The organism is Dyadobacter soli (assembly GCF_900101885.1).
GTDB lineage: Bacteria > Bacteroidota > Bacteroidia > Cytophagales > Spirosomataceae > Dyadobacter > Dyadobacter soli.
Genome location: NZ_FNAN01000013.1, coordinates 1 through 57,671 on the forward strand (window position 1 = coordinate 1; position 57,671 = coordinate 57,671).

52 protein-coding genes (1 of these 52 running past the window's edge) are annotated in these 57,671 nt (G+C 51.8%); 29 read left to right on the forward strand and 23 right to left on the reverse strand.

Going from position 1 to position 57,671, the window contains the following annotated elements:
• The coding region (locus BLQ88_RS21525; protein ID WP_143016815.1) for an integrase core domain-containing protein at positions 1 to 260 on the forward strand (260 nt) is incomplete at its 5' end.
• A gap of 233 nt (positions 261 to 493) precedes the next feature.
• On the opposite strand, the gene BLQ88_RS21535 is transcribed toward BLQ88_RS21525, so the two are convergent.
• Positions 494 to 1,258 (reverse strand): NUDIX hydrolase, encoded by a 765-nt coding sequence (locus tag BLQ88_RS21535; RefSeq protein WP_090154335.1) that lies wholly within the window; start codon positions 1,256 to 1,258, stop codon positions 494 to 496.
• Between the two features lie 322 nt (positions 1,259 to 1,580).
• On the opposite strand from BLQ88_RS21535, the gene BLQ88_RS21540 reads away from it, so the two are divergent.
• Positions 1,581 to 4,316, forward strand: a complete 2,736-nt coding sequence (locus BLQ88_RS21540) for a PQQ-dependent sugar dehydrogenase (RefSeq protein ID WP_090154336.1) — start codon at positions 1,581 to 1,583, stop codon at positions 4,314 to 4,316.
• A gap of 24 nt (positions 4,317 to 4,340) precedes the next feature.
• Positions 4,341 to 5,405 (forward strand): sugar phosphate isomerase/epimerase family protein, encoded by a 1,065-nt coding sequence (locus tag BLQ88_RS21545; RefSeq protein WP_090154338.1) that lies wholly within the window; start codon positions 4,341 to 4,343, stop codon positions 5,403 to 5,405.
• A 53-nt stretch (positions 5,406 to 5,458) separates the two neighbouring features.
• Here BLQ88_RS21545 and BLQ88_RS21550 read toward each other — a convergent pair whose 3' ends face one another.
• Entirely contained in the window at positions 5,459 to 6,502 is a 1,044-nt protein-coding gene (locus BLQ88_RS21550; protein ID WP_090154339.1) for an FUSC family protein, read from the reverse strand.
• A gap of 97 nt (positions 6,503 to 6,599) precedes the next feature.
• Complete coding sequence (gene pdxR / locus BLQ88_RS21555; RefSeq protein WP_090154341.1) at positions 6,600 to 8,021, reverse strand: MocR-like pyridoxine biosynthesis transcription factor PdxR; 1,422 nt, start codon at positions 8,019 to 8,021, stop codon at positions 6,600 to 6,602.
• A 101-nt stretch (positions 8,022 to 8,122) separates the two neighbouring features.
• Here pdxR and BLQ88_RS21560 point away from each other — a divergent pair, with 101 nt between their 5' ends.
• The 4 genes from BLQ88_RS21560 (at position 8,123) to BLQ88_RS21575 (ending at position 10,986) form a co-directional block, all read left to right on the forward strand.
• Positions 8,123 to 8,584 carry a cupin domain-containing protein gene (locus BLQ88_RS21560; RefSeq protein WP_090154342.1) on the forward strand — a complete coding sequence of 154 codons (462 nt, stop codon included), beginning with the start codon at positions 8,123 to 8,125 and terminating at the stop codon, positions 8,582 to 8,584.
• Between the two features lie 77 nt (positions 8,585 to 8,661).
• Positions 8,662 to 9,537: a dihydrodipicolinate synthase family protein gene (locus BLQ88_RS21565; RefSeq protein ID WP_090154344.1), complete on the forward strand. Its 876-nt coding sequence runs from the start codon at positions 8,662 to 8,664 to the stop codon at positions 9,535 to 9,537.
• 63 nt (positions 9,538 to 9,600) lie between these two features.
• Positions 9,601 to 10,293 carry a hypothetical protein gene (locus BLQ88_RS21570; RefSeq protein WP_090154346.1) on the forward strand — a complete coding sequence of 231 codons (693 nt, stop codon included), beginning with the start codon at positions 9,601 to 9,603 and terminating at the stop codon, positions 10,291 to 10,293.
• A 21-nt stretch (positions 10,294 to 10,314) separates the two neighbouring features.
• Positions 10,315 to 10,986 (forward strand): hypothetical protein, encoded by a 672-nt coding sequence (locus BLQ88_RS21575; RefSeq protein ID WP_143016901.1) that lies wholly within the window; start codon positions 10,315 to 10,317, stop codon positions 10,984 to 10,986.
• Positions 10,987 to 10,997: 11 nt separating this feature from the next.
• On the opposite strand, the gene BLQ88_RS21580 is transcribed toward BLQ88_RS21575, so the two are convergent.
• Positions 10,998 to 11,363, reverse strand: a complete 366-nt coding sequence (locus BLQ88_RS21580) for a VOC family protein (RefSeq protein WP_176885054.1) — start codon at positions 11,361 to 11,363, stop codon at positions 10,998 to 11,000.
• Between the two features lie 588 nt (positions 11,364 to 11,951).
• On the opposite strand from BLQ88_RS21580, the gene BLQ88_RS21585 reads away from it, so the two are divergent.
• The 7 genes from BLQ88_RS21585 to BLQ88_RS21615 all read left to right on the forward strand — a co-directional run bounded on the left by BLQ88_RS21585 (position 11,952) and on the right by BLQ88_RS21615 (position 22,333).
• Positions 11,952 to 12,629, forward strand: coding sequence for an outer membrane beta-barrel protein (locus BLQ88_RS21585; RefSeq protein ID WP_176885055.1), 678 nt, complete (start codon positions 11,952 to 11,954; stop codon positions 12,627 to 12,629).
• Positions 12,630 to 13,019: 390 nt separating this feature from the next.
• Entirely contained in the window at positions 13,020 to 13,802 is a 783-nt protein-coding gene (locus BLQ88_RS21590) for an RNA polymerase sigma-70 factor (RefSeq protein WP_229212796.1), read from the forward strand.
• Positions 13,803 to 13,852: 50 nt separating this feature from the next.
• Positions 13,853 to 14,917 carry a FecR family protein gene (locus BLQ88_RS21595; RefSeq protein WP_090154354.1) on the forward strand — a complete coding sequence of 355 codons (1,065 nt, stop codon included), beginning with the start codon at positions 13,853 to 13,855 and terminating at the stop codon, positions 14,915 to 14,917.
• A 30-nt stretch (positions 14,918 to 14,947) separates the two neighbouring features.
• Positions 14,948 to 18,397: a SusC/RagA family TonB-linked outer membrane protein gene (locus tag BLQ88_RS21600; RefSeq protein WP_229212797.1), complete on the forward strand. Its 3,450-nt coding sequence runs from the start codon at positions 14,948 to 14,950 to the stop codon at positions 18,395 to 18,397.
• Between the two features lie 19 nt (positions 18,398 to 18,416).
• Positions 18,417 to 19,952, forward strand: coding sequence for a SusD/RagB family nutrient-binding outer membrane lipoprotein (locus BLQ88_RS21605; protein WP_090154357.1), 1,536 nt, complete (start codon positions 18,417 to 18,419; stop codon positions 19,950 to 19,952).
• A gap of 6 nt (positions 19,953 to 19,958) precedes the next feature.
• Positions 19,959 to 21,089 (forward strand): mannonate dehydratase, encoded by a 1,131-nt coding sequence (locus BLQ88_RS21610; protein WP_090154359.1) that lies wholly within the window; start codon positions 19,959 to 19,961, stop codon positions 21,087 to 21,089.
• Between the two features lie 296 nt (positions 21,090 to 21,385).
• Positions 21,386 to 22,333 carry a hypothetical protein gene (locus BLQ88_RS21615; protein ID WP_090154361.1) on the forward strand — a complete coding sequence of 316 codons (948 nt, stop codon included), beginning with the start codon at positions 21,386 to 21,388 and terminating at the stop codon, positions 22,331 to 22,333.
• A gap of 6 nt (positions 22,334 to 22,339) precedes the next feature.
• Here BLQ88_RS21615 and BLQ88_RS21620 read toward each other — a convergent pair whose 3' ends face one another.
• A complete protein-coding gene (locus BLQ88_RS21620) occupies positions 22,340 to 23,068 on the reverse strand; it encodes a LytR/AlgR family response regulator transcription factor (protein ID WP_090154363.1) in 729 nt (242 codons plus the stop codon).
• Positions 23,069 to 23,080: 12 nt separating this feature from the next.
• Positions 23,081 to 24,151 carry a sensor histidine kinase gene (locus BLQ88_RS21625; protein ID WP_090154364.1) on the reverse strand — a complete coding sequence of 357 codons (1,071 nt, stop codon included), beginning with the start codon at positions 24,149 to 24,151 and terminating at the stop codon, positions 23,081 to 23,083.
• Positions 24,152 to 24,456: 305 nt separating this feature from the next.
• On the opposite strand from BLQ88_RS21625, the gene BLQ88_RS21630 reads away from it, so the two are divergent.
• Positions 24,457 to 25,056 carry an RNA polymerase sigma factor gene (locus BLQ88_RS21630; RefSeq protein WP_090154366.1) on the forward strand — a complete coding sequence of 200 codons (600 nt, stop codon included), beginning with the start codon at positions 24,457 to 24,459 and terminating at the stop codon, positions 25,054 to 25,056.
• A 6-nt stretch (positions 25,057 to 25,062) separates the two neighbouring features.
• Here the strand turns inward: BLQ88_RS21630 and BLQ88_RS21635 are convergent, their stop codons facing one another.
• Genes BLQ88_RS21635 through BLQ88_RS21645 form a run of 3 tightly spaced genes read right to left on the reverse strand, consistent with a single transcriptional unit; the run spans position 25,063 to position 28,000 of the window.
• The gene (locus tag BLQ88_RS21635; protein WP_090154368.1) at positions 25,063 to 25,857 is read right to left on the reverse strand and encodes a LytR/AlgR family response regulator transcription factor; all 795 of its coding nucleotides are present in this window, start codon (positions 25,855 to 25,857) and stop codon (positions 25,063 to 25,065) included.
• Positions 25,854 to 26,933: a sensor histidine kinase gene (locus BLQ88_RS21640; protein WP_090154370.1), complete on the reverse strand. Its 1,080-nt coding sequence runs from the start codon at positions 26,931 to 26,933 to the stop codon at positions 25,854 to 25,856. Before BLQ88_RS21640 ends, BLQ88_RS21635 begins: the two co-directional genes overlap by 4 nt.
• Positions 26,930 to 28,000: a sensor histidine kinase gene (locus BLQ88_RS21645; protein ID WP_090154372.1), complete on the reverse strand. Its 1,071-nt coding sequence runs from the start codon at positions 27,998 to 28,000 to the stop codon at positions 26,930 to 26,932. Before BLQ88_RS21645 ends, BLQ88_RS21640 begins: the two co-directional genes overlap by 4 nt.
• A 358-nt stretch (positions 28,001 to 28,358) precedes the next feature.
• Here BLQ88_RS21645 and BLQ88_RS21650 point away from each other — a divergent pair, with 358 nt between their 5' ends.
• On the forward strand, positions 28,359 to 28,775 hold the full coding sequence (locus BLQ88_RS21650) for a LytR/AlgR family response regulator transcription factor (RefSeq protein ID WP_229212798.1): 417 nt from the start codon (positions 28,359 to 28,361) through the stop codon (positions 28,773 to 28,775).
• 104 nt (positions 28,776 to 28,879) lie between these two features.
• A complete protein-coding gene (locus BLQ88_RS21655; RefSeq protein ID WP_090154374.1) occupies positions 28,880 to 29,566 on the forward strand; it encodes a DUF4919 domain-containing protein in 687 nt (228 codons plus the stop codon).
• On the opposite strand, the gene BLQ88_RS21660 is transcribed toward BLQ88_RS21655, so the two are convergent.
• The 3 genes from BLQ88_RS21660 to BLQ88_RS21670 form a co-directional block, all read right to left on the reverse strand.
• Positions 29,567 to 30,556: a beta-ketoacyl-ACP synthase III gene (locus BLQ88_RS21660; RefSeq protein WP_090154375.1), complete on the reverse strand. Its 990-nt coding sequence runs from the start codon at positions 30,554 to 30,556 to the stop codon at positions 29,567 to 29,569. It lies immediately after the preceding gene.
• A 131-nt stretch (positions 30,557 to 30,687) separates the two neighbouring features.
• Complete coding sequence (locus BLQ88_RS21665) at positions 30,688 to 31,431, reverse strand: OmpA family protein (RefSeq protein WP_090154377.1); 744 nt, start codon at positions 31,429 to 31,431, stop codon at positions 30,688 to 30,690.
• A gap of 103 nt (positions 31,432 to 31,534) precedes the next feature.
• Positions 31,535 to 32,524, reverse strand: a complete 990-nt coding sequence (locus BLQ88_RS21670; protein ID WP_090154694.1) for a TonB family protein — start codon at positions 32,522 to 32,524, stop codon at positions 31,535 to 31,537.
• Between the two features lie 239 nt (positions 32,525 to 32,763).
• On the opposite strand from BLQ88_RS21670, the gene BLQ88_RS21675 reads away from it, so the two are divergent.
• The 4 genes from BLQ88_RS21675 to BLQ88_RS21690 all read left to right on the forward strand — a co-directional run bounded on the left by BLQ88_RS21675 (position 32,764) and on the right by BLQ88_RS21690 (position 35,910).
• Complete coding sequence (locus BLQ88_RS21675) at positions 32,764 to 33,768, forward strand: virulence RhuM family protein (protein ID WP_090154378.1); 1,005 nt, start codon at positions 32,764 to 32,766, stop codon at positions 33,766 to 33,768.
• A gap of 20 nt (positions 33,769 to 33,788) precedes the next feature.
• Positions 33,789 to 34,391, forward strand: coding sequence for a Crp/Fnr family transcriptional regulator (locus tag BLQ88_RS21680; RefSeq protein WP_090154380.1), 603 nt, complete (start codon positions 33,789 to 33,791; stop codon positions 34,389 to 34,391).
• An 84-nt stretch (positions 34,392 to 34,475) separates the two neighbouring features.
• On the forward strand, positions 34,476 to 35,309 hold the full coding sequence (locus BLQ88_RS21685; RefSeq protein ID WP_090154696.1) for a DUF2306 domain-containing protein: 834 nt from the start codon (positions 34,476 to 34,478) through the stop codon (positions 35,307 to 35,309).
• Between the two features lie 127 nt (positions 35,310 to 35,436).
• Complete coding sequence (locus BLQ88_RS21690) at positions 35,437 to 35,910, forward strand: GNAT family N-acetyltransferase (protein ID WP_090154382.1); 474 nt, start codon at positions 35,437 to 35,439, stop codon at positions 35,908 to 35,910.
• A 23-nt stretch (positions 35,911 to 35,933) separates the two neighbouring features.
• On the opposite strand, the gene BLQ88_RS36785 is transcribed toward BLQ88_RS21690, so the two are convergent.
• On the reverse strand, positions 35,934 to 36,083 hold the full coding sequence (locus BLQ88_RS36785) for a hypothetical protein (RefSeq protein WP_176885056.1): 150 nt from the start codon (positions 36,081 to 36,083) through the stop codon (positions 35,934 to 35,936).
• A gap of 157 nt (positions 36,084 to 36,240) precedes the next feature.
• On the opposite strand from BLQ88_RS36785, the gene BLQ88_RS21695 reads away from it, so the two are divergent.
• A complete protein-coding gene (locus tag BLQ88_RS21695) occupies positions 36,241 to 36,858 on the forward strand; it encodes an FISUMP domain-containing protein (RefSeq protein WP_090154384.1) in 618 nt (205 codons plus the stop codon).
• A gap of 18 nt (positions 36,859 to 36,876) precedes the next feature.
• Here BLQ88_RS21695 and BLQ88_RS36790 read toward each other — a convergent pair whose 3' ends face one another.
• The 3 genes from BLQ88_RS36790 to BLQ88_RS21705 form a co-directional block, all read right to left on the reverse strand.
• Positions 36,877 to 37,032 (reverse strand): hypothetical protein, encoded by a 156-nt coding sequence (locus tag BLQ88_RS36790; RefSeq protein ID WP_176885057.1) that lies wholly within the window; start codon positions 37,030 to 37,032, stop codon positions 36,877 to 36,879.
• Between the two features lie 31 nt (positions 37,033 to 37,063).
• The gene (locus BLQ88_RS21700; RefSeq protein ID WP_090154386.1) at positions 37,064 to 37,555 is read right to left on the reverse strand and encodes a DUF6934 family protein; all 492 of its coding nucleotides are present in this window, start codon (positions 37,553 to 37,555) and stop codon (positions 37,064 to 37,066) included.
• Positions 37,556 to 37,752: 197 nt separating this feature from the next.
• A complete protein-coding gene (locus BLQ88_RS21705) occupies positions 37,753 to 38,505 on the reverse strand; it encodes an SDR family NAD(P)-dependent oxidoreductase (protein WP_090154388.1) in 753 nt (250 codons plus the stop codon).
• Positions 38,506 to 38,610: 105 nt separating this feature from the next.
• Between BLQ88_RS21705 and BLQ88_RS21710 the strand changes: the two genes are divergently transcribed.
• Positions 38,611 to 38,967 carry a winged helix-turn-helix transcriptional regulator gene (locus tag BLQ88_RS21710; protein ID WP_090154390.1) on the forward strand — a complete coding sequence of 119 codons (357 nt, stop codon included), beginning with the start codon at positions 38,611 to 38,613 and terminating at the stop codon, positions 38,965 to 38,967.
• On the opposite strand, the gene BLQ88_RS21715 is transcribed toward BLQ88_RS21710, so the two are convergent.
• Positions 38,960 to 39,589, reverse strand: a complete 630-nt coding sequence (locus BLQ88_RS21715) for a response regulator (protein WP_090154391.1) — start codon at positions 39,587 to 39,589, stop codon at positions 38,960 to 38,962. The two genes, BLQ88_RS21710 and BLQ88_RS21715, sit on opposite strands and share 8 nt — an antisense overlap.
• Positions 39,586 to 42,669 (reverse strand): ligand-binding sensor domain-containing protein, encoded by a 3,084-nt coding sequence (locus tag BLQ88_RS21720; RefSeq protein WP_229212799.1) that lies wholly within the window; start codon positions 42,667 to 42,669, stop codon positions 39,586 to 39,588. Before BLQ88_RS21720 ends, BLQ88_RS21715 begins: the two co-directional genes overlap by 4 nt.
• Positions 42,670 to 42,814: 145 nt before the next feature.
• Between BLQ88_RS21720 and BLQ88_RS21725 the strand changes: the two genes are divergently transcribed.
• A complete protein-coding gene (locus BLQ88_RS21725; RefSeq protein ID WP_090154395.1) occupies positions 42,815 to 43,735 on the forward strand; it encodes a helix-turn-helix domain-containing protein in 921 nt (306 codons plus the stop codon).
• Position 43,736: 1 nt separating this feature from the next.
• On the opposite strand, the gene BLQ88_RS21730 is transcribed toward BLQ88_RS21725, so the two are convergent.
• A complete protein-coding gene (locus tag BLQ88_RS21730; protein ID WP_143016902.1) occupies positions 43,737 to 44,666 on the reverse strand; it encodes a hypothetical protein in 930 nt (309 codons plus the stop codon).
• Between BLQ88_RS21730 and BLQ88_RS21735 the strand changes: the two genes are divergently transcribed.
• Positions 44,651 to 46,243: a glycoside hydrolase family 28 protein gene (locus BLQ88_RS21735; protein WP_229212800.1), complete on the forward strand. Its 1,593-nt coding sequence runs from the start codon at positions 44,651 to 44,653 to the stop codon at positions 46,241 to 46,243. The genes BLQ88_RS21730 and BLQ88_RS21735 overlap by 16 nt on opposite strands.
• A gap of 12 nt (positions 46,244 to 46,255) precedes the next feature.
• On the opposite strand, the gene BLQ88_RS21740 is transcribed toward BLQ88_RS21735, so the two are convergent.
• On the reverse strand, positions 46,256 to 47,293 hold the full coding sequence (locus BLQ88_RS21740) for an alpha/beta fold hydrolase (RefSeq protein WP_090154398.1): 1,038 nt from the start codon (positions 47,291 to 47,293) through the stop codon (positions 46,256 to 46,258).
• 251 nt (positions 47,294 to 47,544) lie between these two features.
• Between BLQ88_RS21740 and BLQ88_RS21745 the strand changes: the two genes are divergently transcribed.
• The 4 genes from BLQ88_RS21745 to BLQ88_RS21760 all read left to right on the forward strand — a co-directional run bounded on the left by BLQ88_RS21745 (position 47,545) and on the right by BLQ88_RS21760 (position 54,364).
• Positions 47,545 to 48,159, forward strand: coding sequence for an RNA polymerase sigma factor (locus BLQ88_RS21745; protein WP_218132941.1), 615 nt, complete (start codon positions 47,545 to 47,547; stop codon positions 48,157 to 48,159).
• 111 nt (positions 48,160 to 48,270) lie between these two features.
• On the forward strand, positions 48,271 to 49,293 hold the full coding sequence (locus BLQ88_RS21750; RefSeq protein ID WP_090154400.1) for a FecR family protein: 1,023 nt from the start codon (positions 48,271 to 48,273) through the stop codon (positions 49,291 to 49,293).
• A 191-nt stretch (positions 49,294 to 49,484) separates the two neighbouring features.
• Positions 49,485 to 52,736 (forward strand): TonB-dependent receptor, encoded by a 3,252-nt coding sequence (locus tag BLQ88_RS21755; protein ID WP_090154402.1) that lies wholly within the window; start codon positions 49,485 to 49,487, stop codon positions 52,734 to 52,736.
• 17 nt (positions 52,737 to 52,753) lie between these two features.
• Positions 52,754 to 54,364 carry a RagB/SusD family nutrient uptake outer membrane protein gene (locus tag BLQ88_RS21760; protein ID WP_090154404.1) on the forward strand — a complete coding sequence of 537 codons (1,611 nt, stop codon included), beginning with the start codon at positions 52,754 to 52,756 and terminating at the stop codon, positions 54,362 to 54,364.
• 87 nt (positions 54,365 to 54,451) lie between these two features.
• Here the strand turns inward: BLQ88_RS21760 and BLQ88_RS37400 are convergent, their stop codons facing one another.
• The 3 genes from BLQ88_RS37400 to BLQ88_RS21770 all read right to left on the reverse strand — a co-directional run.
• Complete coding sequence (locus BLQ88_RS37400) at positions 54,452 to 54,574, reverse strand: hypothetical protein (protein WP_262485715.1); 123 nt, start codon at positions 54,572 to 54,574, stop codon at positions 54,452 to 54,454.
• A 139-nt stretch (positions 54,575 to 54,713) separates the two neighbouring features.
• Entirely contained in the window at positions 54,714 to 56,261 is a 1,548-nt protein-coding gene (locus BLQ88_RS21765; RefSeq protein WP_090154406.1) for a SusD/RagB family nutrient-binding outer membrane lipoprotein, read from the reverse strand.
• An 18-nt stretch (positions 56,262 to 56,279) separates the two neighbouring features.
• Positions 56,280 to 57,671 carry the 3' portion of a SusC/RagA family TonB-linked outer membrane protein gene (locus tag BLQ88_RS21770; protein ID WP_090154408.1) on the reverse strand. The gene runs 1,788 nt beyond the window's last position, so the window shows 1,392 of its 3,180 coding nt (coding positions 1,789-3,180); its start codon lies beyond the right edge, outside the window; it ends in the stop codon at positions 56,280 to 56,282.

A 57,671-nucleotide genomic window follows, 5' to 3' on the forward strand; every position in this document is an offset into this window, starting at 1 on the left:
AAAACGGCGACCCACTGGAAAATGCAATCGCCGAGAGGGTCAACGGGATTATCAAGGATGAATATTTAGATACTTACCGCCTTAAAAATCAGGATGTCAGGGAATTCCTGAGAACCGCAGTGGATCTGTATAACAATGAAAGGCCGCATATGAGCATTGGGAACCTGACGCCAAACCAAGTCCATCAACAACCACTAAAAACAACTAAATTATGGAAAAGCTATTATTCTAAAAAAACAGCACCTGTAAACCAGTTTTAGGATTAGCAAACGATTGTAAACTTATGTCAGGATTTATTAACTAAACTGTAAACTTTTTCCAGGACGAGACAACAACGCAGGAGGCCCCGCCGGGGCCAAATGACGGGGAACCAGACTTTGCTATAAACAGGACGGCCCGCCGGGCCATTATCCGGCCCCATCATCCATCTTCCCATTCCTCCCTTTCGTCCGTCCTCCCGTTCCTCCCTTTCCTCCATCCTCCCTCAAAAATCCTACATCGAAAACGACACCCCCGCGGCCTTGGCCTTGTCATATTTCTCCTTCACAAACCGGTACAGGTACGGTGATTTGTTGGCGGCGCCGACGCGTTTTTCGTCCAGGCGTTCCAGGATGTCGTAGCTCATGAGGAGTTTTTGAAAGTTGCGGCGGTCGAACGGGCGGCCCAGGATGGTTTCGTATAGGCGTTGGAGTTCGGGCATGGTGAATTTTTCCGGGAGGAGGTTATAGCCGATCGGGTGGTTGCGCGCGTGCTGGCGGAGGGCTTTCAATGCACGCTCGATCATTTCGTTGTGGTCGAAAAGCAGGTGGGGCACGTCGGCGAGGGACCACCAGCGGCATTCGTCTGTGAACCAGTCGGGGGTGGGCTGCACCTGGGCGAATTCCACGAGGGCGTAATAACCGATAGACACGACGCGGCGGAAGATAATGCCGTCGAAAAAGCCTTTTCCGAAAGTTACTTCCAATTGTTCAAGCAGTTCTTTTTCAGGATGATAAACGTAGCGGTTCACGTTGCCGAACGTGTAAAACTGTTGCAGGTAAATGTCGCACAGGCCGGTGCGCTGGGTGAGAATGCGGTTTGCGGCGTCGTCGGCGGACTCGTCGAGCAGGATATGTCCGCCCGGCAGGCTCCAACCGTCGGTACCCTTCCAGCGCAGCAGCAGCACTTTCAGCTCGCCCTCATGAAACCCGAACACGGTGCAGTCGAGCGAGACTTCCTTCAATGCTTTATCAAAAAACTCCTTCAAATTGTGCTCCATCGGTAATAAGCTGACAATGAGAAAAAGTTTCAATGCGTAAATTTTACACAAAGAAAATTTTCTTTATCATTGTATCCATATTTTGGGTTGGTAAAATTCAATTTTTTATGAAATAGTTAATGTATAGACCTTGGCCCCGCCAGGTATTGCGCTGAGCGCACTAAGTCACCGGACATAGAAACGCGCAATGCAACACTCAACATTTAACACTCAACATTCAACTTTCAACATATAACTCTTAACACTCAACTTTCAACTCTTGACTCTTAACATTTCACTCTTACCATTCAACACAACAAACCTAATTAACAACATCTGCTTCATGAACAAAACTTCTGCACTTTTCGCTCTACTCCTGTGTGCTACGCTCGCTCACGCCCAGGTACCGGAGGAAAACCGGTTCCGGAAGGTGGTACTCACCGAAAACCTCAATGAACCACTGGAACTGACGGTACTTCCCGACGAGCGCGTATTGTTTATCGAGCGGCACGGCGCGGTGAAGTTGTACAGCCCGGTGTCTAAAAAGACAACGGTGATCGCTACCATACCCGTCAGCACGAAGTATAGCGATGATTCCGAGGCCGAGGACGGTTTGCTGGGCGTCAACATCGACCCCAATTTTGCCCAAAACCATTGGATTTATTGCTACTATTCCCCCGCTGGCGGCACGCCGGAGAACATTCTCGCGCGGTACGAACTGAAAGGCAATGCGTTGGATCTTGCTTCTAAAAAGGTGATTCTCCGCATTCCCGTGCAGCGCGATAACTGTTGCCACACTGGCGGATCGATCGACTGGGACGCACAGGGCAACCTTTACCTGTCCACGGGTGATAACACCAGCCCGCGCGCGTCCGACGGGTATGCACCTATCGACGAGCGCCCAGGCCGCAGCCCGTTCGATGCGCAGAAATCATCTTCGAATACGGCCGACTTGCGGGGCAAAATCATTCGCATTCACCCCGAGGCGGACGGAACTTACACGATTCCCGAGGGAAATCTGTTTCCCAGGAATGCGTCCGGTGCATACGATCCCAAAACGAGGCCGGAGATTTACACGATGGGCCATCGTAATCCGTACCGCATTTCGGTCGATAAAAAGAATGGTTATCTCTACTGGGGCGATGTGGGGCCGGATGCGGGCAAGGATTCGACCGGCCTCGGGCCTGCGGCGGAGGACGAGTTCGGGCAGGCGCGGAAGGCTGGAAATTACGGCTGGCCCTATTTCGTGGGCGACAATAAGGCCTATTGGGATTTCAACTTCGAAACCAAGCAGTCGGGCGAGAAATTCAACCCGGAAAAACCAGTCAACAACTCGCCGAATAATACCGGTTTGACGGACCTGCCGCCTGCGCAGAAGGCGCTGATATGGTACACCGCGGCCGAAACAAAGCGTTTTCCATTGCTCGGCTCGGGCGGGCGCAGCGCGATGGCCGGGCCGGTGTATCATGCCGATCATTTCAAAGATGCGAAGCGCGCGTTCCCGGCTTATTATGATAAGAAACTGTTCATCTACGAATGGATGCGCGACTGGATCATGGCTGTAACACTCAGTCCGAAAGGTGATTACGTGAAAATGGAGCGCTTCCTGCCTAATCTCAAACTCGAACATCCGATCGACATGGCATTCGGGCCGAATGGTGATATGTACATGCTCGAATACGGCCAGGGCTGGTTTATGGGTAACCCGGAATCAAAACTGGTGCGGATCGAATACAATGGCGGCAACCGCAAGCCGGTGGTAGTAGCTTCGGTGGATAAGAAGGCGGGAGCGGTGCCTTTTCAAGCGCAGTTTTCGTCGGCAGGAACGGAGGATTTCGACAAAGATTCTTTGCAATACCAATGGAAAATCACCGCTGCGGGTGCTCCACCGGTCGTTTTGAATGAGCCAAATCCTAATTATACATTTAAAATGAAGGGCATTTACAAAGTTTCGCTCACGGTTACCGATTCCAAAGGCCTGAAAGACTCACAAATCCTGACCGTTCAGGCGGGGAACGAGCCACCGCAGGTTTCGCTGGAATTGACGGGCGGTAACAAGACCTTCTTCTTTCCTGACAAAGCCATTCGTTACAAAGTGAATGTGTCGGATCGGGAGGATGGAAGTTTGGAGAAAAATACCATTGCGGCTTCCAAAGTAAAGATTACCGCGGCTTACCAGGATGCAGAAGACAAGCCGGCTGTTAATGCAGCAGGCCACCAGGAGGCACCGGTCACTTTTACGGCCGGGAAGATATTGATCGAAAAAAGTGATTGTAAAGCCTGCCATTTCACCGATAAAAAATCGATAGGCCCGGCATTTATCGACGTTGCAGCCAAATACAAGGCCGATGGCATTGCGGTAGCGTCGCTTTCGGACAAGATAATCAAAGGCGGCGCGGGTGTTTGGGGCGAAACGGCGATGTCGGCACATCCGTCGATCGGCCTGCCCGAAGCGGGACAAATGGTGAAGTACATTCTGAGTCTGGCTATCGAAAAGCAGGCCGCGACAATGCTGCAACCGGCAGGGGAGGTGATTGCCAAAATCCCGGACGGCGGCGATCCGGGAAAGGGTATTTACAAATTCATCGCCAGCTACACCGACAAAGGCGCTAACGGCATGCCCGCTCAGACCACCGAAAAAACGCTGATTTTAAAGAACCCGACATTGCTTTTCGGCAACGCCGACGACGCTTCAAAGGAAATTATGCGCTTTAAAATGGGTGAAAATAACCTGCTGATCGTCACACAGCCCAATACCCACGCTATTTTCAAAGGCATCGACCTCAGCGGCATCACCTCGCTGGATATGGTGGTAGCCGCGCCGAAGGACCAGCTGAACGCGCAGGGCGGCATTGTGGAAGTGCACGACGGCTCTCCTGACGGCGCCTTGCTGGGCAAAACCGAGTTTATTCCGCCCACCGACGATGCCAGCGCATTTACTTCGAAAACACCACCCAAGCCATTCCACCTACCTATTTCTCCTCTAAGCGGCGCCCGCGATCTGTATTTTGTTTTCAGGAACGACAATGCAAAAGGTGCCCTGTTCGTGCCGTTCTCGGTCACATTTGTTTCAAAATGATTTTAAATCCTAACTAATCTACTCATGAACAATTCACGTCGCCAATTTTTGAACCAGCTCGGATTTGCTACCGCGGGTTTGGGGTTTCTCTCGCTTGATGCGCTCGCGGCTCACGCATCTGCGTCGGCCATACCGGGCGCGGGAGCGTCTGTTGCGGGTGCTGCCAAATTCAATTTCGACATTTCCCTGGCCGAGTTTTCGTTCGCTTCCGAGCTTTGGGGAAGCAAAATGACCAATATGGACTTTCCAGCGCGAGCCAAGAATGATTATGACATTACGATACTTGAATACGTATCCGGTTTTTTTAATAACAAACAAAAAGACCAGGCTTACCTCAAAGAACTGAAACAGCGCTGCGACGACCTGGGCGTGAAAAATCATCTCATTATGGTCGATGGCGAGAACCTCACCGCGCTCGACGACGCGGCGCGCATGAAGGCGGTCGAGGCGCATTATCCCTGGGTGGATGCCGCCAAATTCCTCGGCTGCACGGCTATCCGCGTGAACCTGGGCGATGCGATGGCGATGATGTCGGGCAAAAAGGAAGAAGGCACGCCCGCCCAACTGGCAACTGCCGCCGTGGACGGCTACGGCAAACTGCTCGAATATGCGGGCAAAGCAGGCATTAATGTGATCGTAGAAAACCATTTCGGCGTCTCCACCGATCCCGATTGGCTGGTAGGCGTAATGAAGCAGTTAAAAGCACCCAACAAAGGCCTCTTACCCGATTTCGGCAACTTCTGCGCGGAAAGAAGCAAGCCCGAAACGCAGGATATCAAAGGTATTATGGCTACCAAATGCGTGAAGGAGCACGAGAAATACGAAGGCGTGAAGAAAATGATGCCTTACGCCAGGGGTATCAGCGCCAAAACGCACCAGTTCGACGCGAATGGCAATGATCCGGAAACAGATTTTATCAAAATGTTCAAAATCATCAAGGATTCCGGCTGGAACAACGGTATCGTAGGCATTGAATACGAAGGCGGCCTGATACGCGACATGGGCGGTGATACTTCCAAACCGACGAATGACGAGGGCATCCGCCAGACGAAGGCGCTATTGGAAAAGGTACTGGAAGAACTAGGTTAAAATTTGGTCATCAAACAATCGGCCGTCGGCGGTCAACGGTCGGCGGTCAAACCTTACTTCCTCCTTCCAAGCGCAATCTTGGTCTTACGGATCTGGCGGGTGGCGATCCAGTGTACGTGTTCATTGTACAGGATCCACCCGCCAATTGCGCCGATGATGCTGCCAATAAGAATATCGATGAAACGGGCCGCGATGAGGCCGGTAGGACTTACCGAAAGATCACTGCCGGACTCCGCCAGAAAAATGGTGAGTACCGTAATGAAAATCGCGGCGACGGCGTAGTTCCTGACTACCAGAAATTCGACGATTACCTGCAAAATGATGATGCTTACGCAGATCATCAGCGGGGTAGGGTGCATTAAAAGCAGCATCCAGGCTACGCCCAGGCCTATTAATGTGCCCAGTACGCGCTGCAAGCCCCTTTGCCACACGTGCCGTGTACTCGCGCCCTGCATGACCGCCGCGCAGGAAGTAGGCACCCAATATGGGTTTTCCAATTTCAGCAAATGCGCAATCAGCAATGACAGCCCGACCATAAACCCGAAGGTCGCGGATTCCACCAGGTTTACATATTTACTTTTGGTATGAGGTGGCGCATGCGTATTGTTTTTCACCACCAGCAATGCATATCCAAGGCCCAGCAAGCACGAAATGACCGTTCCGATGCCGATGTAGCCAATATTGACAGGGATCTTGTGCCAGTCGAACGGCATGCAAAGCGCCACGGAGGCGATCATAATGAAGAAGAAGTTGCCTGGCGGACGGTTCATTTTCAGATAGAACAATGCAAGGTGTACACCCATCGCGAAAAGCCCCAACGCCAATGCGCCGATGTACGGATTGAAGCCAAAAACCGCCCCGACAAGGAACGAGAGCATCATGCCAAACGAGCAGGCCATCAGCGTGACCATCCCGCCGGAAATGCTGAAAGTGTGCACATACAATATCACAAGAGCCGACATCGACGCCAGTTTTCCGCCTGCCATTGCGCCCGTAAAGTACCCACCCAGGATCGGGATGCCCACGCACAGGCCCGCCAGCACGGGAATATGCCATTTGCGGTCGGTTTCTTTGAATTCAAATATTTGTCGGAGCATGTTGCGGGGTGTTGAGGATGGGTATGGGTATGGTCAGGTGTGGTCAGGTGTGGTCAGGTGTTGTCAGTTGTAGTCAGGTATGGTTGGGTTGAGTGGGTCAGGTTGGCCAGGCGGCGGCGATCGCCTCGATACCTTCCCGCATTTGCGCTTCCGAAAGCGACGCATACCCGAGCCGGAAACCGTTGGCAAAACCTTTGTAGCAGAATGTATCCGGCGAAATCAATGCAATGCCTTTCTGCTTCAAAACCCCGGCAAGTTGTACCAGATCGACCGGTTTTTTAGGCGTGATCCAGAAAGCCAGCCCGCCTTCCGGTTTGGTGAAATCCACTTTGTCGGAAAGGTGTTGCCGGAGCAGCTTTTCAAAATCATCCCGCTTGGATTTGTAAAGCGAGGTGGCCCGCTTCAAATGCCGGCGAATTTCTCCGTCGTGAATTAATTGAAATACAGCTTGTTCCATCATATAGTCGCCCTGCACGTCGATGATCTTGCGCAGATTCGTGACCTTCTCGATCACCGAAGCGCAGGAGGCCAGGTAGCCGATCCGCAACGCGGGTGCCACGATTTTGCTCATCGTGCCGATATACACGTAATTCCGCGCCTGTTCGAGGCTGCTCACAGGCATCACCGGTCTCGGACTGAAATGGAATTCATGGTCGTAGTCGTCTTCAATGATCGTAAAGCCATATTCATTGGACAATGCGACAAGCTCCATTCTCCGCCGGAGGCTCAGCGTGACGGTGGTAGGAAACTGGTGATGCGGGGTGATGTACACCGCTTTGATATTGGGATATTCGTTTAAATAACCCCTGATTTCGTCGGTCACGATCCCGTGCACGTCCACATTCACGGGTAGCAGGCCCGCGCCCGCATGTGTGAAAGCTTCCCAGGCCGGTTTGTAGCCTGGATTTTCGATCAATACGTGGTCGCCGGGTTTCAGCAATGCGTGTGCCGTGAGGAACATGGCCATCTGGCTGCCACGGGTAATGAAAACCTGGTCGGACGAAAGCCGCATACTTCTTTTGTAATTGAGCATTTGCGCAATGGCGTCCCTGAATTCCGGATCGCCTGCCTCGTGCCGGTAACCCATCATCTGCCAGCGGCCTTTGCGTGCAAAAATCTGCCGGTAAGCACGCGCCAGCTCGTCGATCGGGGCTAACGCGCTGTCCGGCAACCCGTCGTCGAACGTTACCAATGGCTTAATCCCTGATTCCCTGATCAAGCCTGATTCCCTGATCAATGACTTTTCCAAGGAAGTCACCGGTTGCACGTCCGCCACAAATATCCCCCGCCGCTCCTTCGACACCAGCCAACCCTCGGCCATGAGTACGTCCAGTGCCTCGACGATTGTATTGCGGTTCACATTGAGCTGGACGGCGAGCTGGCGGCTACCGGGCAAAATGCTGCCTGTAACCAGCGTCCCGCTCTGAATGGCGGCAATTACCGTATCGGCGATCTGCATGTAAACGGCCTTTTCACCGCTGCGGTCGAGCGGGATGGCGAGTTCCCAGGGTCTTAACATCTGGACTACTTGTTTTTGTAATTTCTGAACCAGTAAGCTAGTCCAAAGTTACAATTCTTTTGTATCGCAATCATGCAAAAACAACTAAAAATTTCTGAACCATGGAAGTAACGACCCAACAATTCAGCTCCAAAGATTTCCACCAGACTTTCGCGCGTCCCGTGTATGTGAAGCCCGAAAAACTCATTCATCGCAACGTGGAGCAGGCCGGAGAGCACAACCAGTTCTCGACCGAAAGAAAGCACCCGGTATTCTTCGTGGATCTGCCTACCAAAAACGTGAGCATGACCATCGGCGGCCTGCTGCCCGGGCAGCTAACCAACCGTCACCGCCATACTTACGAGACGGTTTTGTATGTACTCGAAGGCAAAGGTTATACCGAAGTTGAAGGTGAAAAAGTGGAATGGCAGGCAGGCGATGCCGTCTACATTCCCAGCTGGGCATGGCACCGCCACCAGAACCTCAGTGATACCGAACCGGCACGTTACCTGGCCTGCGAGAATGCGCCGCAGCTCCAAAACCTAGGTGTAGCGCTTCGCGAAGAGGAAGGCCGCGACCTTTAACAAGTTTAAAGTTTTGAGTTGAATAGTTTAGTGTTTTTGAGTTAAATGTTTGATTTACAAAATCTTGATTTGATTAAATGAATAATATAAAAACCTTGAAAGGCATCATCGCATACCCGATAACGCCGTTCGATGCGGAGGAGAAAGTGGACCTCGGTTTGTTTAAAAAACTCACCGACAGGCTGGTAACATCCGGCTCGCATGCTATTGCGCCATTGGGCAGTACCGGCGTGCTGCCTTACCTGAATGATGCGGAAAAGGAAGCGGTGATCGAAGCGACCATCGAAGTGGTGGCCGGCCGCGTACCCGTAGTAGCAGGCGTTTCCAACCTCACCACCGACCGCACCATTTACCACGCCCGCTTCGCCGAAGCAGCCGGCGCGGCGGCGGTGATGATCATCCCGATGAGCTACTGGAAACTGACCGACGACGAGATTTTTATGCACTACCGGAAAGTCGCCGAGGCAATTTCCATTCCCATTATGGCCTACAACAATCCCGCAACCGGCGGTATCGATATGTCGCCCGCATTGCTGAAACGCCTTCTCGAAATCCCGAATGTGACGATGATCAAGGAAAGTACGGGCGACGTGCAGCGCATGCATTACCTGCGCAGGGTGCTGGGCGAGGAAGTAGCGTTTTTCAATGGCTCCAATCCGCTTGCCCTGGCGGCTTTCTCAGCCGGAGCTGTTGGCTGGTGTACCGCCGCCCCGAATCTGATCCCGGATCAAAACCTGGCTTTATACAATGCAATGCTCGCCAACGACCTCGCAACGGCCCGTCAGGCATTCGACCTTCAATCGGAGCTGCTCACGTTTATTACCGCTAACGGCTTGCCGCGCACCATCGCCGCCGGTTTGCAGATCCAGGGCATAGAAAGCGGTTTTCTCAGAAGCCCCCTCGCACCATTGGGTCCGGGAGACCTGGAAAAGCTGCGCAATCTTTTGCAGTAACCGCCATACAACGATTCCCGTATTTTTGGTGTCATTTCGGTTACAAAAAATAACCTGATCGCTATGAGACACCTGTACGGATTCATTATCGCCATCCTGCCCGTATTTGCTTACGGTCAGGATGTTGCATTCAAGAAGCAATCACATAACCCGTGGAAATTCGGTGTATTCGCCGGCCGGCCTGTGGCTGGGAAGATTTATGATAGCGGTAAAATGAAATCCGCTTCCGGTTTGAGTGCCGGATTGGACCTCGGCTATTATTTCGAAGCGCGTAAATGCGGCCCGTCCCTGCATTTCCAGCCCGGCTTCATTGCATTCAAAAAGACGGAGATAGACGGGGTTGAGAACAGCTCCTATTATATTGAATCAAAATGGAAATGGGAGGCGGTTCACTTGCCGCTTACGTTTCGCTACACATTGCCTACCGGCACCGTCAGGCCATTTGTAGAGGTAGGGATGAATTTCAGGTTGCGAACGGCCTATTCTTTCCGCAGGTCGGGCACCATATGCGGCTTCATATCATGCAATGCCGTGGACGGCGGCGCAGACATTCAAAATGTGGCCCGCAAAGACAAGCTGGGCATTCTCGCAGGCGTAGGTGTGGAGGTGGATGCGGGAAAGATCACGATCCCGCTAAGCGTACGGCTCGTTGACAGTTTCCTCCAACCAAAAGACTCCGGCGACCAGGGCCCGACGCCGACGTATTCCAACTTGCGGACCAAATTTATCCAGGTAACGGCAGGGTTTAGTTTGTAAATAATACAAAATCGAGCGATTATGAGACACTTGTACGCATTACTCATTGCTATCCTGCCCGTGTTCGCCTATGGGCAAGATGCCTTACGAAAGGGACATTTCGAATACGGCGTGTTCGGAGGCAAACAAATTTTCGGGAAGATTTACGACGAACGCAAAATGGAAGCCGTGTCGGGATGGGTTGCGGGCATTGACCTTGGTTACCGGGATAAATCAGGCATTTCGTTTCATTTGCAACCCAATTTCAGCACATTCGGGAGTGTTTGGGAAATAGAAGAAAGCAGTACCTATCACTACCGGAACGAGTGGAAATGGAGTGCAGTCAATGTTCCGCTAACTGCTCGTTACACCTTAGGCAAAGGAAGGGTCAGGCCATTCGCCGAAGCCGGGCTCAATTTGCGGCTCCGCACGCGGCTTTCTAGTGGCTATGAGTTTTTGCGCTGCGGTTTTTGCTGCTGCCATCCAAAAGTGGGCGTGGACGACATGCAGGAAAGGATGACCCATGACCCGGCAAATATTTTGGCTGCAATCGGTGCTGAAATAGATTTCCAAAGTGTAACTATTCCCATCGCTCTCCGGTTGACTGAGGGAATCGGAACCTACGACGTAAAACCCGACCCAACGCCCGGAAGCGGTTACGGAGCGCTCAAAACGAGGGTGGTGCAGGTCACAGCGGGGATCTCAATTCGGTAACTGCGAGGGTATCAGCTCACAAATGCAATCACATGCCCATCTGGGTCGGCAATGTAAAACTCCGTTCCGTAAGGCATTTCGCGTAGGGGCTGGATGATTTCAACATCCTTTTTTGAGATTTCTTCGAAAACACTGGCAGCGTCTTCGACTGAAAACAGCAGGTCGAGCTCTTCACTGGATGTTTTTGCGATCGGTTCTCTTGGTGCATTGTAATCGATTTTTAAATGGATGGTGTATCCGTCCTTTTCAATACCTGCGTAAAAATCGTCATACCGAAACCCGACGGTGAAGCCTAACTGGTGCACGTAGAATGCAATCGCGTTCTCGAGGTCGGCGACCAGGAGCAGCGGAGTGATTTGTTTGATTTTGAATGCCATGGTCGGAAAATTGTGTGTATCTGCATTGAAAAATCTCTGCCTCAACTGGGCTGGGCAAATGCCGTCAGGCATGTAATATTGGTAGCAAAGCACATTCCACGCACTTTAAAAATGCCCATGGGCATGTAACGGCAATGCAAACGTATTCCCTGTTGTCGCATCCCTGACGGGATTTGCCGGATTTGGATGCTTCGTCGTCTGCTACCAATGTTGCATCGCTACGCGATTTACTGCAATTTGCTGCGGCGCGATTTGCGGCTGCGTGACTTGCGTAACGCGTTTTGCTGCGGCGCGATTTACTGCTGTGCGTTTTGCTATGGCGCGATTTGTCGCTACTTGATTTGCTGCGGGCGATTTACCGCTGCGCGATTTGCCGCTGCGCGTCTGCTGCCGTTAAATTTACCGCTGCATAATTTCCGTTATGCGACTTTGCCATAACGCGATTTGCCGCCGAGCGACTTACGCTGCGCTTTTGCGATCATTACAATATGAAAATTCGTTCTTGAAAAAGTAACAAGATACTTAATTTCAATGCAATAAATGTTTACCTTTAGGTATCAACAGGTTACAATGCAAATCGCCATAGCTATGAAACGTCTCTTTACCCTGATCATCATGATTATCGCTGCCCAGACTGCTATTGCACAATCGGCTACGGAGACGCGGCGATGGGAGTTTGGCGCGATGCTCGGCCCTCAGGTTTCTTTCCTTGTACCACGGCAGGACGGTGATAAGCCGTTGAAGGGTGTTGTGGCCGGGTTGGACGTCGGTTATCGCTTTCAGGACGCTGCGAAAGGTTGGTCCGTGCATTTGCAGCCTTACTTCTCCGGGTTCAGGGGTAAAGGCACATCCGGTGTGAAAAACAGCAACTTCTATTTAGAAATAAAGTCCAAAATCAGGTCGTTCAATACGCCTTTATTGTTCCGCTACACTTTCTCAAATGGAAAAATACGGCCTTTCGCGGAACTGGGCGCCCAATGCATGGTCGCCAGCAGGTTTTCTTATAAAATATCAGGAATGAATTGCCCGGAGGGGGCGCCTTGTGAGCCGCTCAATGAGGAACAGATAAATCAAAAGCCAGGCGGCCCCCGCATAACCGCATTGGCAAGCGCCGGCGTACAGATAGATGTAGGGAAAGTCACCATCCCTATCACGATCCGCCTGGTCGAAAACGTGAAAAAGCAGGAAACCTACGATTTCGGCGGCGTAGAATACAAGGTCCCGAAATCGAGAGTAGTGCAGTTGACGGCAGGGGTGACGTTTTGATTTTTGACCGCCGACGACTGACCGCCGACGGCCGATCGCCGACGGCTGATCGCGGACTGCCGACCGTTGCTCTCGATTTAGTGTAATTTTCTAGATTCGCTTGAATGTCGCATACAAGGGATCGGCGGTCGGCCGTCGGCCGTCGGCGGTCCCTTTCTGCCTTCCCCCAAAATTTTTCCCCACTTTTTAGGTTATCCCGCCTTCCAAACCAGACTACATAACGTACTGGTAATCATGCCGCTTCAATCGCGTCTTTCTGACACAAGAAATCCTGAATAATGCAATTTTTTAAAAATATAGAACAATTGACCACGTGTCCTTCCGCATTTTCCTGTCTTACTTCTAAAAGCCTGTTTTAGAAAAATACCCATTTATAATTAAAGTTTACCAATGCTTTCATCGCGGGGTTTGGAGAATAACGAGAAGGAAAATTTCCGGGGAATGGGAGGGCCGCAGCAGGAGCGTACGCCTGGGCTGGACGGTGAAGAGAAGCAAATCCACTCGGAAGAAGGCCAGCATGACCGGCCCGATCGCCACAGTCCAGACCGGGTCAATCCAGACGGGGTCCATCCAGACCGGGTCCATCCAGACCGGGTCAGTCCAGACCGGGAACTCTTTATCCGTAAGACTTTCGAGACGAGTCCCGAAGAAGGTTGTGCGTTGCTTTTCAGGCTCTATTACAGTTCGTTATGCTCTTATGCCGTGCGGTTTTTGTATTCCAAAGATGCAGCGGCGGACCTGGTTTCGGAAATGTTTTATGCATTCTGGAAAAACCGGTCGTATGAATCGGTGAAGTCGTCTTACCGGGCCTACCTGTTCAAATCGGTGCAGAACCGGGCTTATAACCTGCTGGCGAGCGACCTTAAAAACACCGATTCCTTTGAGCAAATGCCGCACTACGACGTCGCGTCCACCGAGCGGCCCGAGGCGTTGATGTATTTCGAAGAGCTGGCGAGCCGGATCGACTACCTCGTAGAGCAGCTGCCACCGCAATGCCAGAAGGTATTCATGCTCAACCGTTTTGAAAACAAAAAAATACAAGAGATCGCCGCTGAAATGAACCTGTCGAGCCGGACTGTCGAAGGGCATATCAGCAAGGCATTGAGCACGTTACGGCAGGGGTTGAAGGACCACTGGACGTGGCTGCTGGCAATAGCATCTCTTTTTAACTGACGATCATTACCGAAACTTCCTAACACTATCCGATATTTAAACCACTGATCATGAATACATTGTCAGTAAATAAAGCACTCCTGTTCCAATACTTCGCCGGCAATGCGAGCCCGGCACAAAAGCGGCTGATCGCCGAATGGCTGGCCCTTGCTGAGAACCAGGAATTGTATTTTGAATGGCTCGCCGAATGGCAGTCGCAGTCGCCGCAGTTCCTGCCCGACGGCCAGGAGCGTTTCGAAGCTTACGTGCGCTATATGCAGCAGAACCCGAGCGTCGGACCGTCGAATGCAGGATCGCCGAAATCACAGGCGCCGGAGGGTATGCCCTTTGTCGAGAATTCTGCGCAAGAGCAGGTTCCGGTCGCCGGAAGGACACGTATCGGTCGCCGTCCGTGGCTGATGGCCGCGGCTTCCGTGATCGTTCTGGGAATTACCGCCTGGCTCGGCCGCGACCAGATTTTGTACAAAACCTATTCTACAAAATTCGGTGAAACGCGTTCGGTGCAGTTATCCGACGGTACCAAAGTCATTCTGAACGCCAACACTTCGATGCAGGTACCGCGGTTTGGTTTTGGAGAACAAACCCGTGAAGTGAAGCTGAACGGCGAGGCGTTTTTTAATGTAACCCACACCATCGATAACCGGCGGTTTATGGTGAAAACCGAGGAGAATTTCGAGGTTATGGTGCTCGGGACCGAGTTTTCGGTGTACACGCGGCAGAAAGGCGGGAAGGTTTTGCTTAAAAAAGGCAAGGTACACGTCCTGTTCTCGGAAGGGCAGCAGAAAAAACAGCTGGTCATGAAGCCGGGCGACCTGGTAACCATGGAGAAATCGGCTGCTAAGCCCGTTGTGAAGCCCAATGCCGACACGCAGAAACTCATCGCCTGGACCGGTAACCGGTTTGTTTTCGACAAAACACCATTGTCGGAGGTGGCTAGCCAGTTGCAGGAACATTACGGTATCCGGGTGGAAATTAAGGACAACCGGTTCGCCAACCGCACCGTGAGCGGCACATTCCAGCCAGAGAGCGGGGAGGAGTTGCTGACCTTGCTTTCCGAGCTTTTCGATTTTCGCCTGGCGCGTGAGGGCGAGGCATACCTGATTTTGCAGAAATAAGACTTTATATATCCCTATCCAGATCCCCGTATGAAACAAAGATCATTACTGTCGTTTGTTTGCTGTGGCCTGATGCTCACCGCCGCGCCGCCTTTGGACGCCCAGGTGCTGGCCTTCAATGCGCATAAAAACCGCATGCTGCCGCCGGAACAAACCACCAACCAGGTGAAGCTGCTCGACGTGCTTTTGCAATTGAAAAAATACTACAATGCCGACATCCTGTTCGAAGAGAGCCAGATGAGCGGCATTACCGTCACGGATTTTGTGTTTGACAAAAATCTGTCGGCGGAAAAGAACATGGAGGCATTGCTGAAATCGACGAACCTTACGCTGAAAAAGGTACGGAAGAATGCGTACATGATTTTGCCGAAAAGAATTGAGACTTCGGCAATCGGCGGTCGGACGTCGGCTGATTTGCAGGTACTGGCCGGTAGCCGGTCCGTCGTGGCGGATGTCAAGATCAACGGGACAGTGACGGATGCGAACGGCGAAGGCCTTCCGGGTGTGAATGTGCTCGTGAAAGGGACGATTAACGGTACCAACACGGATGTGAATGGTAAGTACGAGCTCGACGTTCCTTCGGCGGAATCGGTGCTGGTTTTTACTTCCATCGGTTTTCAGAAACAGGAAGTGACGGTTGGTCAGCGCTCGGTGGTGGATGTGAAAATGGCAGTGGAGACGCAGACGCTCGACGAAGTGGTGGTAACCGCATTGGGTATCAAAAAGGAGAAGAAGGCATTGGGCTACGCCATTTCCGAAGTGAAAGGTGAAGACCTGACGCAGGCGCGCTCGACCAACATTGCGAACAGCCTCGTCGGTAAGGTGGCCGGTCTGAACATTTCCAGCACGGCGACGGGTCCAAGCGGTTCGTCGCGTATAGTGATACGCGGTAACGGCTCGATTTCAGGCAATAACCAGCCGCTGATCATTGTGGATGGTATTCCTATTAATAATGATAACCTCGGTTCGGTGGCCATCGGCGCCAACCGCGAAGGCTCTTGGACCGGCTCCGACCGTGGGGATGGTATTTCGAGTTTGAACCCGGACGAAATCGAGAGCATTAGTGTATTGAAAGGGGCAACCGCGGCCGCATTGTACGGTTCACGGGCTTCCAATGGCGCTATTTTGGTTACTACAAAGGGCGGCAAGGCCGATAAGGGCATCGGTGTGGAAGTGAACAGCAACTTTCTCGCGGAGGATCTTTTGTTTAAATCCTACAAAGATTATCAGTACGAATACGGCCTAGGCAGCAACGGCGTGAAACCGACTACCGTGGCTGAAACTGCTACCCGCAACAGCTGGGGCGGTCGCCTGGATGGTAGCAACTCGATGAACTATGACGGCGTCGAGCGCCCGTACGTGGCCGCGAAGGACAATTTGCGCAAGTTTTACAATGTCGGTACCACATTCACCAACTCAGTTGCATTGACGGGCGCCACCGAAAAGGTGACCTACCGCCTTTCGATGAATGATTTGAACAACAAAGGCGTGCTGCCGAACAATACGCTCCGCCGCAACAACTTTGCATTGAATACGAATGGTAACCTCGGCAAACGCATTTCTTTCGTGGCGAATGCAAAATACATTATCGAGAAAAACCACAACCGCCCGCGCGTGAACGACTCGCCGGGGAATGCCAACTTCGCGATGTATGTCCTGCCGACGTCGCTCGATGTGGATGTGCTTAAAAATGCCCAGTTCGATGCGAATGGTAATGAAAAGGTATGGTCGGACAATCAGTATACCCAAAACCCGTATTTCGCGACGGAGCAGTTTCAGCAGGACGATAATAAAAAACGCGTAATCGCCTCATTTGAACCGAAATACACCATAACCGACTGGCTTTACCTGAAAGGACGCATTGGTTTCGATAATTTCAATTACCGTTACAAAAGCATCGAGCCGTACGGTACCGGTTATGTGCTGCGGGGAAGCTATACGTCGTCGCTCCGCGAGTTTACCGAAACCAACAAGGAGCTTTTGGTGGGTATTAACCGTAAAATCGGCGAAAAATTTGCATTCAACGGCCTTTTCGGTGGCAATATGATGAAGCAGGTAACCAATCTGAACGAGGTTACTGCGAACAACAGCTTCAACATTCCGTTCTTCTACGACGTATCGAATATCGACCCGGCGGCGCGCACGGTGACCGAGGCTTACATTGAAAAACGCATCAATTCGGTTTACGGATCGGCTGAGTTTTCCTATAATGGCTTCCTGTTCGTGACCGCTACTGCGCGTAACGACTGGTTCTCGACGCTCGCGAAAGGCAAGAACAGCATTTTCTATCCGTCGTTCGGGGTGAGCTTTGTGGCTTCGGAAGCATTGAAAATGCCTTCGGCGATCAATTACCTGAAATTCCGCGGGTCGTGGGCGCAGGCGGGTGGTGATACCGATCCTTACAATTTGTCGCTGTACTACTCGCTGAGCGGCGCGCATTTGGGCTCTGCATTGGCGCAGATCAACGGTACCCGCGTGCCGAACGGTGGTTTGCAGCCGTTGACTTCGACGGTTTCGGAATTGGGTTTGGAAGCGAAATTGTTCAACAACCTTTTGAATGTCGACTTTGCAGTTTATGACCGTAAAACGACCGATGATATCGTAAGTGCCACAATTTCAGAAACATCCGGCTACACCAGCGCATTGTTCAATGTCGGTGCGATCCGTAACCGGGGTATCGAGCTTTTGCTCGGCGCTACCATTGTGAACGGCAAGAAATTCACCTGGGACGCTTCGTTTAACATGGGTTACAATGCGAGCGAGGTACTGAGCCTTTACGGCGATTTGCAAACGCTCCGTGTGGACCAGTCGCGGCCGGGTTCGGCATTCATTCACCAGGATGTGGGCAAGCCTTACAGCCAGATCAAGGGGTATGATTTCAAACGCGACGCGAACGGAAATATCGTGTATAACTCGCAGGGACTTGCAATGGCGGGCGATATCAAGACTTTCGGCTCGGGCGTATCGCCCTACACCCTGGGTTTGAACAATACATTCAATTACAAGGGCATTAGTCTGAGTGTGTTGGTGGATGGTAAATTCGGCGGGTACATTTATTCAGGTACCAATGCGCTGGCGTACCGTTTTGGTTTGCAAAAGGAAACTTTGGTCGGTCGCGAAGGTGGTGTTACAGGCGAAGGCGTTACCGAATCGGGAGAGCGCAATACGGCCAAAGCACCTGCACAGGCCTATTACAGCAACTGGTACTCGGCCATCGCAACGCCATTTGTGTACAAATCAGATTTTATCAAACTACGCCAGATCATTATCCAATACACTATACCGAGCCGATACCTTGGCAAGTTGCCGTTCAAAGGGGCTTCGTTCTCCCTTGTTGGACGTAACCTGGCGGTACTCATGAAAAAAGTGCCGGTAATCGACCCGGAAGCGACCTACAACAACGGCAATGCACAGGGTGTCGAGTTTGCCGGTACGCCGCCGACGCGCTCTTACGGTGTTAACCTGAACCTGAAATTCTGATCCTTCAAAAAGAGAAATCATGCTTAAAAAATTAACCATATGCCTCGCATTGCTCGCCGGAGCGGGCGCGTGTACGAATGATTTTGAGGAAATCAATGTCAACCCGAATGCACCGAACACGGTACCGGTGGATTACCTGCTCGGCCAGTCGCAATTGCTGCTGACGGGTTCGGCAAGCGGCCCGGCATCGAAAGCCTGGCGTGCCAACTTCGGTTATGCGGCTTGCCTGATCCAGCAGATGTCGTCCATCGACGCGACATTCTATAAAGGCAGTTTTTATACGTTTTTGGGAGAAATCAACTCCGCGTTTTTCGACAACTCCTATACCTATGCTGTCAAAAGCATGGTGAACCTGATCGAGGTCGCAAAGCAGGACCCGAAGAATGTAAATGTGCTCTCGATGGCGCGCATTATCAAGGTCATGGAATTTTCCCGCACCACCGATTTGTATGGGGATATCCCGTATTTCGAAGCCGGAAAAGGCTTTATCGACGGCAATTTTTCGCCGAAATACGACGCGCAGCATGAGATTTACATGGATATGCTGAAAGAGCTCGAAGAAGCCGGGAAGGCATTCGACGCGGGCCAGTACATTCCCAAAGCGGCGGATTACATCTACGGCGGCGATCTTGACAAATGGAAACGCGCGGCAAACTCGCTCATGCTGCGCCTGGCAATGCGTATGCAAAAGGCCGATCCGGCAAATGCGCAGCTTTGGGTCAAAAAAGCCATCGACGGCGGGCTGATCACCGGCAATGCGGAGACTATTGCCGTAAAATTTGCCAACACCGGCGCGGAGATCAACTCCAATCCAAACTCCTGGATTCTCGGCCCGAGCGGCTCGAACATTACCAACATTCCGAACGCCGGCGTGCAATGGGCCAAAACGCTCATCGATATGATGAAGGAGCGCCAGGACCCGCGCCTTTCGGTGATTTCGATGACCAAAAGTGGCGATAACGGTGTGGCCAAACAGCGCGGCCTGCCGAATGCAACCGACGCCACTGGCCTCGCTGGATTGGACGAAAAGAACCTCGACAATTACTCGCGCCCCGCTACGGGCGTGATCGGCATCGCATTGCCGTGGGTGTACATGAGCTATGCCGAAACGCAGCTGCTCAAAGCGGAGGCAATCGAGCGGGGATGGGCTACGGGCAATGCGAAAGCGGCTTTTGTGGAAGGACAGTCGGCGGCGTTGACGCAGATGTCATGGGCCAATGCGACCATTTCCAATGCAGATATCGCAGCATATGCGGCCAAAAACGCCTACCCGGAATCGGGAACGCTTGCGGCGAAAATGAATGCGATCCACACGGAGGTATATTTGCTGTCGGCCAGTACTTTTAACCATATCGAGGGCTACGCCAACTGGCGCAGGACGGGCTACCCGGTGCTGACGCCCGTGAATTACCTCGGCAACGATACCAACGGCCAGATCCCGCGCCGCCTGCGCTACCCGCTGAGCGAAGAGGGTATTAATCCCAACTTCAAAACAGCGATCGAACGGCAGGGGCCGGATGTGTTCATGACGCGTATCTGGTGGGACAAGCAATAGGGTACTATGGAAAATACACGGAGGAATTTTATCAAAAACAGTGCACTGGCGACCGTGGGAACGGTTGCCGGTGCATTGACTGCGTCGCAATCGCTGGCCGCTAATGCCGCGCGCACAAGCGAAATCGCCGGTTATGCTCAGGACGGCGGTATGAAGTTCTGCCTCGCGCATTTCTTTGGGATGGACCCGAACCGCATTGCGCTTTCGAAGCAGATGAATGTGCTCGGCGCGGTAGGAGGGATCAACCCGCAGAGTGTGGGGCTGGCTAATGTCAAAAACTGGGAGTACGAGGCCGTTGTGGCCGTTCGTGACTTCTGGGCGAAGCACGGCATTACCTACCGCGTGATCGAAGGCCCGCCGTCGCTATATGAGAAAACCAAGCTGGGGCTCGATGGTAAAGACGAGGAAATAGCGACTTTTATCAAGTTTATACAAAACCTTTCGAAAGCCGGAATCGACACGGTTTGCTACAACTGGATGCCGGTCATCAGCTGGGCGCGGACGAAGCTCGACAAGCCCTCACGCGGGGGCGCACTCGTGAGCACATTCGACTACGAGGATGTGAAGGACAAACCGCTCACGAAATACGGCGACTTCACCCACGAAACCATGTGGAAGAACCTCGAATACTTCCTCAAAGCAGTGGTACCGGAAGCCGAAAAAGTAGGCGTGAAGCTCGCATTACATCCCGACGATCCTCCGGTGGACAAAATCCAGGGCATTCCGCGCATTATGACCTCGGCCAATGCATTCAAGCGACTGATCGAGATCGTCCCGAGCGAAAGCAACGGCATTACGCTTTGCCAGGGCACATTTGCAACTATGGGCGAAGACATCCCGTCCGTCATCAAGTACTTCGGTAGCCGCAAGAAGATCCATTTCGTGCATTTTCGTGATGTTCGTGGTAACAAAAATAACTTTGAAGAAACCTTCCACGACGACGGTAAAACCGATATGTACGAAGCCATGAAAACCTATTACGAAGTAGGTTTCCGCGGCCCCATGCGCCCCGACCACGTACCCACCGTCGTAGGCGACAGCAACGAACACGCCGGTTACAGCAACTACGGCGCACTGTTCGCGATCGGCTACATGCGCGGGTTGGTGGAATCGGTCGCGAAGGCGCATCGGGCGTGATGTGATGCGTGGGCCTGCACGTTGTTGTTACATTCCTGACGGGATTTCAAGATCGGGATAGTCGCTGGTTTAGCTACCAATGTTACGTGCCTGACGGCACTGGCATTCCGGGTGTAAAGTCGCGTTAGCGACGTAATATGGGTAGTAACAGGATGACCATACGCGGTTAATTAATGCCGTAGGCATGTAACAACAATGGAGCGTTTTGTCTGAACAAAAAATCACAGAACAGATGCAACGCTCCCGGCCCCAATTTCTGTCAATGCAGGCGATTGTAACCACCTAATCTTCGCGCCATGAAAGCATTCACTACCATTGCTTTTGCAATTCTATTCTTCATAGCCGTCTGGACAGAGCGGCGGGATACCGAAGGGACGATTAACCCCATTATTGGCGACATCAGCTTCGAGAAAAAATACGGAACCGCACCGAATGCCGATACCGACGACCAGCTTCGCATTGCCGCGCATCTGGAATATGCGGAAAAGGAGTTGAGAATGCGGGATGTGTCACAACTATCGGCTAAAATGCGCATTAAGCGTGCGCAGATGCTCGATCTCCTGCACGAATACTGGTCTGCCGGGCTATTTCCGAAAAACTACAAGCACGAGGGGCGAAAACCCTGCTTTATCGACCAAAATGGCACGATTTGCGCAGTGGGTTACCTCATCGAACAGACGGCCGACCGGGCGACGGCAGAGGATATCAACAGCCGCAACCAATACGCTACAATATTGGAAATGAATGACAAGAAGGTGGACGACTGGATCTCCCAAAGCGGCCTCAGCAAGGAAGAGTGCGCGATGATTCAACCTGGTTACAATTACATACCTGACTACAAACCCGAGATCAAGCCCGCATACGCGATCACTTCATCGATACTGATCGGGCTGAATGGTACGTCGTCGGTCATCAATGCAGTGGAAGTAGGTAAAGGAAGCCGCACGAACGCCACACCTGTGCTGGGAATTGTGGGCGGGGCTGGCCAGTTTATCGCGGGAGCCGTCGGTTTCAACCGGAAGAACCAAGTCGATGGAGCTAGCGGCACCTGGTATGCAGGCAAAACGCAAAGGAACGTCTCCATGGTCAATATGGGACTGGGCTCGCTGAGCATCGGATTGAGTATCTGGAACCTGGCGGTGAACAATAAGCCGATTTCAAGACGCTCCGCCTGGGATGTGCGCAGCTTTCCGGATGCGAATGGCAAGTCGGGTGTGGCGCTGAGTTTTACGCACAAATTTTGAAATGCATTACTGCCATTTCGTCAACAGCTCCTTGAAAGCGTCTTTGTAAAGATCGCCCACCGGAATGTCGACGCTGCCGATATGCACGGCACTTTTGCTGATCGAATCCACTTTGCCCACGGCGACTATAAATGAGCGGTGGATGCGGATGAATTTTCCGCCGGGCAGCTTTTCCTCAATCGCTTTCAAACTGCTATGTGAAACCACCGGGCTGCCATTGGCCTGGTGGATTTTGACATAATCCTTGAACGACTCGATGAACAGAATGGCATCGAAATCTATTCGCACCAGCTTATAGTCAGATTTTACAAATAAATAATTCTCACTCGAATCCAGTTCCGGTTCGTTTGCCGAGTCTCTGAGGTTTTCAAAATACTTTTTCGCCTTCATCGCCGTCGCCAGGAACTGGTTGTAGCCGAACGGTTTAAGCAAATAACCCAGCGCATCCACTTCGTAACCCTGTACGGCAAACTGGTTGTAGGCTGTCGTGAACACAATGCGCGTTTTGGTATCCGGGTTCTGGCTCAGCACTTTCGCCAGTTCCATGCCCGTTAGTTCAGGCATTTGGATATCCAGGTAAACCAAATGGATATTTTCCTTCGTGATCACTTGCAGCGCATCCAGCGCATTGATATACCTGCCATGCAAATGCAGAAATGGCGTTTGCTCCACAAATGCGCTCACAAGGCCCAATGCGAGCGGTTCGTCGTCGACGGTAATGCAGTTCAGGGTCATGTTGGCTTGGTTTTACGTCAGGTTGATGGTCAGGTTTACGGTGTAAGTGTTAGCCTTTTCGTCGGTAAGGATTTCCAGCCGGTGCTTTTCCGGATACAAAAGGTCGAGGCGCCGGCGGGTATTGTTCAGTCCGATGCCGCCGCTCTCTGCTCCCGCGACATGCTGCGTCGGAAAAATATGGTTTTCTACATGCAATTTCAATGCGCCGTTCGCCAGTCTCGCATCGATCCGTATTTCGGATTCCTGCGAAGCGTTGATACCGTGTTTGAATGCATTCTCAACAAACGGCAACAGCAGCATCGGCGCGATGGGGTAGTCGGGAACCGCCTCGTCGCGGGTGTATTGGACGTTGCTGCTGCTCTGCACGCGGAGTTTCATGAGCTCGATATAGTCGTCGATAAAGGCAAATTCGAGGCTGAGCGGCGCCACGTCCTGCTGCGTTTCGTAGAGCAGGTAGCGCATCATGCGCGAGAGCGTAAGCGTGGCCTCGCGCGATTCCTCGACGTTGGTGTAAGATAGTGCGTATATATTGTTGAGTGTATTGAAAAAGAAATGCGGGTTGATCTGTGCCTTCAACAGCGCGAGCTCGGAGGTAATGTTCTGTTTTTCAACGGCATCGCGCAGGCGGGCATCGGCCTGCCAGCGCTGGATTACGGCCATGCTCGTGCTCACGCCTATGACGAGCAATGTCGTCATCAGCAGAATGCCGTCGATCAGGTGCCTTGGTTTGGGGCCGCCGTGGTGCCTCGGGCGCGGCATAATGCGCTCCATATGCCGGCGGATTTCGAGTTGCTGATCGGCTATTTTGCTTACTACCAGCATTAATACAACCAATGCGACAACCCACAGAATGAATACGAAAACCTTGTTTTTCAGAAGGTAACGCGGCACGAGGTAATGCGCATTGAAATAAAAGAGTGCGACCAGCAGCCCGAAATTCAGGAATTGTTTTACCCAAAATACCGCAGGCAGGCTCACGCCCCACGACAATGGCTGGTAAAATACGAGCACAAAGCCGAGCAAGGCCCACGCAAGCAAATGCATCGCGACCACTACGCCGCCTTTTGTGTTTTCTCTGGTCATTGACGTAAAAATAGCAGGCAAACCGCGGTATTTAACAATGCTTCGACGCGGTTTCGACGTATCGTGGCTTTTGAAGGTTAAACGGCCATTCTTTGCCGACGGGCCATTTGAGTTGTCGGAATGGGTTTGCTAACGGGCGGTTTATCGGGTAAAACGGGCCATTCAGCTACACATTCGGGCTCTCTGTCCAAGCGGCTTTTATTCGCGGCTTACATTCATTCTCTTTGTATTGGGCGATACCGGCAAGGCATTCCCGATAAGCGAAGTAAACCCGCTGAATGATCCATTGAAAAAGTAAAGAACGTATGCTCAAATTCCTGAATAAAATCATTTTCGATCCGAACGACTTCCGTTCGGTGATCGCGGCTTGCATTGCGGGGAACAGCCAGGCGCAGCATATTTTGTTTAAAAAATACTTTGGTTATGCCAAGAGCATCTGCCTGCGCTATACCTATTCGCCGGAAGAGGCCGAAGAAGTGCTGAATGAGGGTTTTTTCAAAGTTTTCAATAACCTGGAAAGGTATGATCCCGAGCAGCCGTTCAAAGCCTGGCTCAGGACGGTGATGGTCAACAATGCGATCAGCTATTTCAGAAGGAACAAAAAGCATTACGCCGCCCGTACCGCTTTCGACGAAATCCCCGAGCCGGGCATTGCCGACGACGCGGTTTCGGAAATTACCGCAGGAGAGATCATGCAGCTCATTCAAGAACTGAAACCGATCTATAAAACAGTGTTCCTGATGTACGCCGTGGACGGTTACAGCCATAAGGAAATCGCCACGATGCTGGAAATCAACGAGGCTACCGTGCGCTCGCAATACGCACGTGCCCGTGCGCAGTTGCAGGAGGTCATCACGCTGCATTACCCCGAGCTCGCCGGCCAGTATGCGATGCTGTCGTTTTAAAAACGGCTATTTCCCCATCCAAACCTTGAAATCGTGCGCCCGCTCGCGGCTCACGATCGTTTCCTTGTCGAGCGTCGGATGCAATGTAAGCGCCAGCCGGTGGTTATAATAGGCTTGCATTTGCGTTACCGACTGGTGCGTAACGATGAGCGCGCGGTTAACCCGGAAAAACCGGTCCGGATCGAGGAACTTATCCAGCTCATCCATTTTGTAATCCACAACAAACTTCTGTCCCTGATGATTTTTAAAGAACGTCAGGCCATTGTCGGTGTAGAAATAAGCTATTTCGGAAGTCTCCACCGATAGCAGGCGCGCGCCCTGTTTGACCAAAAATCTTTTCCGGTATTCGGGCACGGCCGATTGCAGATGCAGGCTTTTCAAAATCGCTTCAAGGTTAAGCTGCGACGCCGCGGGAGCTGTTTTACCGGGGGCGATCAGGTCGTAAAACTTGCGGATCGCACGTTGAAGGTCTTCCTGCTGCACCGGTTTCAGCAAATAATCGATGCTGTTGACCTTAAATGCCTGCAATGCGTACTCGTCATAGGAAGTGGTGAAAATGACTGTGCTTTGTATCTGCACGCGGTTGAATATCTCGAAACTCTGCCCGTCGGCGAGCTCGATATCCAGGAAAATAATGTCCGGTTCCGGCTGGCCATTCGCCCGGTTTTCGGTGATCCATTCCACGGTAGCGGCAATGCTCGGCGTAATGCCGCGTACTTCCAGTTCCGGCGCGGTTTCTTCCAATAGCTTGGTCAGCTTGCGCACCGCCAGTTTTTCATCCTCAACAATTAATATATTCATGCATTTATGGTTTTCTGCGTGATCAGCGGCAGGGTTACGGTAAAGAACTCTGTGTCGTCGTCGATGGCGGGCATACGTTCGGAGAGCAATTCGTATTTGGCCATGATATTGGCCAGGCCGAGCCGCGTCGATTTCACCGGCGTAGATTTGGTAAGCCGGTTGTTACTGATTTCCAGCAGGTCGTCGCCGAGTGAGCGGATGGCTACGCGCAACGGGTTGGATTCCAGGATGCTGTTGTGCTTGACGGCGTTTTCCAGCAGCAGCTGCAAAGTGAGCGGTGGTATTTTTTTGTCCAAGTCTTCGTCGCTCACCTCGATGGCGAGATCGAAACCGGTATCGTAGCGCGTGCGCAGCAAATGGTAGTAGGATCGGATAAAACGGAGCTCTGCGGAAAGTGTCGTCAGCTCGTCCTGGTTCGTTTGAAGCAGGTAGCGGTAAACTTTGGCCATTTCATCCACGAACTGCTCGGCCCGCTTGGGCTCGTCGGCGATCAGCGCGGACAGCGTATTGAGGCTATTGAACAAAAAATGCGGGTTAACCTGACTTTTCAAACTCTGCAACTGCCCCTGCATGCCCGCCCGCTTGATCGCCTCCTTATTGATTTGCAGGGTTTTCCATTTGTTTAAGGAATAATTGATTTCATACAGGCCCGTCAGCAAAAGCACCGCCACAAACTCGAAAAGGTAGACGTTGATCATCATCCGGGCATCGAGAACTGATCCAAACGGCCGGTAATGCATGATAAAGAGCATATAACACGTCACGAACGCGAATGTCAGGATCCAGAATGCGACGGCCGTAAGCGCACTCCGCCTGACGGAAGAATCCAGCGACGGGTATTTTTGTGCAATGTAACGCGCTGCCCAGTCGTGCGGAACGAAAGCGAGGATGGTCATCAGGAAGATCATCAGCGTGCCGCCATAGAAGTTGTACAGGCTGGACAGGTAGGGCTCGCCGATGAGTAGGTAGCTGATCGTCGGCACAAACCAGGGCACCAGCAATGCGAAAATCCACCTGCCGAAGAGGCTCAGCCATATCCGCCGGCCGATTCCGTTGTATATGAGGGTAGGTTTCATGTAAATATCAGAGGCAGGATGATCGCAAATTCATGGTCGTCTTCTTTCACCTGCACAGCACCGGCGCGGTTGAAAAGAAATTTGTAGCGGTTGGTTAATACCTGAATGCCGGGTGTTTCGAGGGGGATCGTCAGCATTTTGGGCTGGCGATTGTGCCGGAATTCCAGCTGGCCGGTGTCGGTGGTAGTAATCTGAATGCGCAGTGGACGGGTCGGAGAAACCATGTTATAATGCACCGCTTGGTCGATCAGGATCTGGAACGTCAGCGGTACCATTTGCCCGGCCAGGAACACTTCCTTTACATCCAGCTCGATACCAATCCCGCTTTCGAAACGCGTTTCGAGCAGATAAATGTAGGATTTGATAAAACGAAGTTCCGATTCTAACGTCACCAGAATGTCTTCTTTATCAGGTCCGTTCACGCTAAGCTGGTAACGGTATACTTTCGACATTTCGTCCACAAATTTCTCGGCAGTACCCGGCGCATCGGCGATCAGAACGGAGAGGGAATTGAGACAATTGAATAAAAAATGAGGATTAACCTGCTGTTTTACGGCTTCCAGCTCGGTTTGCAGCTGCTTTTCCTGCATTTGCTCCACCTCGGTCTGATTGGTTTTCCATTGCCTGAATGCATAGGTCAGTTCGGTAAGTCCCGCCCCGACGAGCGAGCCGCCTAAAATAAAGAAGCTCACGCGCAATGCCCAGAAAATATCGAAACCTGCACCCGCAAGGCCGGTCTGGTGGTATAACGGCAATGCAATCCAGAAAAACGCCACATTCACCACACCATAAACCCCAAACCACAGCGCAACGCGGTAAATCGACTGCCCGGTTTCAGGAAGCAGGCGGGTAACCCGTGGCATAAGCAGGCCGTTTATCCGGTAGGCGACCCATATCACGACCATATTAATAATGCTGCCGGATACAAACAGGCGCGAATCTGAAAAATAGCGCTCTTCCCATAATCCAAGCCCGGCCAGCAATGTGGCCGCGGCCAGTATCAGCGCAGACGAGCTCATGCTGACCTGTTTACGACCGATTTTTGCCAGATAATTTTCAAGGATCATTTACACGCTTTTTCAATTCATGCAAAAATAAACGGGGTGCCGTCCAATCGGAAGTCTGGTGGTGTTAAACGTCGCATTTATCACCTATACCATCGCAAAAACATAGTCTGATGTGATTTAAAGCAGCAAAATGCATTTACAATTGAGCAACCGGCTGTTTCAGTTTACCACCCGATTTAGCGTATTCATGAGGTAAAAGTTACAATTCACCCGGGTCGTTGTTTCACAGAGCGCGTTCTTATACCACTTTTGTATCGCAGCACAACGAAAGCGCTGCCGGTTAGAAAGCCGCCTGTTAGCCATGAAAGCAATCCATAACTCAGCCATGAAAGTAAATAACCAATTGCCAAACCAATCCATGAAAAATCAACCTGTCCTTTCACCCATGAAAAACCTGTCCATCATGCCGTCGGGCGGCGCTCCGTCTGGCGTTGCCGGCGATGTCAAAAGCGTCCCCTCGATCACAGTTTACAAGTTCGGGAAAGCGATCTCCGTGAAATCCAGCGACATTACTTGTCTGGAAGGCGTCGGTAACTACACGTTCGTGTACACCCGGCATGAAAAACACCTGGTTTCGAAATGTCTGAAAGAAGTACAGGACGAATTGAGCAGTGATTTTTTACGTATCCACAAATCATACAGCATCAACGCGCGCCACATCGCATCACGCTGGCCGGATTACATCCACCTCAGCTGCGGAAAAGTGATCCCCATCGCCCGCAGGCGTGTGCGTGAGACGCACGAGATATTGGGAAGAATGGCGCTCTCGGCGTAACCATCTCAGATTCCGGCTTGCATCGGCGTGATTTATGCGAATTAGTTTCCATAAATCGCGCCGATGCGTTTTATTGCCTGTTCAAATTATGTCTCGCCCCACTTATGCTCAGATTTCGACTGTTTACAGTTTTATTGTTCATTGCCCAATTGAGTTTCGGTCAGCAACTCGACCTGCTGAAAATCAAAGCCGCCGTGACGGATAGCAGTAATGCCTATTATTACCCTAAACTTTTAGCTGAATTTTTGCAGGAACCGGACTACTATTCCGGTGAAAAAGGGACCTATCTCTATTACGGCTATCTTTTTTCCAGCCAATATAAATCGATCCTGTATGGCAAGGAGGTCGATAAATTTGATAAATATCTCGACAGTAAGCGTTATCCGAAAGCCATAGAAGCCGGTGAAAAGCTGTTGGAAAACAATGCCGTCAATCTGGGCCTTTTAATGAAAATGACGCATTGCTACAAAGAAGCCGGGAAGCTGAAAGAAGCAGACAACGCGCGAAAGCGGGTGGGTGTACTAATGCGGGCTATCCGGGACAATGGTGACAAACCGTACCGGGTGACATCCGTCGGTGATGAATACATTGTGATGGCTGCCGAAGGTTTGACCGCGATTGCGCGTGGACCGGGGAGCATGTCGGAAGAGTCGGGGAAGATTCCCCGTACCGAAGTACAGGGAATCAAGGGAATGGTGGACAGCTGGGAAGTGAAGGACGAGCGCACCAATGAAAAGAAAGCAGCGTTCTTCGAGGTGCTTTACAACACATCGTCCTTTAAAATACCATAATCAGTAAGCCCATTTTACATAAGCCGAGGCCCACGTAAAACCGGCGCCAAATGCGGAGAATATCAGGTTATCGCCCTTTTTAAGTTGTTTTTCGTAATCCCACAGGCAAAGCGGGATGGTAGCAGCGGTGGTATTACCGTAATGGGCGATGTTCATCATTACTTTATCCATTCCAACACCCATGCGGTTGGCCGTCGCTTCGATAATGCGGCGGTTGGCCTGATGCGGTACCAGCCAGGCGATGTCGTCGTGGCTGAGTTGGTTTCTTTCCATCATCTCCGCCGAAACATCGGCCATGTTGCGTACGGCCGATTTGAACACCTGCTGACCATCCTGGTGCAGGAAATGCATGCGGGCATCCACCGTTTCGTGACTCGCCGGGAAGCGGCTGCCGCCTCCGCGTTGTACCAGGTTATTGTAACCCACACCGTCGGAGCGGATCAGGGTGTCGATCACGCCGTAGCCTTCTTCGTTAGGTTCGAGCAACACGGCACCGGCGCCGTCGCCGAATAGAATGCAGGTGCGGCGGTCGGTATAGTCCATCACGGCCGACATTTTGTCCGTACCTACCACTACCACTTTCTTATACTTGCCGGTTTCGATAAACTGGGCGCCGAGTTCGAGGCCGTAAACGAAGCCCGAGCAGGCTGCATTCACATCGAAACTACCGATGTTGCGGATGCCGAGCTGGTCGCAGATGAGGTTGGCGGTACTTGGAAAAACGAAATCTGGGGTAATGGTTGCGCAAATGAGGAGGTCTATTTCAGCGGGATCGGTGTTGGTTTTTTCGAGGAGGCCCTTTACGGCTCTTGCGCCCATGTGCGAGCTCCCGAGTCCGGGTTCTTTCAGGATGCGGCGTTCCTTGATGCCGGTCCTGCTGACGATCCATTCATCGCTGGTATCCACGAGTGTCTCCAATTCGGCGTTTGTGAGAATGTAGTCGGGTACATATCCTTCGATGCCTGAAATGGAGGCTTTTACTTGTTTCATATAGAATTCTAATACTGGTAAATTTCGCTGTTGGGGGATTCTTTTGCCCTAAACAACAAATATGCACTACAAAAGTGCGCATTTCTCCACCTTTCAATGGATTTTTTGGGAGTTAATTTGAAAAGATAATGCTAGGGGACAATGCGAATTTCGACACGCCGGTTGAGCCTGCGGTTCGCTTCGCAATCATTCGGTGCTACGGGCACGTCACCGCCGAAGCCTTTTCCGCGGATGCGGCCCAGTTCGATACGCCTGGAAACGAGGTACTTTTTCACCTCATCCACACGGTCGAACGAAAGCAGTAGATTTTTTCGGGGGTCGCCCACATCGTCGGTATGTCCGAAAAGCTCGATCTTCGGCGCGGTGTTCCTTACCAGGTAATCGGCCAGGATTTCCAGTTCGTAATCGCTCTCCGGCAACAGCGTGGGCTCGCTTTGGGTAAATAGCAAAGCGGTTTCGATTTGTTCCTTTAAATTCAGATCAGCGGCAGTAGCAATACCTGTTTTGACTGAATCCGTATTTTCTACCGGTGTTAAATAATAAATCTTTGTTGGGCGAAGACTTTGAGCTGCTATCACCTCTGAATGAGTCTGATAGCCATTGGCGTGGATCGAAATAATGCCCATGTCCTTGCCCGACATTTTATACTGGTACACACCGTCCTCATAGAGCGGGACGATGAGGTCTTCCGGGCGCTGCCCCACTACCATGATGGTCGCCTGAATGGGACGCAAGGTATATTTGTCGAGTACGCGCACGGCAACCCGGGTACGTTGCGGGATGATTTTTTGCTGGCTCCCGCCGGCGGTCTGTTGGCCATGAGCGGCAAACCCTGCGGCGATGGCTATGAGGAAGATGGTTGTAAAAGTTTTCATTCAATCTCCGCTTAGGTTGAACAATCGTATTTTACAAGCAAGGAGGGTGACTTCTTAAAAATATAAAACTTATTTATATAATGCAATACGGGCCTGCATTTTGTCAGGGTACCAAATTGAAATCGAATTTTGGGGGAATATAGGCTGGCCGGAAATTACCTGGCTCATATATGTAAATTCGCGTCTGTGGAGGCTTCTGTGCAGATAGATCGACAGCATTCGAATAAAAAAGTCTCTTGAATTCTGCTTTTACCGGCAGCGGCGTCTTAACCTGATCGAATTTGATCCATCTGCCGAACAACTTCGGCACTTCCTCCTTGATCTTCAACGGCAGCTTGTCCACCTCGGGATCGAACCGGATGCTGATCGTATACCAAACGGCGACCGGCTTTCCGTCCTTTTGCGCAGGGGTCCATTTGGGCATCAGCGTTACAAGCCGCAAGGCCTCGTCGTCGAGTTCAATGCCGGGACTTTTGACGATCCTGCCGCTGCTGACGCCCCCATCCTCGTCGATCAGGAAAGACACCTGCACCGCTCCCTGCACGCCGGCTTTGAGCGCTTCTTCCGGATATTTCAGGTTATTGGCGAGGAATTTGGTCAGCCCCCTGAAATACGGCCAGCGGTCGAGGCGTATGGAAGAGCCATTTTCGCTGGCGTAATTCTGTTCCGTGTCTTTTTTCGAAAGCTTCGGTTGGGTTTTCAAACGCATTGCGGCAGTTTGCTGACGGGTTTTCAATGCAATCACGTACTCGCCTGCGGATTTCACGATGGGAACCTGCCTTGTTTCAAAGTCGGGATGCTTCACTACCAGCATGCCGTTTAGCGGCGCGTCGGCTATTTCGAAACTCCCGGAAAGATTGGTAATCGTACCACGCTCCGAACCGGCGATCAGCACGGCCGCATTCGCTACGGGTCGCGACGATTCATCGGTAACCTTCCCCAGGATACGCATCGTTTGCAAAAAGGCCGGTCGGACGTCCAGGCTGTCGGAAATGCTGTAAGCGACGGTTGCTCTTGCGTGTGTCACGACAGGCGCCAGCAGAGCAAGAACAATGTAGTTTTGGAGAAGTGGTCGGGGTATTCTTCGCAGCATGACTTTCCTGATTTTGAATGGGCCGATATTCACTCAACGATACCTTTTTCCTTAAACGATTGTAATTCAATTATAGGATACGCAATTAGCGCCGGAATGTGTAAAATTTTGAAATAAAAATCTACGATCATCGAGCACAGCCGAAGGATCATCGGATAGGGTTTGCTCAGGAAAAGCATTTTATATTCGGCGAATTAGTTTTAAAGCGTCATCAGCAATACTTATCACTTACATTATCTATGGAAAATTTGCACGCGGACATCATTTTTTACAACTCTCCGGCGGGGAGTGTGAAGGTTGAAGTTATTTTTAACGACGAAACGTTCTGGCTGAACCAGAAGCGGTTGGCTGAACTATTCGGGGTGGATGTTCGTACCATCAACGAGCACCTGCAAAATATTTTTAAGTCGGGCGAATTAGATCGCGAGGCAACTATCCGGAAAATCCGGATAGTTCAAAAAGAAGGTAACCGCGACGTCACCCGCGACGTCGACTTCTACAACCTCGACGCCGTCATAGCCGTCGGTTACCGCGTGAACAGCTTTCAAGCCACCCAGTTTCGCATCTGGGCCACAAAAACCTTAAAGGAATTCATTATCAAAGGTTTCGTCCTGGACGACGAGCGATTGAAACAGGGTAAGCGATTCGGAAAAGACTATTTCGTCGAGCTAATTGACCGCATCCGCGAGATCAGGGCAAGCGAGCGGCGTTTCTATCTGAAAATCACAGACATATTCGAGCAATGCAGCATCGATTACATAAAGGATTCGCCTGATTCTCAAAAATTCTTCAAAATTGTCCAAAACAAGCTGCATTTCGCCATTTCCGGTAAAACGGCCGCAGCCATCGTCGCCGAGCGCGCAAATGCAGACAAGCCGAACATGGGATTACAGACTTTCAGGAACGCACCGCACGGCAAAATACAGCGAATGGATATCGGCGTTGCGAAAAACTACCTCATCGAGAAGGAAATCAAGGAATTGGAACGCATCGTGTCCATGTACCTCGATTACGCTGAGAACCAGGCCGCCCGGCAGATCCCAATGAAAATGGAAGATTGGGCTCGTAAACTGGACGCATTTTTACAGTTCAACGAATATGAAATCCTCAAAGACGCCGGTAGGGTCAGTCATGAAATAGCGATGCGGCTTGCAGAAGAACAATTTGAAAAATTCCGTGTGGAGCAGGACAAAAATTTCGAAAGCGACTTTGACCGGGAGTTGAAAAAGTGGAATTTGAAATAAGACTTGCCATTCTGACGACCATGGAACAATACTACAACACGCTTTTTGAATACATTTCCCGCATGATCACATTGCCAGAAGCCGACAGGGCATCGGTACGGAGGTCATTTAAGCCGGTATTTTTTCCAAAAGGTACGATTGTCGAAAAGGCCGGTGATGTGCCTGGCTATCACAATTTTATCGCGTCGGGCTTCATGCGGAATTACCATCTGGATGCGGATAACAATGAAATTACGACCGATCTGAACGACGGGCCACGGTTTTTTACATCCTATTTCCATTTCGTAAACCGGTCGGTTTCGAATGAAAACCTGCATTGCATTACGGATTGTACGCTTTTGCGGATCAGCCGGGATGATGCGGACGCCACCGCCAGGACCAGTCTCACTCAAAAGGATTACACGATCGGTATTTTGCAGGAGCATTTGCAAAAGGACAAAGACCGCATCAACGACATGGCCAATCTGACGGCGGAAGCACGCTACGCAAAGTTCGTACAGGCCAACGCCAACATTGTCAGAAACGTGCCGCTGAAATACATTGCATCTTACCTCGGCATTACCCAGCGGCACCTCAGCCGTCTGAGAGGCGATAGCCAGGCCGACACTTTCACACCGCAATAGCGCCGTTTATCCGCATTGGACAAATGTCTAACGCTCCGGGCCGCGACCGGCTTTAAGTTTGTCCAAACTTAAATGTCCGATATCATGACCGAGCTAATTGGCATTGCCCAAAGCAAATCCGAAACGCATTCTCACAGGCTGTTGAACCTGGCCGCAACGGCGTGGTTTGTCGTTACTACCATCGGTCAATGGGCATTTGGGGCTTACATCGTCGCATTTTACGGCGCCAGTACAGCATCAGGGAACCTTAAAAGGTGGAATGAAGTGTTGCCGCACGGTTATGTGCAGGGCGATTGGGCTGGTAATATGGTCGTTGGTATGCATGTATTGCTGGCGGCGATCCTTGTGCTGGGCGGGCCGTTGCAGCTGATTCCCTTTATTCGGAAAAACGCTCCGACGTTTCACCGTTGGTTGGGACGCATTTACGTCGCTACGGCCTTGGTTGTGGCAATTGGCGGTTTTGTCATGGTGTGGACGCGAGGCGCTGTCGGCGATCGGGTACAACATATTAGTATCAGTATTCAGACGGTTTATATCGTCATTTTTGCAATACTAGCCTGGTATCACGCACGTGCGAGGAGGTTTGATATACATCGTAAATGGGCGACGCGGCTGTTTTTGGTGGTAAGCGGCGTATGGTTTTTCCGGGTAGGCTTAATGTGCTGGTTGGTGATTAACGGCGGCCCGGTTGGATTTGATCCTAAAACATTCAGCGGGCCATTCCTTACTGCGCTGGCGGTGTTTACTTATGCTCTGCCGGTTTCGCTTGCGTTGCTTGAATTGTATTTTTATGCCCAAAAATCGCGAAAGCGTTTCATTGTAATGGCCGCTGCATTGCTGATGTGCTTCGTGACCCTACTGATGGTGATAGGAATTTTCGGAGCGGTGGCGGGAATGTGGCTACCCAGAATGCGGTAGAGACTGTTCTTGCCATTAATTGCTATTCTGTATCTGTTCCTGCTGGTATTTATTTGAGAGCTTTGCCGGCAACGAGGAACGGTTGATATAATGGAGGCGTTTTCGTCGGATAATGATTGTTTTTAGCATGAATGATATACCCAAATTGATCGTCGCGAACAGCGACAACCATTTCGAAGACGGAAAGAAACTTTTCCGTGAATATGCCGCGTCACTGCCGATTGACCTCTGTTTTCAGGGTTTCGACAAGGAACTTGACAGCGTGCGGGAGCAATACGGGCCGCCTTCGGGCGCGTTGGTGCTTGCGTATGCGGGTGAGCGTGCGGTTGGCTGCGTGGGTGTGCGAAGCAAAGGAACGGGGATCGCCGAGTTGAAGCGAATGTACGTCCAGCCGGAATTTCGCGGGCATCAAGTCGGGCGGTTGCTGCTGGAAAGATCTATTGCGATAGCGAAGGATTTGGGATATGAGCGGCTTCTGCTCGATACGCTCGCGAGCATGACGGGCGCCCGACGGTTGTACGAGTCATTTGGATTTGAAACCATACCTGCATATTACGACAACCCGCATGCCGACACCATTTACATGGGAAAAGTACTCTGAATGCGGCCCGCCGTATCCGTCAGTTAACGGTAACGCCTCATCAGCAAAGACAGCGGCCAGAAAATGGCCGTAACAAGTGCTTTGTTCCAATCGGGGCGTCCCGGATTTTTGCGGTATTCTTTGATACAGTACCAGGCAAGGATAAAGAGCGAGATGGTAATCGCGACGGCCATAGCTTTTTGCGTTTTGGACTTGATAATGTATTGTAAATTAATGCATTATTGTCTTTCGACTAAAATATTCGTACCAGCGGCAAAACGCAGCTTACAGGTGGGACTTCTCCAAAGTATTGCTTAATTTATAGGGGTTTAATCCAAAACACCTTCGATTATGAGCAAGCAACTACTGAAATCACTGCTAATGGTCACTTGTATCTGCGCAGCTGGCGTCCGGTCGATGTCCCAAACGGTCGGTACGATCGGTGACCGCGACGGTAATACTTATACCATCAAGGTAATGCCTGATGGAAACCAGTGGATGACCCAGGATTTGAGCGTTCGGGTGGATAGCTCCTGGTGCTTCGGCGACGATGCGGCAAATTGCAAGATTTACGGACGGTTATACACTTACTTCTCAGCGCCCCAGGCTTGCGAAATGCTGGGAAACGGCTGGCATTTGCCATCCCGCAAGGATTGGGAAGTATTGTCGGACCATTACGGAGGTGCGAGCAATAAGTCGAAGGACGGCGGCAAAACGGCCTACAAAGCATTACAGACAGGAGGGGAGTCCGGATTCAACGCCACGCTCGGAGGCAACCGCGAGCTACCCGCCGGAAAATACGCCCGACTGAACGGCCACGGATTTTACTGGACAAGCACCGAAATCGACGCGGAAACCGCCTGGAATTTCAACTTCGGCGCAGGAGGCAAGGCATTACATTGTCAGGACGGCATGGGAAAGACCGAAGGCGCATCCGTTCGCTGCGTCAGGACGGTGGCGAAGAAGTGATAGCATTCCAATGCGACGTTATTTCGCTGGCCTGGGATATTTTTTGAGTGCTTCCACCATTCGCATCGTTTTTCCGACGATGCTGTCAGCTTCAAGCTCAGGATTTTGAATGTCCTCGCGTTTAGCGTGGCTGGAAGTCGCTTTGGTTACTGGCTTGGTTACAGTTGTAGACATATTGTAAAAGCGTTTAACTCAAATTTATCGATTATTTCATCGACAACAAAAATGCGTCGAAATTGATCCCTTTCCGAAATTCTATAAACCCAGTCTCGTTTTCAGTAACCAATCCATGAACTTTCAAATCATCGGGAATCAGGTGATAGTGCTTTGAGATTTCGCGTTGGTATAATCGAGTTCTCGTTCGCGTACTGCCCTCGGCATAAAGTGAAGCGAATGGATTTGTTTTCAGGAAATCCAGCGCGACGTTCGCAATGGTGGCTAGTATTTGTTGAAAGTCGCCGTTTTTTAGCTCAATGACATCGTCAATCGTTTGTCGTTCAGGGTTCCAGACTCCAAAGCCGAGGTTGAAATAATTTTCAGAGTAACCTTTTGGCCGTGTGATGAAGATTCTTAACTGAAATTCCCCGTTTTTACCCGAGCTGCGAAATTTGTAGGCGCAAACTACTTCGAGAAATGATAGATATGCCTCGTAATCAGTGGCTTTCAGTAATTCAGTTTGATATTGGGGAAGGCTCATGATGTTACGCCCACCATTTATGCGGGCGTCCGGGCACCCGCTGCAATGAGCTCATGACTCAATATTTATATGATCTGATCGCAATCCAAATCGCAGACGCACCTGAATTTTTTAACGGTAACATAATTTTTCTGCGGTTGCGCTAGCTGCATCTTGGCGCCTTTTGCATTCAGTCTTTTCCCAATATCCCCCCAATCTCAAAACGGATAATGCCGCATACCGCCATCCACAACCACCGCGGCGCCGGTGACGTAACGTGCCCGCGGTGAGACGAGGAAGACGGCCATATCTGCCATGTCCTGCGGTTGGCCGAAATCGCCAAGCGGGATTTCGCGGGTAGCAAATGCTTTGCGTTCTTCTTCTGAAAAGTAGGGCCGGATATTGTTGGTATCAATGAGCCCGGGTTGCAGCGTGTTGACGCGGATATTGAATTGGCCCACCTGCCCGGCCAGTTGTTTCGTCCATACCGCCATGCTGGCCTTCGCCACGGCTGACACATTGATGCTCCGGAGCTCGTAAGTGCTCGTCAGATTCAGTATGACGCCCTGCCGGCGCGCGGTCATGTGTGGGAGGAGCTCTTGCGTGAGCTGGCGGGGCCGGTCGAAATCGAGTGCCATGGAATCCGTCCAGGGTTGTTCGGGGCCGGTGATTTCTACGGGGCGGCTTTGTCCGGCATTGTTAATAAGAATATCTACTTCGCCCAATGCTGCCAATGCGGCTTCTGCAATGCGTTTCGGGCCATCCGGAGCTACGAAATCCTGGGCGAAAACGACGGGCACTGTGGCTGCTTCGGCGGCTAGTTCGGCTTGGAGGCTGTTCAGGAGTTCTTCATTCCGGGCGGTAGCGAACACGCGTACGCCTTCCCTGGCCAGTTCTTTCACGATAGCGCGGCCGATACCCTGGCTGGCGCCGGTTACCAAGGCGGTTTTTCCTTTTAAATGCAAATCCATAACGGTGTTTTCGAAAGTGTTAAAAACTGGTTGCAAACGTAGCGGGAAGCGTCTAAATTTGAATGCTATACAACCAATTGTGGGGTACTAACAAAAGTGTAAGTAATGGCTGCCAGAAAAGAAAATTCAACCTACACCAGCAACGAAAAGTACATTGTAGAATGCGATCTTACCTACGCGGTCAACAAGATCGGAGGGAGGTGGAAGATTTTAATTATCAGTAAATTAGAAAAAGGGAAGATGCGGTTCGGTGAGCTGAAAAAAGAGTTCCCCTACATCACGGAACGGATGCTCACGCTGCAATTGCGCGCGCTCGAACAAGACGGCCTGGTCAAGCGCACGGTGTATGCCGAAGTGCCGCCCCGCGTCGAGTACGAGCTGACTGAAATGGCGGCGGCATTCGGGCCGATTTTCCAGCAGCTTAGCGAATGGGGCGGTAAGCACCGGAAACTGTTCAATTGAGTTTGTAAGCGTCGGCGAGCTGCACGAGCCCTTTCCGGTCGGCGACATTCAATTTTTCAAAAATGCGCCGCCTGAATGTGCTTACGGAGGTGTATTGCAGCTGCATGAGCTCGCTGATCTGCGTAATTGTGTAGTCCTGAATGATATACATCGCCACCTGAAACTCCCGGGGAGTCAGCTCGTCGAACGGGTTGAGCGACTTCTTGTTCAGTGTGTCGTGCACGATCACCTCCGCGAGGTCGGCACTCATGTAGCGCTTACCCGTCAGCACCACATTCACCGCCCTGATCAGGTCGTCGGGAGAAGCGTCCTTTTCGATGTACCCGTGTGCACCCATTTGCAATGCTCTTTTTCCAAAAATCGTCTCATTGTTCATCGAAACAATCAGGATTTTGGTGTCGGGATGGAAGTTTCGGATCCAGTGGATAACGGTGTTGGCATCGGTGTCGGGCATGCTCAAATCCAGCAGTACAAGTTCATAAATGTTGGTTTTGAGCTGGTTCATAATGGACTGGCCGTCCCAGCTTTCGTCGATCTCCGCGTCGGCGAAATGGTTGAGTAAAGCAACTCTAAGCCCGTAGCGAACCAATGAATGGTCGTCGGCAATCAATATTTTCTTCATAACGTAGTAAAATTGGTCGGAGCGGTGTCCGTCAAAATAGCTTCTGTTGCGTTAGGTTGGCCGGGTAATAGCCCGGAAATCGTTACGGTTGTGCCCTGGCCGACAATGCTTGTGACTTCCAGCCGGCAATCGAGGCGCGTCACAAAGTCGATGATGATCTGATAGCCAAGGCGGCCGCTCTGCTCGATACCTTCGCTGGTCAGCACATTTTCGATGCGCCGGTTGATTTTACTCAGCTCGGCAGGCGACATACCCCGCCCATTGTCCGATACCGAAATTTTCAGGTGTTTGTCGTCCAGCTTGTCCAGTATGATCCTGATGTGCCCGCCTGTGGTATATTTATTGGAATTGTCGATCAGGTTCCGGATCACGGCCTTCAAAATCTCCCGATTCGTGAAAACGTCCCATTGACCGGGATTGACGAATTCGAGCGTGTTGCTTTTAAAAAGCAGCATGTCTTTGAAAAACTCCTCCAACTCGTCGGCCAGGCCGTCGAACGGGAAAGGGCGCTTGCTGAGGAAGAAGCCTTCCTGCTGCGATTTCGTCCAGAGATTGATCTCCTTTACAAATGCGTGAATATTCGTCGCAGCCTTTTTAATTTCCGAAGTGCCGGTCTTGACGTCGTCCAGGCGGTCTTTTTCGAGCGCCGCAGTTACGTGATCCGATAACAGGTTCAGGAAATGCAGCGGCGATTGCAGGTCGTGGGCCAGCAGCAATGTGATCTTTTCTTTCAGCCGGTTACTATATTCCAGTTGGCTCGTACGCTCGCGGACCTGGGCTTCCAGCTGCTTTTTTCGCTGCGTCAGATAATGGTAGCGCAGTTTCACAACCACGTAAAAGGAAAACGCCAGCAGGAAAAGCGCGAAAACCGCCGCATACCAGGTTTGGTACCAGAACGGGTCCACGGTGAAATGCTTGGTCAGCAGTACAATGTTGGTACGCCCGAAGCCCGCCTTTTTCCTCACTTGGAGCGTGTAATTGCCATAACCCAGCCGGTTGAGAACAATGGCCTGGCTGGGGTTCAGCTGGTACCATTCATCGTCCAGGCCTTTGATATTGTATTCCAAATACTGGTTTTCTGGCAATCCTAAATAAGGCGATGCCAATATGATCTCGATGCGGTTGAAAGACGGTATTAGCCGGAGATCTTTGCTGAACAGCCGTTCTTTTCCATCCACGACAAATTTATCGATCAATATCCGCGAATCGGGGAGAATGTCGATAATGCTGTCGGGATACACCTGCACGAGCCCGTCCATCGATGGAAATGAGAACCTGCCATCGGGGAAAACCGCCGACGACGGGTAGCCGCCACCGTTGAACTCGTTGTTGGCAAATCCATTGCTTTTGTCGTAATAATAATAGAAAACGCTGGTGGTTTTGCCATCGAGGTAGTCGTACAAGTCCTGTGTCCTGGCCTTGAAAAGCCCGTGGTTGGTCGGCATCCACATGAAGCCCTTTTTGTCTTCCAGAAACGTATGTACTGCAAGCAAATGATCGTTGCGGTCGAGGGGTAATGCGGTGGCTTTGCCATTACGGATCGCATAGAACCCCTGCCCATAAGTGCCAGCCCAGAGCGTTTTCTTTTTGTCGATATAAAATGCCCTTACTTCCCGTCCCTTCATTTCTGGTATCTCCTCGAAAGTAGCGTTTTTTACATCCATCACGAACAAACCGGCGCCGTCCGAAGCCCAAAATTTCGTGTTACTGATCGGGAGAAACGCTTTGATGTACCTGGGGAAGTTGCGCCATTGGATTGAATCTCCCAGCGCTTTGCCAAACTGCCCGGATGTCGCACTAAGCCAGACGGACCCGTCGGGCGTCTGGGCAAGATTTAAAGGTTGGAAATTAGTGTAAAAGCTCCGGACCAGCTTCCAGTCAGGGGTACGCTGGTCTACTTTTTGCCGCTTGCTGCTCATCCAGACATTCCCGCCCCGGTCCACCAGGATGGGGCTCCGTGCCGCCAATGGAAAGGGCGCGCCCGAGAATATTCCCGAAGGCGATATGACACCCAGTTCAGTGAGAAGGCCATCCTTTTGAAATATATGCTGGCTGTAAAAATTGTTGTTGGTACCCGGAATGCGGACAGTTTTAAATAACTTCTTTTTGAAAACATACACCCCATCGGTTTGGGTGCCCACCATATGGATACCCGCCTCCGGGATGTTCATATAGCAAATGACAGCACCTATATTTCCGGTTTTCAGGATAGGTTTGCAAATAAGTGTTTCGGCATCCGTCGCTTGCAGTTCATAAAAAGTATTCAAATGATGCATGAAAAGCCGTTCGCCCTGCTGATACAGATGGGTATCTTTCGTGAAAAGCGGGGCACCGTTACCGGGCATTGTGGGAAGAACGAGATATTCCTTGCCCGCGGAATCCATGCACCGTATCCGGTTTTGCTGGTCGAAATAATACATCCGGTCACTCAGATTGCCGGCCCTGTCAAAAAACATGGCGCCATAATCGAAGGTTTTGGAAAAGACTACCTTCTTTTGATGCAGGTACGTGAGGTGGGCATCGCCTATCCGCAAAAAGCCGTCGCCCTTCGTCTTGGCCGGATAGTAAAACGACGCAGTCGCCAAAGCTGCGAAAAGTGATTCGACGCGCCGGCGGTCCGCGGGGTTGAGGTTACGAATTACATCGAACTGCTCATTCCGGGACTTTAAAAGCACATATCTGTTCCGAATGTGCGGATTAAGCAGAAACGGCTGGTTGCTTTCGTCGAAAGAAAAGACTTTAAAACCGGTATCCTTGAAAAAAATGGTACTGTCGTCCGTTAGTCCCAGGTCGATAATCCGGTTGCTGGTGAGCTGTGGTACCTTGCTTTGGTTGTAGGTCACAAAATGCGTCCCGTCGAACCGCACCAACCCGCCTTGCGTCGTCATCCAGATGAACCCGTTTTTATCCTTCCGGAGCTGCATGACGCTGTTTTGAGGCAGGCCGTTGTCGCTCGTGTAATGCTGTTCTGTGAACTCCGGGACTTCCTGGCCGGACGCGTGCAATGAGGCCGTGAGGGAGATGAGAAGGGTTATAATCTTCGCAAGTTTCATAGCCGGGTCAACAAAGAGTAGCGTCATTGAATGACAAACTGGGATGGGAATCGAGGATGCAATAATAGCTTAGATTTGTAATAAATTCTATGTGTTGTACAAACATTTCTAACGCGCAGGCCTGTTATTAAAGCTGCAACTTATTCAATGGTTTTTTCTTTACTTTTGGAGCATGTCACGCAACCTGATTGTCAAAGACCTCCCCGAACTTTATGAAACGATGGGCTTGCCGGTCGACCCGGTGGACGCGTCGTCGGGACTCACCATTCATTTCCTGCAACAGACGTTCACCGAACTGCCCTTTACGTCGGTACCTTTCCGGCCCAACTATTTCAGCTTTTTGTTCATTCGCGAAGCATTCGGCAAATACACGATCGACGACCAGCGTTTTGAAGTACGGCCAGGGACAGTGTATTTCACCAACCCGGGCAACTACCGTATTTTTGAATGGTACAGCATTAACGACACCTGCCTGATCACGTTCAATGAAGCTTATTTGAAGGAAAACGTGCATGAAGATGTGTATCGCGATTTTTCTTTCCTGCTTACCGAAACCGTCGAGCCGCGGGTGCTGTCGGAGGCGCAGTTTACCGTCGTAAGGCAGCTTTATCAGCAGATACACGACGAGCACCGAGGCAATTCACCTTACAAAAACCGGATTATCGGCAGCCTGATGGTAGCCCTGCTGCTGAAAATCAAGGAGTATTTCTTTCAGGATTATAACCCTATTTACGAAGGTAACCGCAGTTCGCAGATTGTAAAGACATTCAAACGAAACCTCGAACAGCATTTCCGAGACCTCGTCAGCGGTAAGGTGGAAATCCCTTTGCGCGTGCAGGATTACGCCGATATGCAATTTCTGCACGTCAACTACCTGTCGAGCGTCATCAGCAGCAAAACCGGCAAATCCGTAAGCGCCTGGATTGCCGATAAGACCGTCGCCGAAGCCAAAGTAATGTTACAGGACCCGGCGCTCACCATCAAGGAAATAGCCCTCCGCCTGGGCTTCCTCGAAGCACCCCATTTCAGTAATTATTTCAAAAAACACACCTCGCAAAGCCCTGCGGAGTATCGGAAGCAGCATGTTGGGTGAATTAACCGGGATATTCAAAACCGTAGGCATTTCGGTCCAGCAAAAGCATTGACATTAACCAGTTCCTGTTTTCATCTTCCTCGGGTATCGGATCGGGTGCCCACGTGTGCCACCCGTCAAAGTGCCGATTATACTTCTCTTTGATTTGCTGGAAAAACGCTTTCGATTCGCTTAACTTCCCAAGATAGAACTCGGTGACTTCGGAGTTTCTTCGGGATAAAGTTCCTCTAACGAATCCCAGCACCGCGCGAGTAGGTTCATCCGCCCAACTTTCAAATGCTGCATAGTTAGGAAGCAGGCAGGAAGCGTAATGCCCCAACATTGCCGACTGCAATTGGATCGGCGCATAGGTTTTGTTGTGGCGGAAATGGTCAACCAATATTTGCTTTCTTCTATCGTGCAGAAAAGTTTCGTAATTGGCTTTCAGGTATTGAATTTTGCTAGGGTCACGCCCGAGCGAGAGCGTTGCCCGGCGCGGAATGTCAGACAGGATCGAGGGAATCAGCTCGTTTTTTACGTAGTCTACTTGCTCGCGCATCTGGTTGGACCAAATTTCATTAGAATTGTCCTGTTCGATCAGGCGTTCGATATGCATCTCCCGGATTTCCCCGACACGTTGTTGGTATTGCACCATTTGGTCTTCATTCAACAGGCTCTGAAAGACACTGTATTCAAAATCGAACTCTTCCCAGGCTGAAAAGAAATGCGTTTGTGACTGCGAATCTTTCATGTTTTCAAATTGTAGGACTTTTTCAGCCTGTTCTGCATTGAGGTTCAGCTGATGGTACCTGGCTTGAACAAATCTGATTTCTTCCCTTTGCATATCATTAGTTTGCTGACAACCCAATATAGCAATGCATTCCCAATAAAATACCGCCTTTTTAAGAGTAGTTACCCCCAAGCCTCGTCTTCCCCGTGAAGATTTTGGCAATGGACATGATGAAGCATTTAAGATTCTGGGTTTTTATTCTGATAACCTCTATATATGGAGGGAACACGTGGGCGCAAAACCTGGCCGGAGCCGTTCCGGGCGTGCAGGACGTGGGCGCAGCAAAGCTACCCGCGACGATAGCGCCTGTGAAAGCGCCGTTCCCGATGCCGGCATTCGTAAAGCCGGTTTTTCCTAAGTTAACCATCAACATCACCGACAAAGGCGCACGCGAAGGAACGATGATCACCAAAGCCATTCAGGCGGCGATCGACGAGGCGAGTAAAAAGAAAGGCGGGACGGTGATCGTTCCGCGCGGCATTTGGAAAACAGGCCGTATCAGTTTGAAAAGCAATGTGAACCTGCAAGTCAGCGAAGGGGCGGAGCTGCACTTCAGCCCGGAAATTGAAGATTACCTTCCTGCGGTGTTCACCAGGAACGAGGGCGTGGAGCTGATGTCGCTCGGGGCGCTGATATATGCCAATGGGCAGGAGAATATCGCGGTAACCGGTAAGGGCAAGCTGGTAGGGCCGCCCGACGGGCCGGTAAGGAAGCGGTATATGAATGTGAATGTGATCGAAAAAGTGGTGCCCGCGGACAAGCCCGTGCACGAGCGGGTGTACGAGGGAAAAGACGGTGGTTTCATATTCCCGCCGATGTTTATCTCTCCCATTAACTGCAAAAAGGTCTTTATCGAAGGCATTACGCTCGAAAATACGCCATTCTGGAACGTGGTGCCGGTGTATTGCGACAATGTGATCATCCGGGGCATTACCGTGCGCTCGGTCGGCATTCCGCGCGGCGACGGCATCGATATCGAATCGTCCAGGAATGTCCTCATCGAGTACTGCACGCTCAGCTGTGGCGACGATTGCTTTACGATCAAGGCCGGACGCGGCGACGACGGTATCCGCGTAAATAAGCCGACGGAGAATGTCGTGATCCGCCATTGCCTCGCACGCGAGGGGCACGGGGGCATTACGTGCGGGAGCGAAACGGCCGGGATGATCCGTAATGTCTATGTCCACGACTGCGTTTTCGACGATACCGACACCGGCCTGCGCTTCAAAACCCGCCGCTCGCGTGCAGGTGGCGGGGATAACCTCGTGTACGAGCGCGTACGCATGATCCTGCGCGGCGATGCGGTGAAGTTCGATATGCTCGGCAGCAGGCAGTATGTGGGTGAACTTGCAGACCGCCTGCCAGCCCGGCCAGTGGACAAGCTCACGCCGGGTTACCGCAACATTACCGCCCGCAATATCATTGTTGAAAAGGCCCGGACATTTGTCGATATCACCGGCATTCCCGAATCACCCGCGACAAACCTGCTGATCGAAAATGCCGAGGTGAATGCCCGGACGGCCTTTAAAGCCAGCGACGCACTCGGCGTTACGATCCGGAATGCGTCGCTTACGGTAACCGACTCGCTGCTGCGCGGATTGGATATTCGTAATGTACTCTTCGAAAAAGTGCAATTTAAAACGCCTCAGAAACGGATCTGGATGGATATTCAGGGTGAAAATTCCAAAAATATCCGTTTCAACGAATGCCTCCCGGCAAAACCGGAAGGCTGGGAGTGAGGCATTTCAAAATCATTTTGCCAGGTTATCGGCTTCGATAATCGCGTCGGCAAATGCTCTGGGCGCTTCCTGGGGCAGGTTATGTCCGGCGCCTTTCACCACGTGGTGCACATGCTTGCCGGTGGACTTGCGTGCGAATGCCGAGCCGTCGCCCGCAGGTACCACGCCGTCCGAATCGCCGTCGAGTGTTACCGTCGGAACGGAAATGGTCGGTCCTGCGAACAGTTTTTGCTCGATTTCGTCGTATTGTTTCTCGCCCGGTTCCAGGCTCAGCCGCCAGCGGTAGTTATGGATCACGATCGCGGCGTAATCAGGGTTTTTGAACGACTCGGCCGAGCGGTTGTAGGTAGCTTCGTCGAACGCCCATTTCGGCGAGATATTTTTCCAGATCAGCTTGTTGAAATCGTACCAGTTGGCGGTATAGCCTTTCTGGCCACGGTCGGTAGCGAAGTAATATTGGTACCACCAGCCCCATTCGGCCGCAGGCGAGAGCGGCTGCTGGTTTCTTTCAAGGTTGTTGATCAGGTAGCCATTCACGGAAACCATTCCTTTCACACGTTCAGGCCATAGCGCGGCGATAATGTTGGCCGTACGAGCGCCCCAGTCGAAGCCGCCGATAATCGCCTTTTTAATTTTCAGCGCGTCCATTAATGCAATGATATCCAGCGCCACGGCGGCCTGCTGGCCATTCCGGAAGGTTTTGTCGGAGAGGAAGCGCGTGGTGCCGTGGCCGCGCAAATGCGGTACGATGACCCGGTAACCCGCATCTGCGAGCATTTCGGCAGTTTCGGCGTAGCTGTGGATGTCGTAAGGCCAGCCATGCAGCAATATCACCGACTGGCCGGTCGCAGGGCCGGTTTCGGCATAACCTACATTTAGCACGCCTGCTTCTATTTGTTTGATTTCCCCGAATGTATAAGTGCCGTGAACCGTTACCGGGTTTGTTTTCGCATTGGCCAATGCTTTCGAAGGAAAAATTTGTGTTGCGGCGAATGTGAGTGCGGCAAGGCCGAGGAAATTACGGCGGCTGAATTGTGCGGTATTTTTCATTTTTTGAGATGTTTAAGATCGATGGTTTGAATGCTCCGCCGGGCGGTTTTGCCGTTTGAGTGATTCAAAAGTAGTCGTAGTGGTACTCACCGGAAATGCGGATCGGGCCGAACCGGACAAATCCGCAGCCCGGCTGGACATTTCCGGCGTCCTGTCCGACAGGGCAGGATAGTGGCCCGCCGGATATTTACTTATTTTATCTACAAAAGATTATATTTATTCTACGATCGCTACCCGGCAACGGGGATTATATGATGCTGCAACAAACGATGCGGATAGGAGCAACGGACGAAAAAGTACTACTGGAAAGGCTGGTGGAAGGCGATGCCCCGGCGTTCACGGCGCTTTACGAAAAGTACAGTTTGAAGTTGTATGGCAATATCCTGCGCCTCGTCAAATCCGAAGACACGGCGAAGGAAATCTTGCAGGAGCTCTTCCTGAAAATCTGGGAACTGCGCGGGCAGATCGACCCGGAGAAGTCTTTCAAATCATTCCTCTACAAAATAGCAGGTAACCTCGTGTACGACCATTTCAGGAAGGTCTCGCGCGATAAGAAGTTGTCCGACAGTCTTTTGTATATGCTGGAAGAGCAATACAGCCATCTGGAAGAAGCGGTCATTTACAACGAAAGCCTCGAATTGCTCAACTCGGCGATCGGCCAGCTGCCCGAAATGCGGCGGCGGGTTTATATGATGGGTAAAATCGAAGGTAAAACCTACGAAGAAATCTCAGCCCAGCTCGGCATTTCGCATTCTACCATCAGCGACCACATTGTGAAAGCCAACCGTTTTATCAAAACTTACCTCACCAGCCGCACCGACGTGGCGCTCTCGCTGATTATCACGCTCATCGGCACCGATTTGTAGCATTAGGATGTGGTTTTTGGTATAGATCGAAGAAAAAACTGAAATTTTTTTCGAGAGCGAGCAGAGGACAAATGCCGGCCAAGCGTATTAGCGGAAACAAACGCGAATACTTTGGAAAACCCTATCCCTATTGAAGCGCTGTTCAAGCGCTATTTGGAAAACAAATGCACGCCCGATGAAGTAGCATCGCTGCTCGGCCATTTCCGGACCGGTAGCGATGAAGCCCGGCTGCGCCAGCTCATTACCGAACAACTGGACGCCGGGGATGCGGACTCCGAAAAACACGAGCAGGCGGTGTACGAAGTGTATGCTTCGCTCGCACGCCAGATCACTGCGCCTGCGCACCGGGTACCCGTGCACGGCCGGTCGCTTATCACACCTCACCTCCGGAATGCGGCTATCTGGCTGCTTGCTTTGCTCTCGGTGGGCGCGGGATTGTACCTTTTGAAGTACGGTGAAAAGACAAACCGGCCGGTCGCGGTTCGCCATGTGGAAGCCGCGGCAGGCGAGCGTAAGAAAGTAGTACTGCCCGATAGCTCGCGCATTTGGCTGAATGCCGGCAGCGCGATCGATTACCCGGCCGTTTTTCAGGGAAATGAGCGGAATGTAAGCCTTACCGGCGAGGCGTTTTTCGAGGTCACCCGCGACCCCGCACACGCGTTCGTGATCCGCACGGGCGCATTACGCACCCGCGTGGTAGGTACGACCTTCAATATCAATGCCTATCCGGATGATTCCGCCATTGCGGTATCCGTCGTCACGGGCCGGGTGAATGTCAGTTCGGATAAAGCTGCAGTCGATCTGCTGCCCGATCACCAGGCGGTTTACGGCAAACAGGATGGCCAACTCATTGCACGGCCTTGCCCCGATGCCGGCGCGCTCGCCGCATGGAAGGCGGGCAAGCTGCAATTCCGCAATAAGAAGTTGCATGAGGTCATCCGCACGCTCGAACGCCGGTATGCGGTGGCGATCGGCGTGGACGCGAATGCGCGGGAATGTCCTGTGCTGCATGCGGATTTCGACGACAACGAGCCGGTGGGCCGGATTCTCGAAATGCTGGCGGTTTCGCTGAACGGCAGGGTTGAAAAGAAAGGAAAAACAGGTTACCGGCTCGTTACCGCCGGATGTTTTTGACACACACTGATCCCAGGAAAGTAATCACCTAAAACCAAAACTATGGAGCATATTATCTGAAAGAAAATCCCCGGACGTAAACCCGGGGAAAGAGCCAAAATGCAAGTTCAAAATTGCGCCGCTGCCACAGGGGTCGAAGTCTAGGGCATCGCGCACAACCAGCTGATTTACATTTTAAACCTGTCAAAATTATGAAAAAATCTCTCCCAAGGAGTGAAGTGATTCACTATATTCTTACTGCGATGAGATACAGCGCCGTTATCATCTTCCTTGTTTGTTGCGCTGCGTCCATGTCTGTCGCCCACGATTCGAATGCGCAGGCGTTGGAAAAGCCCGTGACGATCCACCTCAAAAATGTACCGCTCAACGAAGCCCTGGACGTGATAGCTGCCCAGGCGAATGTCAATATCGTTTTCACAGGCAAGGTCGCCGGCCTGCCCAGGGCGAGCCTCCGGGCTCGGAATGAGAAGCTGCGCGACGTGTTACCGAAGCTGCTTCGGCCGTACGATCTTTCCTATGCACTGATGGGTAACAATATCGTGATCCGCCACGTCGCCGAAATGCCCGGAAAGAATAAATCGAAAACCGCAAGGGCGGATACCATCCTCGTACGCGGCCGGATCCTCGACCAGAAAGAGCCGCCCGGCCCGCTGATCGGCGTTACGGCGGTTATTAAGGGCACGCAAAAGGGTGCTACCACGGATGCCGATGGTTTTTTTGAGATTTATACCAAAATAGGCGACGTGCTGGTGTTCACCTTCATTGGTTTTACTGGAAAAGAATACATCGTGAATGGCAACGAGCGTAACCTGATCATTTCCCTCCCCGAAACCACCACCGCATTAAATGAAGTAGTAGTAACCGGTTTTTCGGAACAAAAGGTAAAATACCTGGCGAGTTCGGTAAGCACGGTTTCGATGAATAATGTCAATAACAAGCCTATTACGCAGCTTTCGCAGGCATTGCAGGGCGGTACTACGGGTATTAATGTAAACCAAAGTTCGGGTTTACCCGGCGGCGATGCGGCGTCGATCAAAATCCGCGGCGTGGGCTCGCTACTGGGTTCTTCGCCGCTGGTACTGGTGGACGGCGTGCCGTTTGATATGAACAAACTCGATCCCAATACGATTGAAAGCATTTCCATTCTCAAAGATGCCGCAGCCGCCTCGGTATATGGCGCGCGGGCGGGCAATGGCGTGATCCTGATTACCACCAAGCGCGGCGTCGCGGGGAAAGTGGATGTGCAGTACAATGTATTTTACGGGAACCAGACCCCCATGTACAAGCCCGACTTTGTAGACGCGGCCACCTACATGGAGATGGTGAACGAAGCGCGCAAGAATACCGGCGGCGACCCTACCTATTCGCAGGAGGTGATCAGCAATACCCGCAATGGCTCTGAGCCGCTCCGCAACCCCGATACCAATTGGGGCAGGTTACTGATGAAGACCAATTCCATGATCCAGCAGCACGGCTTGCAGGTTTCGGGTGGGAACAATTCGGCGCGGTTTTCACTGGCGGCCAATTACATGAAGCAGGATGGGTTGCTCCAAAACTCGACATTCAACCGCGCGAACGTCCGGGCGAACACGAGTATCGACCTGCGTAAAAACGTGGTCGTGTTCATGGACCTTTTTGCCTCGCGCGACGATCAGTTGCAGCCTTATGCGTACGGGGGCGAGAGCGCAAGGCTGCTCAACTGGATTTATACAGCGCCGCCGAATGTGATGTCGCGCTTCCCTGAGAAGCCCGACCGGCCCGGATATGCCTATTACGGCACTTACGGCGAAAGCTGGAACCCGCTGGCGCAGATCGAGAAAGGGGGTACCATTCAGCGTATCCGCGACGAAGTGCTCATCAACCTCCGCCCGAAATGGGACGTCTCGCGCGACCTCACCGTGAAGGGGCAGTTCAGCTACCGGGTTTCGTCCGGCGCCGATAAAACCAACCGGGAGTCGTTCGTATTCTTCGATTATTTTACGGGAGAAAAGGCAGGCTGGGACTACGGGACGATCAAATCCGCCGGGCCGACGAACCGGTCGAGCTACTATTATGCGGGTGGTAACCTCGATTACAACAAGAATTTCGGGGACCACCGGGTGAATTTCATCGCCGGATTTTCACAGGAAATGAACAATGCCGATGCCTGGAAGGAGATCGGGTTATTGTCTGTGTTTGGCAAAGCTTATTACAGTTTCAAGGACAAATACCTGATCGAGGCGGGTATGCGCCGGGATGGTTCCTCGCTTTTCGCTCCTGACAAAAAATGGGGGAACTTTCCGTCGCTGGCGGCCGGCTGGAATGTGAGCAACGAGGGTTTTATGAAAGAAATGCATTTCGTGAACCAGCTCAAACTGCGCGGTTCGTACGGAATGCTGGGCAATAACAACATCGCGCCTTACAGCTACCAGTCTACCGTGAACACCGGAAACGGTACAGAAAGTACGATCGGTAATCCGGATATTACCTGGGAAAAAGTGGGTATTCTCGATATTGGGGCAGATTTGAGCCTGTTCGGGAGAAAGCTGGATTTTACTTTCGACTGGTACAGTAAGAAAACCACCGACCTGATCCTGAACCCGCAGCCAACACTCACCTCGGCATTGCTTACGGGTCCAATCAACATTGGAAGCGTGGTCAACAAAGGTTGGGAACTGAAAGCAGGTTATAACAGATCGCTGACGGACCACGTCAATTTCAGCCTGAACCTCGGGCTGTCGCGCAATACCTCGGAGTGGCTGAAACTCTCGCAGGAAACACCCATTGTGGACGGCAACCGCATTAGTCAGAAGGGACGCGCCATTTCGGAGTATTATGGGTACAAAAGCCTGGGGCTGATCCAGCAGTCGGATATGGACAACAATGTGCCGATCGTCGCCGGGCAAGGCGCGGGTGATATCCGCTATGCCGACATGAATGGCGACGGCATCATCAACAACGACGACCGCGTGGCACTCGGCGCGGTGGACCCCGTGATGACCTATTTCGGTAATTTCTCGTTGAAAGTCCGGAATTTCGATTTCGAAGTGCTGGTAACCGGCACCGGCAAAGTACCCGTATTTTATTCCAACCGCATTGCATTGCCTTTGAACGTCTCGGGCGAGGGCGGTACGCCTCTGAACTGGCACCGCGACTACTGGACGCCGGAAAACACTAACGCCCGTTTCCCGAGGCTCCTCACCGCTCCGGGCAACAACGGCCTGCAATCCGATTTCTGGCAGGCCAATGGCGCATTTGCGCGGGTGAAATATGTGCAGCTGGGCTATAACCTGCCTGCATCACTGACCGGTCGCCTGCGCATCCGCGGCGTGCGTGTGTACGTGAATGCACAGAACCCGCTGACTTTCACCAAACTGAAAATCATCGATCCTGAAACCAAAGGCGACCAAGGTACTTACCCGCTATTCAAAACCAACACGATCGGCCTGAACGTACGCTTTTAATTCAAACCGAAACAACAATGAAAAGATACAGAACACTTTTAATGTGCCTGGCATTGGTGCTGGTACACGCTGGCTGCTCCGACTTCCTGGAAAGGGATAACCCCGTCGCCACCACCGACGACAAATGGTGGAACCTCGAATCCGACCTGCGCGCCTCGCTCGAAGACGTGTATGCGGGCGTACCGTCTGGTGTGATCGTTTACAATGATTTTTATTCCAATGCACGCGTGCACTTGTCGGGCGCGTCGGACGAATCCGTTTTTCGCGCCAATTATACCGATTTTGAGGTATTTACATTAGGGACGGCTACGAGTTCGTCAGGCATTCCCTTGCAGCAGTACCGCAACAAGTACAAGACGATCCGCAATGCATGCCGGTTTTTGGAAAACTACTCGAAAGCCTACGTGCAGGACCCCGCGCTGAAAGAACGCTACGCCGCCGAAGCGAAGGCATTGCGGGCCTGGTACCATTACGAACTGTTCGCCTACTTCGGACCGGTACCTATTGTGGACCATTCGTTTACGCCCAACGAGCAATACGCCGAGCGGCCTACGCAGGAGCAGATGGTATCTTTTATCATTTCGGAGCTGGAAGCGGCGGCGGCGGTTTTGCCGGTCAAGTATCCCGACAGCGAGGCTTATAGGATCAACAAGGCCATTTGCTATGCCATGCAATGCCAGGTTTATATGTTTGTGAATGACTATGCCAATGCGGCTGCGAAAGCCAAACAGGTAATGGACCAGAACATCTACGAACTCTACCACAGCTCCGACCCGAACATCGGCAACTACCCGGCGCTGTTCACCTATACCGGCGTGGTGAACAAGGAGCGCGTATTCTTTTACCGCACTGGCCAGCGCCAGGCATTCCTGCGGCTCGGGCCGAAGAGCTTCGGCGGGGCCAATGCCACCACTTCGCCTACCGCGGCCATTGTGAATACCTATGAAACGAAGCAGGGCAGGACGATCCAGGAGCTGGGTGCCGATAGTTTGGCTATTTACATTAAAAACCCCAACTTCAACGACAACCGCGACCCGCGTTTCAAAGCGTCGATCCTCGTGCCGGGCGAAATGTTTTTAGGTAAAAAAATGGACCCGTTCACCACCACCAGCGTGGACCTGATCGGCCAGACGCAGTCGACGCAAACCGGTTTCTGGATCAAAAAGTGGCTAGATTCGCGGGATATCAGCAACCAGGCCGACGGCCAGCTCGATTTCTTCATCATCCGCTATGCCGAGGTACTGCTCAATTACGTGGAGGCGCTCGTCGAAACCGGAAAATGGCAGGACCCCGACGTGCTCAAATACCTGAACATGATCCGCAAACGTGCCGGAATGCCCGATGTGGATGTGAAAAAGTATAATACGCAGGAGAAAATGCGGGAATTTATCCGCCGCGAACGGCAGGTCGAGCTCGCATTCGAAGGTCAGCGGTTTTACGATATCCGCCGCTGGAAAATCGGTGAGAAGGTATTGAACGGCACGGTGTATGGCGCGGTGGACCCGGCTACGGGCAAACCCGTGGTGGTGGAACAGCGGAAGTTCAATCCTGCGCGTGACTATGTGTGGCCGATCCCGCTCACAGAGTTGAATGCCAACAGGAATATGCGGCAAAATTCCAATTGGTAAGTCGCAGATACACAGCTATGTGGAGTATCTGCTACGGTATTGTTTTTGGGCGATCGCCCGGCATGAATTCCCGTTCATGCAGGCGCATCAGTCCTGAACTTCCAGTATTGCTTTCAACGCTTTGAAACACGCGTAAGCGATGTAAATCGGTACGAGTACGGGCAAAAAAACAGCCACTTTCAGGATGTGCTCATTTGTAAAGTTTTTCATAGGAGATCCTTATTTATAACTTATTCTACAAATAGATAAAAGTTATACCACAAATATAGGGTAACAAAAATTAAGTTAAGGCAAAAAAATGGCCGCCCCAACTGAATAGGGCGGCCACTTTTCCTCCGGTAGATATGAATTATTTATTCCACCAAAGTGCCGTTGTGATGTCGTCATTACCCTGTGCTTTCACCGCATTCTGGTAGTTGGCCAGGTTCACACTTTGCTCTTTCGGCGGGTAGTACAATCGTTGCGGAACACCCTCGCCGAACAGCGGCTGAAACTTGTAGTCGGTAGTCTTGCCATCCACCGTGCGGCTCCAGACTACATCGCCCGGCTTCACGAGGAAAGTAGGGTAGCCGGTGCGGCGGATTTCGGCCCACGCCTCGTCACCCTGGGTGTAAAGTGCCAAATATTTCTGGTTCAGTACATTGGCTTTGTCGGCTTTCGGCAATGCGGCTAGGTAGGTGGTAATGTCGGCTTGCGCCACGCCCCATTTTTGCAGGGAGGCGGTCACGCCGTTGATGTATTCCTGCTGGTCCCAGTTTTTGTATTCCGAAATCAGGAAGGCCACTTCTGCATATTCCTGCAAAACCTCTCCAAAATTAGCCGCATTCACCACAGTGCCGGGAAGGCTCACATCAGTGGCTGTCAGCAAGCCGGCTGCCGCAACAGGCAGGCCGTAGGGTTGACCCACATAATTACCGGCTGCATTTTTGATCGCATAAACAGGTAAGCGCGGGTCTTGCACCTTCACGGTACCGAGCTCGCCTTTCAGTACATTAATGATCACGTGCGAAACGGCGAAGTCTTTGCGGTTGGCGGTAACGGTAGCGCGGTAAAGCGGCGCTTCATTCGGTGCGAGCGACTGGTATTTGAACACGGCATTATCCGTATTGGAAGTGAAAACACCTTTGGCCAATGCATCCTCGAAATGCGTCTTCGACTCGGCAGGCTGCTGCTTGCGGATGCGCGTCGCGATACGCAGGCGCAGCGAGTTAGCCAATTTGGCCCACAAGTCGTTTTTGCCTTTGTAAATCACATCATAGTTGCCGAAAGTGTTCGCGGTTTTGTATTTGATCAGCGTGTCGCCGGCCGCTTTCAACTCATTCAGAATGTCGAGGTAGATCTTCTGCTGGCTCGCGTAGCCGGGGCTCAGGTTCTCGGGCTCTTGCTGCAATGCCTGGAACTCGGGGTCCTGGTTGCCGTACGACTGGTACGGAATGTTACCGAACACGTCCGTCAGGTTCTGGAATGCATAAGCTTTCAGAATGCGGGCGACGGCGATCTGGTTCGCATTGCTACCGGCGGTTCCCGCGGCGGCGATGTTCCTGGTAGCCGGGTCGCTGTTGAGTTTGATGATCTCATTCAGGTTGTTGAGCGCTTTGTAGGCATTGCTCCAATAAGTATCTGAATAAGACCTTGGGATATCGTAGCGCGACTGGTCGCTGTAAATATTCTGGCTGTAATACTGCGCAAAAAGCTGCGAGCCGCGTAAAGAGCTGTTTTCGTTGCGGATGTTGTCGATCACCTGCTTTTCGGCCGACAGGAGAATGGTGGTCGTGGTTACGTTTTCCGGACGGTTAGGGTCTTTGTTGATGTCCTCGAAATGGCTGTCGGAGCAGCTGGCCAGCAATGCGCCGATGGCGAGGGCCAGAATGCTTCTTTGATATATGAACTTTTGCATGATTTTCAGTTTGAGGTGTTAGAACTTCACATTGACATTCAGGCCATACGTGGCAGGCACCGGAATGTTACCGCCTTCGAGGCCCTGGATGTTGCCGCCGCTGTTGGCAAACTCGGGGTCGATGTACTTGCTGGCCGTGTAAATGTTGGCCAGGTTACGCCCGTACACCCCGAAATACACCGATTTTACAGCCTTCGCATTCAATGCCAGGTTATATCCGAATGTGATCTCGCGCAGCTTCACGAACGTCGCGTCAAAGATCGTTTGCGGGGTAGGGCCGCTGTATTCCCCGCGTGACCATGCCTGCGCGGTAATGCGCGTGTCGTTCTGGGTGGTGTTGGTTACCTGGTAAGTACCGTCGGCATTGTACGTAACAGTCCCTTTCACGCCGTCGAGCACCACGCCGGTTTCGCGGACGTTGTTGGCCGCGGTTTTATCCAAAACACCCGCGTACATCGCTACCTTATAAGTTTGCGAGAAGAATTTGCCGCCCACGCGTCCGTCTACGAGGAAGCCCAGGTTGAAATTTTTGTAAGTAAAATTATTCTGGAAACCGAAAAGGTATTTCGGCAACACGCTGCCCAGCGGGGTAAGCTGCTGCGCGCGCTCGTAAGTGCCATCGGCTTTGATTACCTTCTGGCCGTCGGCCGCGTACACGAAATCGTTGCCGAGGATCTGTCCGTAAGGCTGTCCCTCACGCGCTACGAGCGTCACGAGGCTGTTGGCAAGCTGGAAAGTATTCACACCCGGCGCCAGTTCGATCACCTTGTTGCGGTTACGCGACCAGTTCAGGCTCGAATTCCATTCAAAACCATTCGCGCGGACCGGCGTACCCGAGAGCGTCACTTCAATACCTTTATTATTGATCTTACCTGCATTGATCACCTTCGAATCGTACCCGAATGCCGACGACACCGGAATGTTGATGATTTGGTTGCGGCTCACATTATCATAATAAGTAATGTCGAGGCCGACGCGGTTTTTCAATGCCTGGATGTTCAAACCCGCTTCCCATGAGCTGGTAATCTCGGGTTTGAGTGCCTGGTTGTTCAGCTGTGCAGGCAGCTTGTAAGACGGCAGGCCGTCGAACGACTGGCTCGCTTCGTAAGCGCGTTGCAGCTGGTAAGGGTCGGTGTCGTTACCCACCTGTGCCCAGCCGAGGCGTACTTTGGCGAAATCCAGCCAGTTGATATCCTTCACGCCGTTCAGTTCGGTGAGGATCAAACTCGTTGTAAGTGAAGGGTAGGCGAATGAGTTGCGGTTCAATGGCAGGGTAGACGACCAGTCGTTACGCAGCGTACCGTCGAGGAAGAGCAGGCTCTTCCAGCCGAGCGAGAAGCTACCGAAAATGGAGCTGATCTGCTTGCGGTATGCATTCGAATTTACCAGTACCGAGCTCGCATTCTTCAA

Bases quoted from the DNA above. Each gene is read 5' to 3' on its own strand.
- BLQ88_RS21535 (WP_090154335.1), bottom strand. From the start codon at position 1,258: ATGGAGCACAATTTGAAGGAGTTTTTTGATAAAGCATTGAAGGAAGTC.
- BLQ88_RS21540 (WP_090154336.1), top strand. From the start codon at position 1,581: ATGAACAAAACTTCTGCACTTTTCGCTCTACTCCTGTGTGCTACGCTC.
- BLQ88_RS21545 (WP_090154338.1), top strand. From the start codon at position 4,341: ATGAACAATTCACGTCGCCAATTTTTGAACCAGCTCGGATTTGCTACC.
- BLQ88_RS21550 (WP_090154339.1), bottom strand. From the start codon at position 6,502: ATGCTCCGACAAATATTTGAATTCAAAGAAACCGACCGCAAATGGCAT.
- pdxR (WP_090154341.1), bottom strand. From the start codon at position 8,021: ATGTTAAGACCCTGGGAACTCGCCATCCCGCTCGACCGCAGCGGTGAA.
- BLQ88_RS21560 (WP_090154342.1), top strand. From the start codon at position 8,123: ATGGAAGTAACGACCCAACAATTCAGCTCCAAAGATTTCCACCAGACT.
- BLQ88_RS21565 (WP_090154344.1), top strand. From the start codon at position 8,662: ATGAATAATATAAAAACCTTGAAAGGCATCATCGCATACCCGATAACG.
- BLQ88_RS21570 (WP_090154346.1), top strand. From the start codon at position 9,601: ATGAGACACCTGTACGGATTCATTATCGCCATCCTGCCCGTATTTGCT.
- BLQ88_RS21575 (WP_143016901.1), top strand. From the start codon at position 10,315: ATGAGACACTTGTACGCATTACTCATTGCTATCCTGCCCGTGTTCGCC.
- BLQ88_RS21580 (WP_176885054.1), bottom strand. From the start codon at position 11,363: ATGGCATTCAAAATCAAACAAATCACTCCGCTGCTCCTGGTCGCCGAC.
- BLQ88_RS21585 (WP_176885055.1), top strand. From the start codon at position 11,952: ATGAAACGTCTCTTTACCCTGATCATCATGATTATCGCTGCCCAGACT.
- BLQ88_RS21590 (WP_229212796.1), top strand. From the start codon at position 13,020: ATGCTTTCATCGCGGGGTTTGGAGAATAACGAGAAGGAAAATTTCCGG.
- BLQ88_RS21595 (WP_090154354.1), top strand. From the start codon at position 13,853: ATGAATACATTGTCAGTAAATAAAGCACTCCTGTTCCAATACTTCGCC.
- BLQ88_RS21600 (WP_229212797.1), top strand. From the start codon at position 14,948: ATGAAACAAAGATCATTACTGTCGTTTGTTTGCTGTGGCCTGATGCTC.
- BLQ88_RS21605 (WP_090154357.1), top strand. From the start codon at position 18,417: ATGCTTAAAAAATTAACCATATGCCTCGCATTGCTCGCCGGAGCGGGC.
- BLQ88_RS21610 (WP_090154359.1), top strand. From the start codon at position 19,959: ATGGAAAATACACGGAGGAATTTTATCAAAAACAGTGCACTGGCGACC.
- BLQ88_RS21615 (WP_090154361.1), top strand. From the start codon at position 21,386: ATGAAAGCATTCACTACCATTGCTTTTGCAATTCTATTCTTCATAGCC.
- BLQ88_RS21620 (WP_090154363.1), bottom strand. From the start codon at position 23,068: ATGACCCTGAACTGCATTACCGTCGACGACGAACCGCTCGCATTGGGC.
- BLQ88_RS21625 (WP_090154364.1), bottom strand. From the start codon at position 24,151: ATGACCAGAGAAAACACAAAAGGCGGCGTAGTGGTCGCGATGCATTTG.
- BLQ88_RS21630 (WP_090154366.1), top strand. From the start codon at position 24,457: ATGCTCAAATTCCTGAATAAAATCATTTTCGATCCGAACGACTTCCGT.
- BLQ88_RS21635 (WP_090154368.1), bottom strand. From the start codon at position 25,857: ATGAATATATTAATTGTTGAGGATGAAAAACTGGCGGTGCGCAAGCTG.
- BLQ88_RS21640 (WP_090154370.1), bottom strand. From the start codon at position 26,933: ATGAAACCTACCCTCATATACAACGGAATCGGCCGGCGGATATGGCTG.
- BLQ88_RS21645 (WP_090154372.1), bottom strand. From the start codon at position 28,000: ATGATCCTTGAAAATTATCTGGCAAAAATCGGTCGTAAACAGGTCAGC.
- BLQ88_RS21650 (WP_229212798.1), top strand. From the start codon at position 28,359: ATGAAAAATCAACCTGTCCTTTCACCCATGAAAAACCTGTCCATCATG.
- BLQ88_RS21655 (WP_090154374.1), top strand. From the start codon at position 28,880: ATGCTCAGATTTCGACTGTTTACAGTTTTATTGTTCATTGCCCAATTG.
- BLQ88_RS21660 (WP_090154375.1), bottom strand. From the start codon at position 30,556: ATGAAACAAGTAAAAGCCTCCATTTCAGGCATCGAAGGATATGTACCC.
- BLQ88_RS21665 (WP_090154377.1), bottom strand. From the start codon at position 31,431: ATGAAAACTTTTACAACCATCTTCCTCATAGCCATCGCCGCAGGGTTT.
- BLQ88_RS21670 (WP_090154694.1), bottom strand. From the start codon at position 32,524: ATGCTGCGAAGAATACCCCGACCACTTCTCCAAAACTACATTGTTCTT.
- BLQ88_RS21675 (WP_090154378.1), top strand. From the start codon at position 32,764: ATGGAAAATTTGCACGCGGACATCATTTTTTACAACTCTCCGGCGGGG.
- BLQ88_RS21680 (WP_090154380.1), top strand. From the start codon at position 33,789: ATGGAACAATACTACAACACGCTTTTTGAATACATTTCCCGCATGATC.
- BLQ88_RS21685 (WP_090154696.1), top strand. From the start codon at position 34,476: ATGACCGAGCTAATTGGCATTGCCCAAAGCAAATCCGAAACGCATTCT.
- BLQ88_RS21690 (WP_090154382.1), top strand. From the start codon at position 35,437: ATGAATGATATACCCAAATTGATCGTCGCGAACAGCGACAACCATTTC.
- BLQ88_RS36785 (WP_176885056.1), bottom strand. From the start codon at position 36,083: ATGGCCGTCGCGATTACCATCTCGCTCTTTATCCTTGCCTGGTACTGT.
- BLQ88_RS21695 (WP_090154384.1), top strand. From the start codon at position 36,241: ATGAGCAAGCAACTACTGAAATCACTGCTAATGGTCACTTGTATCTGC.
- BLQ88_RS36790 (WP_176885057.1), bottom strand. From the start codon at position 37,032: ATGTCTACAACTGTAACCAAGCCAGTAACCAAAGCGACTTCCAGCCAC.
- BLQ88_RS21700 (WP_090154386.1), bottom strand. From the start codon at position 37,555: ATGAGCCTTCCCCAATATCAAACTGAATTACTGAAAGCCACTGATTAC.
- BLQ88_RS21705 (WP_090154388.1), bottom strand. From the start codon at position 38,505: ATGGATTTGCATTTAAAAGGAAAAACCGCCTTGGTAACCGGCGCCAGC.
- BLQ88_RS21710 (WP_090154390.1), top strand. From the start codon at position 38,611: ATGGCTGCCAGAAAAGAAAATTCAACCTACACCAGCAACGAAAAGTAC.
- BLQ88_RS21715 (WP_090154391.1), bottom strand. From the start codon at position 39,589: ATGAAGAAAATATTGATTGCCGACGACCATTCATTGGTTCGCTACGGG.
- BLQ88_RS21720 (WP_229212799.1), bottom strand. From the start codon at position 42,669: ATGACGCTACTCTTTGTTGACCCGGCTATGAAACTTGCGAAGATTATA.
- BLQ88_RS21725 (WP_090154395.1), top strand. From the start codon at position 42,815: ATGTCACGCAACCTGATTGTCAAAGACCTCCCCGAACTTTATGAAACG.
- BLQ88_RS21740 (WP_090154398.1), bottom strand. From the start codon at position 47,293: ATGAAAAATACCGCACAATTCAGCCGCCGTAATTTCCTCGGCCTTGCC.
- BLQ88_RS21745 (WP_218132941.1), top strand. From the start codon at position 47,545: ATGATGCTGCAACAAACGATGCGGATAGGAGCAACGGACGAAAAAGTA.
- BLQ88_RS21755 (WP_090154402.1), top strand. From the start codon at position 49,485: ATGAAAAAATCTCTCCCAAGGAGTGAAGTGATTCACTATATTCTTACT.
- BLQ88_RS21760 (WP_090154404.1), top strand. From the start codon at position 52,754: ATGAAAAGATACAGAACACTTTTAATGTGCCTGGCATTGGTGCTGGTA.
- BLQ88_RS37400 (WP_262485715.1), bottom strand. From the start codon at position 54,574: ATGAAAAACTTTACAAATGAGCACATCCTGAAAGTGGCTGTTTTTTTG.
- BLQ88_RS21765 (WP_090154406.1), bottom strand. From the start codon at position 56,261: ATGCAAAAGTTCATATATCAAAGAAGCATTCTGGCCCTCGCCATCGGC.